The sequence below is a fragment of the Pseudoalteromonas sp. Of11M-6 genome (assembly GCF_022347905.1).
GTDB lineage: Bacteria > Pseudomonadota > Gammaproteobacteria > Enterobacterales > Alteromonadaceae > Pseudoalteromonas.
Genome location: NZ_JAKRFW010000012.1, coordinates 1 through 57,671 on the forward strand (window position 1 = coordinate 1; position 57,671 = coordinate 57,671).

At 44.6% G+C, this 57,671-nt stretch carries 52 protein-coding genes, 3 pseudogenes and 1 riboswitch (1 of these 56 running past the window's edge); of the genes and pseudogenes, 39 read left to right on the top strand and 16 right to left on the bottom strand.

All coding sequences use genetic code 11. The annotated features are described in order from the left end of the window. The 3 genes and pseudogenes from MHN32_RS08075 to MHN32_RS08085 form a co-directional block, all read left to right on the top strand. Positions 1-96 (top strand): annotated as a pseudogene (locus MHN32_RS08075) (elongation factor Tu); the annotation flags it as partial. A gap of 495 nt (positions 97-591) precedes the next feature. Continuing rightward, positions 592-1,608, top strand: coding sequence for a TAXI family TRAP transporter solute-binding subunit (locus MHN32_RS08080; RefSeq protein ID WP_239421470.1), 1,017 nt, complete (start codon positions 592-594; stop codon positions 1,606-1,608). A 36-nt stretch (positions 1,609-1,644) separates the two neighbouring features. Then, entirely contained in the window at positions 1,645-3,729 is a 2,085-nt protein-coding gene (locus MHN32_RS08085) for a TRAP transporter fused permease subunit (protein ID WP_239421471.1), read from the top strand. A gap of 49 nt (positions 3,730-3,778) precedes the next feature. Here the strand turns inward: MHN32_RS08085 and plsB are convergent, their stop codons facing one another. After that, positions 3,779-6,205 carry a glycerol-3-phosphate 1-O-acyltransferase PlsB gene (gene plsB / locus MHN32_RS08090; protein ID WP_239421472.1) on the bottom strand — a complete coding sequence of 809 codons (2,427 nt, stop codon included), beginning with the start codon at positions 6,203-6,205 and terminating at the stop codon, positions 3,779-3,781. Between the two features lie 469 nt (positions 6,206-6,674). Here plsB and rpsJ point away from each other — a divergent pair, with 469 nt between their 5' ends. The 14 genes and pseudogenes from rpsJ (at position 6,675) to MHN32_RS08160 (ending at position 14,325) form a co-directional block, all read left to right on the top strand. Further along, positions 6,675-6,986, top strand: a complete 312-nt coding sequence (gene rpsJ, locus MHN32_RS08095; protein ID WP_010376390.1) for a 30S ribosomal protein S10 — start codon at positions 6,675-6,677, stop codon at positions 6,984-6,986. Positions 6,987-7,013: 27 nt separating this feature from the next. Continuing rightward, positions 7,014-7,649, top strand: coding sequence for a 50S ribosomal protein L3 (gene rplC, locus MHN32_RS08100; protein WP_010376387.1), 636 nt, complete (start codon positions 7,014-7,016; stop codon positions 7,647-7,649). Between the two features lie 17 nt (positions 7,650-7,666). Next, positions 7,667-8,269: a 50S ribosomal protein L4 gene (rplD, locus tag MHN32_RS08105; protein ID WP_088529602.1), complete on the top strand. Its 603-nt coding sequence runs from the start codon at positions 7,667-7,669 to the stop codon at positions 8,267-8,269. After that, a complete protein-coding gene (gene rplW / locus MHN32_RS08110; protein WP_095728987.1) occupies positions 8,266-8,568 on the top strand; it encodes a 50S ribosomal protein L23 in 303 nt (100 codons plus the stop codon). The genes rplD and rplW overlap by 4 nt, the downstream gene beginning before the upstream one ends. Positions 8,569-8,585: 17 nt before the next feature. Then, a complete protein-coding gene (rplB, locus tag MHN32_RS08115; protein ID WP_010607737.1) occupies positions 8,586-9,410 on the top strand; it encodes a 50S ribosomal protein L2 in 825 nt (274 codons plus the stop codon). Between the two features lie 16 nt (positions 9,411-9,426). Further along, on the top strand, positions 9,427-9,705 hold the full coding sequence (gene rpsS / locus MHN32_RS08120; RefSeq protein WP_010376377.1) for a 30S ribosomal protein S19: 279 nt from the start codon (positions 9,427-9,429) through the stop codon (positions 9,703-9,705). Between the two features lie 12 nt (positions 9,706-9,717). After that, the gene (rplV, locus tag MHN32_RS08125; protein ID WP_010376375.1) at positions 9,718-10,050 is read left to right on the top strand and encodes a 50S ribosomal protein L22; all 333 of its coding nucleotides are present in this window, start codon (positions 9,718-9,720) and stop codon (positions 10,048-10,050) included. Positions 10,051-10,062: 12 nt separating this feature from the next. After that, complete coding sequence (gene rpsC / locus MHN32_RS08130; RefSeq protein WP_010376374.1) at positions 10,063-10,764, top strand: 30S ribosomal protein S3; 702 nt, start codon at positions 10,063-10,065, stop codon at positions 10,762-10,764. 13 nt (positions 10,765-10,777) lie between these two features. After that, on the top strand, positions 10,778-11,191 hold the full coding sequence (rplP, locus tag MHN32_RS08135) for a 50S ribosomal protein L16 (RefSeq protein ID WP_095728988.1): 414 nt from the start codon (positions 10,778-10,780) through the stop codon (positions 11,189-11,191). Continuing rightward, complete coding sequence (rpmC, locus tag MHN32_RS08140) at positions 11,191-11,382, top strand: 50S ribosomal protein L29 (protein WP_058031280.1); 192 nt, start codon at positions 11,191-11,193, stop codon at positions 11,380-11,382. Before rplP ends, rpmC begins: the two co-directional genes overlap by 1 nt. Further along, positions 11,382-11,636, top strand: a pseudogene (rpsQ, locus tag MHN32_RS08145) (30S ribosomal protein S17); the annotation flags it as partial. The gene rpmC and the pseudogene rpsQ (MHN32_RS08145), both read left to right, overlap by 1 nt. 42 nt (positions 11,637-11,678) lie before the next feature. After that, positions 11,679-11,903 (top strand): annotated as a pseudogene (locus MHN32_RS08150) (30S ribosomal protein S17); the annotation flags it as partial. After that, positions 11,887-12,087, top strand: a complete 201-nt coding sequence (gene rpsQ, locus MHN32_RS08155) for a 30S ribosomal protein S17 (RefSeq protein WP_102055895.1) — start codon at positions 11,887-11,889, stop codon at positions 12,085-12,087. The pseudogene MHN32_RS08150 and the gene rpsQ (MHN32_RS08155), both read left to right, overlap by 17 nt. Before the next feature lie 285 nt (positions 12,088-12,372). Then, positions 12,373-14,325: a methyl-accepting chemotaxis protein gene (locus tag MHN32_RS08160; RefSeq protein WP_239421473.1), complete on the top strand. Its 1,953-nt coding sequence runs from the start codon at positions 12,373-12,375 to the stop codon at positions 14,323-14,325. Positions 14,326-14,331: 6 nt separating this feature from the next. Here MHN32_RS08160 and MHN32_RS08165 read toward each other — a convergent pair whose 3' ends face one another. Beyond that, entirely contained in the window at positions 14,332-14,544 is a 213-nt protein-coding gene (locus MHN32_RS08165) for a hypothetical protein (RefSeq protein WP_158299091.1), read from the bottom strand. 166 nt (positions 14,545-14,710) lie between these two features. On the opposite strand from MHN32_RS08165, the gene MHN32_RS08170 reads away from it, so the two are divergent. Further along, on the top strand, positions 14,711-18,169 hold the full coding sequence (locus tag MHN32_RS08170) for a PAS-domain containing protein (protein ID WP_239421474.1): 3,459 nt from the start codon (positions 14,711-14,713) through the stop codon (positions 18,167-18,169). A gap of 4 nt (positions 18,170-18,173) precedes the next feature. Here the strand turns inward: MHN32_RS08170 and MHN32_RS08175 are convergent, their stop codons facing one another. Further along, a complete protein-coding gene (locus MHN32_RS08175) occupies positions 18,174-18,839 on the bottom strand; it encodes a response regulator transcription factor (protein ID WP_102055898.1) in 666 nt (221 codons plus the stop codon). Between the two features lie 97 nt (positions 18,840-18,936). Next, positions 18,937-21,222 (bottom strand): TonB-dependent receptor, encoded by a 2,286-nt coding sequence (locus tag MHN32_RS08180; protein WP_239421475.1) that lies wholly within the window; start codon positions 21,220-21,222, stop codon positions 18,937-18,939. A gap of 248 nt (positions 21,223-21,470) precedes the next feature. Between MHN32_RS08180 and MHN32_RS08185 the strand changes: the two genes are divergently transcribed. From MHN32_RS08185 to MHN32_RS08205, 5 genes are read left to right on the top strand one after another with little or no spacing between them, the layout of a single operon-like run. Beyond that, positions 21,471-22,775: an SLC13 family permease gene (locus tag MHN32_RS08185; protein WP_099031119.1), complete on the top strand. Its 1,305-nt coding sequence runs from the start codon at positions 21,471-21,473 to the stop codon at positions 22,773-22,775. 15 nt (positions 22,776-22,790) lie between these two features. Continuing rightward, complete coding sequence (locus MHN32_RS08190; protein ID WP_239421476.1) at positions 22,791-23,969, top strand: homoserine O-acetyltransferase; 1,179 nt, start codon at positions 22,791-22,793, stop codon at positions 23,967-23,969. 13 nt (positions 23,970-23,982) lie between these two features. After that, positions 23,983-24,738, top strand: coding sequence for a 3-hydroxybutyrate dehydrogenase (locus MHN32_RS08195; RefSeq protein ID WP_239421477.1), 756 nt, complete (start codon positions 23,983-23,985; stop codon positions 24,736-24,738). Between the two features lie 8 nt (positions 24,739-24,746). Next, positions 24,747-25,451 carry a CoA transferase subunit A gene (locus tag MHN32_RS08200; RefSeq protein WP_239421478.1) on the top strand — a complete coding sequence of 235 codons (705 nt, stop codon included), beginning with the start codon at positions 24,747-24,749 and terminating at the stop codon, positions 25,449-25,451. Next, the gene (locus MHN32_RS08205) at positions 25,451-26,110 is read left to right on the top strand and encodes a 3-oxoacid CoA-transferase subunit B (protein ID WP_239421479.1); all 660 of its coding nucleotides are present in this window, start codon (positions 25,451-25,453) and stop codon (positions 26,108-26,110) included. Before MHN32_RS08200 ends, MHN32_RS08205 begins: the two co-directional genes overlap by 1 nt. 85 nt (positions 26,111-26,195) lie before the next feature. On the opposite strand, the gene MHN32_RS08210 is transcribed toward MHN32_RS08205, so the two are convergent. Next, positions 26,196-26,813, bottom strand: coding sequence for an RICIN domain-containing protein (locus MHN32_RS08210; protein ID WP_088529614.1), 618 nt, complete (start codon positions 26,811-26,813; stop codon positions 26,196-26,198). Between the two features lie 121 nt (positions 26,814-26,934). Here MHN32_RS08210 and MHN32_RS08215 point away from each other — a divergent pair, with 121 nt between their 5' ends. Further along, positions 26,935-28,887 (top strand): alkaline phosphatase family protein, encoded by a 1,953-nt coding sequence (locus MHN32_RS08215; protein WP_239421480.1) that lies wholly within the window; start codon positions 26,935-26,937, stop codon positions 28,885-28,887. Positions 28,888-29,055: 168 nt separating this feature from the next. Here the strand turns inward: MHN32_RS08215 and MHN32_RS08220 are convergent, their stop codons facing one another. After that, a complete protein-coding gene (locus MHN32_RS08220) occupies positions 29,056-29,703 on the bottom strand; it encodes a DUF2959 domain-containing protein (RefSeq protein ID WP_010607751.1) in 648 nt (215 codons plus the stop codon). Positions 29,704-29,860: 157 nt separating this feature from the next. Here MHN32_RS08220 and MHN32_RS08225 point away from each other — a divergent pair, with 157 nt between their 5' ends. Genes MHN32_RS08225 through dtd form a run of 3 tightly spaced genes read left to right on the top strand, consistent with a single transcriptional unit; the run spans position 29,861 to position 32,189 of the window. Then, positions 29,861-30,742 carry a virulence factor BrkB family protein gene (locus MHN32_RS08225; RefSeq protein ID WP_102057833.1) on the top strand — a complete coding sequence of 294 codons (882 nt, stop codon included), beginning with the start codon at positions 29,861-29,863 and terminating at the stop codon, positions 30,740-30,742. A gap of 42 nt (positions 30,743-30,784) precedes the next feature. Beyond that, positions 30,785-31,729: an alpha/beta fold hydrolase gene (locus MHN32_RS08230; RefSeq protein ID WP_239421481.1), complete on the top strand. Its 945-nt coding sequence runs from the start codon at positions 30,785-30,787 to the stop codon at positions 31,727-31,729. 19 nt (positions 31,730-31,748) lie between these two features. Continuing rightward, entirely contained in the window at positions 31,749-32,189 is a 441-nt protein-coding gene (gene dtd, locus MHN32_RS08235; RefSeq protein ID WP_010607754.1) for a D-aminoacyl-tRNA deacylase, read from the top strand. Positions 32,190-32,221: 32 nt separating this feature from the next. On the opposite strand, the gene MHN32_RS08240 is transcribed toward dtd, so the two are convergent. Continuing rightward, on the bottom strand, positions 32,222-32,911 hold the full coding sequence (locus MHN32_RS08240; RefSeq protein WP_010607755.1) for an SAM-dependent methyltransferase: 690 nt from the start codon (positions 32,909-32,911) through the stop codon (positions 32,222-32,224). A 173-nt stretch (positions 32,912-33,084) separates the two neighbouring features. On the opposite strand from MHN32_RS08240, the gene MHN32_RS08245 reads away from it, so the two are divergent. Next, positions 33,085-33,984: a bifunctional GNAT family N-acetyltransferase/hotdog fold thioesterase gene (locus MHN32_RS08245; RefSeq protein ID WP_010607756.1), complete on the top strand. Its 900-nt coding sequence runs from the start codon at positions 33,085-33,087 to the stop codon at positions 33,982-33,984. A 72-nt stretch (positions 33,985-34,056) separates the two neighbouring features. Here MHN32_RS08245 and MHN32_RS08250 read toward each other — a convergent pair whose 3' ends face one another. From MHN32_RS08250 to dapA, 5 genes are all read right to left on the bottom strand, one after another. Continuing rightward, a complete protein-coding gene (locus MHN32_RS08250; RefSeq protein ID WP_235368588.1) occupies positions 34,057-35,079 on the bottom strand; it encodes a phospholipase A in 1,023 nt (340 codons plus the stop codon). A 213-nt stretch (positions 35,080-35,292) separates the two neighbouring features. Beyond that, complete coding sequence (locus tag MHN32_RS08255) at positions 35,293-36,405, bottom strand: M14 family metallopeptidase (RefSeq protein ID WP_010607758.1); 1,113 nt, start codon at positions 36,403-36,405, stop codon at positions 35,293-35,295. A gap of 2 nt (positions 36,406-36,407) precedes the next feature. Beyond that, positions 36,408-37,613 carry a PLP-dependent decarboxylase gene (locus MHN32_RS08260; protein WP_239421482.1) on the bottom strand — a complete coding sequence of 402 codons (1,206 nt, stop codon included), beginning with the start codon at positions 37,611-37,613 and terminating at the stop codon, positions 36,408-36,410. Continuing rightward, the gene (locus MHN32_RS08265) at positions 37,613-38,353 is read right to left on the bottom strand and encodes a 2,3,4,5-tetrahydropyridine-2,6-dicarboxylate N-succinyltransferase (RefSeq protein ID WP_206471668.1); all 741 of its coding nucleotides are present in this window, start codon (positions 38,351-38,353) and stop codon (positions 37,613-37,615) included. The genes MHN32_RS08260 and MHN32_RS08265 overlap by 1 nt, the downstream gene beginning before the upstream one ends. 10 nt (positions 38,354-38,363) lie before the next feature. Beyond that, the gene (gene dapA, locus MHN32_RS08270; RefSeq protein WP_206471669.1) at positions 38,364-39,248 is read right to left on the bottom strand and encodes a 4-hydroxy-tetrahydrodipicolinate synthase; all 885 of its coding nucleotides are present in this window, start codon (positions 39,246-39,248) and stop codon (positions 38,364-38,366) included. Between the two features lie 115 nt (positions 39,249-39,363). Beyond that, positions 39,364-39,542: riboswitch (Lysine riboswitch) on the bottom strand. 142 nt (positions 39,543-39,684) lie between these two features. On the opposite strand from dapA, the gene MHN32_RS08275 reads away from it, so the two are divergent. Further along, on the top strand, positions 39,685-41,412 hold the full coding sequence (locus MHN32_RS08275) for a response regulator (protein ID WP_239421483.1): 1,728 nt from the start codon (positions 39,685-39,687) through the stop codon (positions 41,410-41,412). Here the strand turns inward: MHN32_RS08275 and MHN32_RS08280 are convergent. Together MHN32_RS08280 and MHN32_RS08285 are read right to left on the bottom strand one after the other, a co-directional pair. Beyond that, positions 41,398-42,015 (bottom strand): hypothetical protein, encoded by a 618-nt coding sequence (locus MHN32_RS08280; RefSeq protein ID WP_239421484.1) that lies wholly within the window; start codon positions 42,013-42,015, stop codon positions 41,398-41,400. The genes MHN32_RS08275 and MHN32_RS08280 overlap by 15 nt on opposite strands. Positions 42,016-42,174: 159 nt before the next feature. Next, positions 42,175-43,050 (bottom strand): TraB/GumN family protein, encoded by an 876-nt coding sequence (locus MHN32_RS08285; RefSeq protein ID WP_239421485.1) that lies wholly within the window; start codon positions 43,048-43,050, stop codon positions 42,175-42,177. A gap of 528 nt (positions 43,051-43,578) precedes the next feature. Here MHN32_RS08285 and ilvG point away from each other — a divergent pair. The 9 genes from ilvG (at position 43,579) to can (ending at position 53,475) form a co-directional block, all read left to right on the top strand. Beyond that, complete coding sequence (gene ilvG, locus MHN32_RS08290) at positions 43,579-45,240, top strand: acetolactate synthase 2 catalytic subunit (RefSeq protein ID WP_239421486.1); 1,662 nt, start codon at positions 43,579-43,581, stop codon at positions 45,238-45,240. After that, positions 45,237-45,479 (top strand): acetolactate synthase 2 small subunit, encoded by a 243-nt coding sequence (gene ilvM, locus MHN32_RS08295; protein ID WP_010376329.1) that lies wholly within the window; start codon positions 45,237-45,239, stop codon positions 45,477-45,479. The genes ilvG and ilvM overlap by 4 nt, the downstream gene beginning before the upstream one ends. A 20-nt stretch (positions 45,480-45,499) precedes the next feature. After that, entirely contained in the window at positions 45,500-46,423 is a 924-nt protein-coding gene (locus MHN32_RS08300) for a branched-chain amino acid transaminase (protein WP_239421487.1), read from the top strand. A 92-nt stretch (positions 46,424-46,515) separates the two neighbouring features. Beyond that, entirely contained in the window at positions 46,516-48,372 is a 1,857-nt protein-coding gene (gene ilvD / locus MHN32_RS08305) for a dihydroxy-acid dehydratase (protein ID WP_102055915.1), read from the top strand. A gap of 2 nt (positions 48,373-48,374) precedes the next feature. After that, positions 48,375-49,916 (top strand): threonine ammonia-lyase, biosynthetic, encoded by a 1,542-nt coding sequence (ilvA, locus tag MHN32_RS08310; protein ID WP_010607768.1) that lies wholly within the window; start codon positions 48,375-48,377, stop codon positions 49,914-49,916. Between the two features lie 57 nt (positions 49,917-49,973). Then, positions 49,974-50,408 (top strand): hypothetical protein, encoded by a 435-nt coding sequence (locus MHN32_RS08315; protein WP_206471674.1) that lies wholly within the window; start codon positions 49,974-49,976, stop codon positions 50,406-50,408. 122 nt (positions 50,409-50,530) lie between these two features. Continuing rightward, positions 50,531-51,583: an ABC transporter substrate-binding protein gene (locus MHN32_RS08320; protein ID WP_102055918.1), complete on the top strand. Its 1,053-nt coding sequence runs from the start codon at positions 50,531-50,533 to the stop codon at positions 51,581-51,583. Positions 51,584-51,610: 27 nt separating this feature from the next. Beyond that, positions 51,611-52,807 carry a methyltransferase gene (locus MHN32_RS08325; RefSeq protein ID WP_239421488.1) on the top strand — a complete coding sequence of 399 codons (1,197 nt, stop codon included), beginning with the start codon at positions 51,611-51,613 and terminating at the stop codon, positions 52,805-52,807. Further along, a complete protein-coding gene (can, locus tag MHN32_RS08330; protein WP_239421489.1) occupies positions 52,807-53,475 on the top strand; it encodes a carbonate dehydratase in 669 nt (222 codons plus the stop codon). The genes MHN32_RS08325 and can overlap by 1 nt, the downstream gene beginning before the upstream one ends. Before the next feature lie 66 nt (positions 53,476-53,541). Here the strand turns inward: can and MHN32_RS08335 are convergent, their stop codons facing one another. Next, positions 53,542-53,811: an accessory factor UbiK family protein gene (locus MHN32_RS08335; protein WP_010607773.1), complete on the bottom strand. Its 270-nt coding sequence runs from the start codon at positions 53,809-53,811 to the stop codon at positions 53,542-53,544. Between the two features lie 191 nt (positions 53,812-54,002). Here MHN32_RS08335 and rep point away from each other — a divergent pair, with 191 nt between their 5' ends. After that, positions 54,003-56,018, top strand: coding sequence for a DNA helicase Rep (gene rep, locus MHN32_RS08340; RefSeq protein ID WP_010607774.1), 2,016 nt, complete (start codon positions 54,003-54,005; stop codon positions 56,016-56,018). Here rep and MHN32_RS08345 read toward each other — a convergent pair. Then, positions 56,004-57,671: the 3' portion of a diguanylate cyclase gene (locus tag MHN32_RS08345; protein ID WP_211867561.1), read on the bottom strand. The gene runs 903 nt beyond the window's last position; the window shows 1,668 of its 2,571 coding nt (coding positions 904-2,571); its start codon lies off the right edge, out of view; its stop codon occupies positions 56,004-56,006. The genes rep and MHN32_RS08345 overlap by 15 nt on opposite strands.

Genomic DNA, 57,671 nt, shown 5'->3' on the forward strand with positions numbered 1-57,671 from the left:
ATCGTACCAATCGCGATGGACGAAGGTCTACGTTTCGCTATCCGTGAAGGTGGCCGTACAGTAGGTGCTGGTGTTGTAGCAACAATCGAAGAGTAATCTTCGTAGCAGCGATTTTATATCGCGACCAGCAAAAAAGGTCGTTCTCTGATAAAGAGTACGGCCTTTTTTAATGCCTTGTAGATGCGATTTTATATCGCGATTTCAAAGAAAGAATTTTTGTGGTGGGAGCGAGTTTACCTCGCGATAAACTCTTTGTCGTAGCAGCGATTTTATATCGCGACCTGCGAACAGGGTCATTCTCAAATAAGAAATACAGACTTTTTAATGCCTCGTAGCAGCGATTTTATATCGCGGCCTGCGAACAGGGTCATTCTCCTATAAAAGCATCATTTCTGTCATTGTGATGTTTATAACGAACAACTCGATAATGTTCTTATATTTGCTTTCGATAGCTTAAAATCCATATTCTCACCATTTAATCTCCCTATTCTATATGCTGATATCCTGCCACCAGTCACGTAAAAATTTGGTTAATTGCGTAAAGGTGTGCACAATAAGCCCATATAAAACCTAAAATTAGGGAGTGTAAAGATGTTAGGTCTTTCGGCTCGTACAATTTCTGCTGTGCTCAGTATCACAATGTCACTATGTACTTTTGCAAGCTTTGCTAATGTAGATAAAGACAGATCCTATATTTTGGCAACAGCCTCATCTGGTGGCACTTTTTACCCAGTAGGCGTCGCGATTGCGACACTAACTAAGCTAAAAGTCACGCCGCAGCACGGTATGAGCGTGTCGGCCATTACCTCTGCTGGTTCTGGTGATAACCTCAAACTCATGCGTAATAAAGAAGCTGAACTGGCTATTCTACAGGGTCTTTACGGTGCGTGGGCGACGCAGGGGACGGGGGCAATGGCATCCGTTGGCAAACAAGATTATCTGCGTTCTGTGACTATGCTGTGGCAAAACGTAGAGCACTTTGTCATTGCTAAGAAGTATGCCAAAACGGGCAACGTCTCAGATTTGAAAAACCTATATTCACAAGGGTTTGGCATTGGTAAGCGTAACTCTGGAACGGAAGGTTCTGGGAAGCACATCATGGCTGCACTGGGCGTTGATAGTGACAAATTCACTTTGGTGCATAAAGGTTACGCGGGCTCTTCTAGCGCCCTACAAAATGGTCAGATTGCGGGAATGAATATTCCAGCAGGAGTACCTGTCAGCGCTGTTACAAGTGCTTATGCAGCCGATGCCAATGGTATCGCGGTGCTGGATTTTACTGATGAGCAGCTAAATAAAGTCAACGCTGAGGTAGAGCTATGGTCACGCTTCGAGATCCCAGCTAACACTTACCCCGGCCAAACTAACGCAATCAAAACGATTGCCCAGCCAAACTTTCTTGCTGCACATAAAGACATGAGTGAGGAAGATGTATATCTGCTCACCAAGGCAATTTATGAAAATTTAGTCTTTCTTCAAACCATCCATAAGGCGACTAAAGCCATGGTGATAGAAAAGGCACTCATGGGACTGCCTGCCAAGCTACATCCCGGTGCGCTGAAGTATTATAAAGAAATAGGTATTGCCGTACCTGCTCATCTGCAGTAACGCCGTCAACTAAGTAAAACGGGATAGTATCTATCAATGAGTAATAGTAGCAATGAGCAAAGCACATTAGTAGCACCAACAGCAGCTCGTGAGCGGATCGCTTTTTATTTAGCGATACTCACGAGTTTGTTGCACCTCTATTTTAACTTGGTCGCCACTTGGCCGGATAACTATATTTCAGCCATTCACTTCATGCTATTTGGTAGCATTATCTTGCTCACCTTGCCACTTAGAGTTGGCAAGTTAGCAGTGCTTTCTAGCGTTATTGATATCGGGCTGTTTATCGGTTTAATCGTGAGCTGTGGCTATCTTGTTCTGTACAGTGATGCGCTGGCTGCGCGTAATTATGAATTTGCTACGGCTGACTGGATAGCATCTTCCACCGCTGTACTCCTCGCGCTTGAGTTGGTCCGGCGCTGTATGGGCTGGTTTATCCCGATGATGATCCTACTGGCGATGAGCTATGTATTGTTTTTGGGACAGTATATCGATGGCGTGTTTCATTTTGCTGGTTTAAGCGCAGAAACTATTTTATTTCGCAATTACTTTGATGACGGCTTGTTTGGACCTATTGCTAAAATTTCTTGGACGTTTGTCTTTATGTTTATCTTGTTTGGCGCATTTCTAGTCCAAGCAGGAACTGGGGATTTTATCATTCGCTTTGCCAATGCGCTTGTTGGTCGCATGGTTGGCGGACAAGGACTTGTTGCTGTCGTGAGCTCGGGTATGATGGGCTCCGTATCGGGCTCTGCTATCGCGAATACAGCGGCGACTGGGGTGATCACCATTCCATTAATGAAGAAAGCTGGCTTTCCTGCAAAGTTTGCGGCAGCAGTTGAAGCGGGAGCATCGACGGGAGGTCAGCTGATCCCGCCGATTATGGGGGCTGGTGTATTTGTGATGGCCTCCTATACTCAAATTCCTTATCTTACGATAATTGCGGCGGCCTTTGTTCCCGCTCTGCTTTATTTCGCATCTATCGCCATCTTTGTACGTATTCAAGCTAAGCGCTTGAACATCCAGCCAGCATTAGAGTCAGAGCAATTGAGTGCTTGGCAAGAGCTGAAGTCCGGTTGGCATCATTTATTACCTATCGTGTTGCTCGTAACATTGATGATTTATGGCTTTACGCCAACTTATGCAGTTAGTATTGCGACGCTCAGTGTGTGTCTGTTTTCTTTGTTTTCACCTGCGCCGATGAGGTGGTCAAAGATTTTGGCTGCGCTTGCAAATGCAACTGAAAACAGCGCCAAGACAGCAATATTATTGGTTGCCATTGGCATGCTGGTGAATTGTATTTCGATCAGCTCCTTAGGGGTTACTTTTTCTCTAATGATAAATGAATGGGCGGGAGCAAGCTTAATACTGTTGTTGGTATTGATTGCACTGGCCTCGTTAATTATCGGTATGGGACTGCCTGTTACGGCATCATATATTGTGTTGGCAACGCTTTCTGCACCGGCTTTGTATGGCTTGATCAGCCAGTCAGCACTGGTAGAGATCATAGTAAATGGTCAACTCAACGACACTGCGACGATGATGATGAGTATGATGGCGCCAGCACTAGGTGAGATATACAACCAGCCAAATATTACAGCGGCTCAAGTGTTTACTATTTTGGCAAGCTTGCCGCCAGAGGCTATTGATATTATTCGCAGTAGCCAATTTGATACCACGCATTTAGCCATGATGCTACTTTCTGCCCATATGATTATTTTTTGGTTATCGCAAGATAGCAATGTAACACCGCCAGTATGTTTGGTCGCTTTTACCGCTGCGGGAATTGCCAAAACACCGCCGATGGCAACAGGAATAGAAGCATGGAAAACGGCCAAAGCGCTATACATCGTTCCCTTACTGTTTTCTTATACACCGTTTATTGGGGGGAGTAACTTCGAGATCATGCAGGTTTTTTTCACCGCGCTTGTGGGAATGTATGCTTTGGTAGCAGCGATATACGGTTATGCGGAGGCGAAGCTCAATAAACCTATCAGGATGGTGTTAGCGCTTTTAGGTATCGCTTTAGTTTGGCCGCATCAAATGATCTCTGTAGATATAGCGGCGGCACTATGTGTTATTGCTGTTGTTATAAAGCAAGTAGTAGATAATCGTCTAACTTAAGCTTTGCTATGCACCATAAAGTAGGCCCCTAAATTGGGGCCTTATGATATTAGACGATATGCTGAATAGACTGATGTACTCGAGCAGGTAGCAGGGTTTTTAAGTACTGCTCTAAAGTATGTAGTGATTCTGTGCCGCGAATGCCCACGGCTTCATCTTGTTCTATAAAGCCTTGCTCTTTTAGACTAGTAACAAACGCACTGAGCACTTTTTTATCAAAAAACTCTGGGCTTTTGATACCGTGTAAAGTTCCTAGTCGGTCGGCAAGAAGTGCACTTTCTTTTTCAAGCTCGCTACGACTTAATCCTTGATGACGCTTAACGAGGTTAATCGTGATTGCATAGCGTTCAAGCGTTAAGTGGATCACTTTACCTAGCATTTCTAATTGTGCCAATGCGCTACCATCTTTGTTAACTGAGGCAAGGTGACCATCAAAGGTGATCAGATCCTTAGCCGCAAAGTATTCAAAAATGGACTCTATATATCCTGTCTTAAGGTCTGTTAAGAACCACTCTTTTGCAAACAAGGGATACAACAGCGCTACCTCTTTGCGGCACTCATCAACAGTCAAGCTGTAGCGATTGAAGAGCTGCTGAGCGATTAAGCTTGGTACGGCAAACAGGTGCAGAATATTGTTACGGTAATAATTAAGCAGAGCGCGTTCTTTTTCCTTAACACTAATGATGCTGCCAAAACTGTCTTCAATAATATCGAACTTATCAAGCTTAAGCGCATGATCGAGTAGGCCCTCAGGACTCGAATCTGGCACCGTCGCATTGTCGTGATAAGGTGCATGTCTGTGTAGTCCAAGATACAAATCGAGCTGTTGTAGCAGTTGTGATTTAGGCAATGCAAATTGCTCGTTACTCAGCAAAATTGTCGCAAGCAAATTAACTGAGTTCAGTGCTGCTGAGTTATTTATCTCAGTCATGATGACATCAGCGAGATCGGCAACTTGCTTGTTCAGCCAAGCTGGCTTTTGAGTTTCGGTGGGGTGGATAGAATCACGCCAATCTGGTTGATGTTCATTTAAAAATTGGTTGACTGATATCGGATCGCCAAAATTTAAATACCCTCTACCATAGTTTTTAAGGTTCTTAATCGCCTTAAAAATACCAAAGATAGACTCATTTTTCTTACTGTTGCCAGCCAGCTCTTTGAGGTAGGTGTTGATCTCCATAACATGTTCGTAGCCGAGATAAACGGGCACTAATGATATAGGTCTATCAATGCCGCGAAGCATAGATTGCAGTGTCATTGCCAGCATCCCCGTTTTTGGTGGTAGTAGACGACCTGTACGACTGCGGCCGCCTTCGGTATAAAACTTAACGGAATACCCTTTGATAAATAACTGACTTAAATATTCCTTGAATACCGCGGAATAGAGTTTGTTGCCCGAAAAAGAGCGGCGAATAAAGAAGGCACCACTACGACGGAAAATCGGGCCCGCAGGGAAAAAGTTGAGATTAACGCCAGCTGCGATATGCGGTGGTACTAAACCCTGATGGTAAATCACATAAGTTAGAAGCAAGTAATCCATATGGCTACGATGACATGGCACGTAAATGATCTCGTGTCCTTTGTCCGCAAGTGCTTGTACTTTGTCTGAGTTATTAACTTCAATACCATTATAAAGCTTGTTCCACAGCCAAGTGAGGGCCCTGTCAGCTACGCGCACCATGGCGTCTGAATAGTTTGCGGCTATTTCGTCTAATAATCTAAGTGCTTGTAATCTCGCTTCTTCCTGACTTAGACCTTTTGCCTTTGCTTCTTCTGCAATGGCCTTTTTAATGCTTTGCGACGCTAAGATAGAATTAAATAGCTGCTCACGTGATGGTAATTTGGGGCCGGTAGCAGCCAACTTTTGACGACGGAAGTGCACGCGTGCAACGCGCAGCAGCTTATGTGGCAGCTCCTCAACGTCTGCTTTATCGTTTAACAATTGGTTGAGTTCAATCGGGCGGGAAAATCGAACAAAGTTATCCCTGCCTGAAAACAAGATCACAAAGCATTTGCGTAGCCAGCTCGGTGTTAATGAGTTGGATAATAAGGTTCCCACACCAGGCTTTTCTTTACCTGGATTACGACCCCACAATATAGTGACTGGAATAACTTGCGCATCGGTATTGTCGTTATCTTTTAAGGCTTCAAAAATCGCTTTGCTATGTTCAAGCGCATCACTTGGTTTATGACTATTACCAAAGACACTTGGCGGAGTCTGGATCCCAACAAAACGATTGAGCTCTTTATTGCCAATTCGCGCTTTTTGAGACGGCCTTGGTAAACCAAGCTTTTTACACATAACGTCTAGCGCGACCATGTCTGATAACGAGTCGAGTCTCGCTACATAAAATGTGGGAATGCTGGGATCTAGCTCGTAATCCTCAATGGGATGCTCTGGCAATACTTTACTTTTAACAAAAAGCCAGTTGCTACAGCGAGCGATGGTTGTTAGCAAATAAGAAAAAATCTGCATGGGAATACCGAACAATTATCATTAACCATAGAATACCAAGATTTAACTGGACTGACCATTTTCAAAGGTGTCATCCATGTTTTCCTGCCGCAATATATCTATGGAAGATTAACAGAAGCAAATGCTTGAGTAGAATGAATTTTGCTCTAAGTGCTTTTTGTGAGTGAAATATTGTGTATGTTCAATGCGTTTTATCTGCGCGACAGCGCCTACGGATCCGAGCGATAAAATTACTTTGTATTAGTTGTTGCATTTATCACCAATATCACTATAATATGCAGACTTTCTTGACCATAGTGTCTAGGAAAGTAAATGAAAGGTCTGGATTTCAGGCCCTATGAACAGGAACTCCAATTGTGAGTTCAACGGTAGAAATAAATTAACAACCGACTTCTCAGGAATAATTGAGTTAGTCTCGGTCGTTTTTTTATGCTCTTTTTAAATGCTCTTTTTATTTTGAGGTTTAAGAATGTCAAATCAACGCATTCGTATTCGCCTAAAAGCTTTTGACCACCGTTTGATTGACCAATCAACGGCGGAAATCGTGGAAACAGCGAAGCGCACTGGTGCACAGGTTCGTGGTCCAATCCCACTACCTACGCGCAAAGAACGTTTCACAGTATTGATCTCTCCGCACGTAAACAAAGACGCGCGTGATCAGTATGAAATCCGCACCCACAAACGTCTGATCGACATCGTAGAACCAACTGACAAGACTGTAGACGCGCTAATGCGCCTAGACCTTGCTGCTGGTGTTGATGTTCAAATCAGCCTGGGTTAATCGGAAGATTAGAGAGGTTTTAGGAAAATGGCATTAGGTCTAGTCGGTCGTAAAGTGGGTATGACACGTATCTTCACTGAAGATGGTGTATCTATCCCTGTGACAGTTATCGAAGCGACTCCTAACCGTGTTACGCAGATCAAATCTGACGCAACTGACGGTTATAACGCGCTTCAAGTTACTGCAGGCGAGAAAAAAGCAAGCCGTGTAAACAAACCAGCAGCGGGTCACTTCGCTAAAGCTGGCGTTGAAGCGGGTCGCGGCCTGTGGGAATTCCGTCTTAACGGCGGTGAAGGTGAATTTGAAGTAGGTTCAGAGCTAACTGTTGAACTTTTCACAGAAGTGAAAAAAGTAGACGTTACTGGTACTTCAAAAGGTAAAGGTTTCCAAGGTGGTGTTAAGCGCTGGAACTTCAGCATGCAAGACGCAACTCACGGTAACTCTCTATCTCACCGTGCTCCTGGTTCAATCGGTCAAAACCAGTCTCCTGGTAAAGTTTTCAAAGGTAAGAAAATGGCCGGTCAAATGGGTAATGTTCGTTCAACGACACAGAACCTTGAACTAGTACGTGTTGACGCAGAGCGTAACTTGCTTTTAGTTAAAGGTGCAGTACCTGGCGCTATCGGCGGTGACGTTATCGTTAAACCAGCTGTTAAAGCATAAGTCCTGGAGATTTAGTGATGGAATTAGCAATTAAAGGCGCTGGCGCGCTTGAAGTTTCCGAAGCTACTTTTGGACGTGAGTTTAACGAAGCATTAGTACACCAAGTAGTTGTTGCTTATGCAGCAGGTGCTCGTCAAGGTACTAAAGCTCAACTGACACGTTCTGAAGTACGCGGTGGTGGTAAGAAACCATTCCGCCAAAAAGGTACTGGCCGTGCACGTGCTGGTACAATCCGCAGCCCAATCTGGCGCAGCGGTGGTGTGAGCTTTGCAGCTAAGCCGCAAGATCACAGCCAAAAAGTTAACCGTAAAATGTATCGCGGTGCGATCAAGAGCATTCTTTCTGAGCTTGTTCGTCAAGATCGTCTAGTAGTTGTTGAAAACTTTGGTCTAGAAGCACCAAAGACTAAAGAACTAGTAGCTAAGCTTAAAGAACTTGAGCTTAAAGACGTACTAATCGTGACTGAAGAAGTAGATGAGAATCTATTCCTTTCTGCACGTAACCTGTACAAGGTTGACACGCGTGACGTAGCTGGCATCGACCCAGTAAGCCTAATCGCTTTCGATAAGGTTCTGATTACTGCTGCTGCTGTTAAGCAACTTGAGGAGGCGCTAGCATGATCCGTGAAGAACGTCTTTTAAAAGTAATCCTTGCTCCACACATCTCTGAGAAGAGCACTGTATCTGCTGAAGAAAACAACACTATCGTTTTCAAAGTAGCTAAAGATGCAAACAAAGCAGAAATCAAAGCTGCTATTGAAAAGCTTTTCGAAGTAGAAGTAACTGGTGTTCGCACTCTAAATGTTAAGGGTAAGACAAAGCGTACTGGTATGCGTTTTGGCCGTCGTAGCGATTGGAAAAAAGCATACGTTACTCTTAAAGAAGGTAGCGAGCTAGACTTTGTCGGCGGCGCCGAGTAATAAGGGGAGTTAGAATTATGGCACTTCAAAAGTGTAAACCAACTTCTGCGGGTCGTCGTCACGTCGTTAAAGTGGTTAACCCTGATCTACACAAGGGTAAGCCTTACGCTCCGCTATTAGAGAAAAACTCTAAATCAGGTGGTCGTAACAACAACGGTCGTATCACGGTTCGTCACATCGGTGGTGGTCATAAGCAGCACTACCGTGTAATCGACTTTACACGCACAAAAGATGGCATTCCAGCTAAAGTTGAGCGTCTAGAGTACGATCCAAACCGTAGCGCAAACATCGCTCTTGTATTATATGCAGACGGTGAGCGTCGTTACATTATTGCACCTAAGGGTCTTAAAGCAGGTGATGCAATCCAATCTGGTGTTGATGCACCAATCAAGGTTGGTAACACACTACCTATGCGTAATATCCCTGTAGGTTCTACTGTACACAACGTTGAACTTAAACCTGGCAAAGGTGCACAAATTGCACGTTCTGCTGGTGCTTACGTACAGATCCTTGCTCGTGAAGGTCAATACGTAACACTACGTCTTCGCTCTGGCGAAGTTCGTAAGGTTGAGTCTGATTGTCGTGCGACTCTTGGCGAAGTAGGTAACGCAGAACACATGCTACGTTCACTAGGTAAAGCTGGTGCAAATCGTTGGCGTGGTATCCGTCCTACAGTTCGTGGTGTTGCCATGAACCCGATTGACCACCCACACGGTGGTGGTGAAGGTCGTACTTCTGGTGGTCGTCACCCTGTATCTCCATGGGGCGTACCTACTAAAGGTTACAAGACTCGTAAGAACAAGCGTACTGATAAGTTTATCGTACGTCGTCGTACTAAATAATAGTTGAGGAATTGCCATGCCACGTTCTCTCAAGAAAGGTCCATTTATTGACCTACACTTGCTGAAGAAGGTAGAGAAAGCGTTGGAAAGCGGTGACAAGAAGCCAATTAAAACTTGGAGCCGTCGTTCAATGATCATACCTAACATGATCGGATTGACCATCGCTGTCCATAATGGTCGTCAGCACGTTCCTGTGTTCATCACAGACGAAATGATCGGTCACAAACTGGGTGAATTTGCACCTACACGTACTTACCGCGGTCACGCTGCGGATAAGAAAGCTAAGAAGCGTTAATCGGAGGGTATGATGGAAGCATTAGCTAAACACAAATTCGCCTCTGGTTCGGCGCAGAAAGCACGTCTAGTGGCAGATCAAATCCGTGGACTTCCGGTTGATCGCGCGCTAGAAATCCTGGCGTACAGCCCGAAGAAAGCGGCTGTATTAGTTAAGAAAGTACTTGAGTCTGCTATCGCGAACGCGGAGCACAACGAAGGTGCTGACATTGATGAGCTTAAAGTGGCTAAAGTATTTGTAGACGAAGGTCCTACAATGAAACGTATTATGCCACGTGCTAAAGGACGCGCAGACCGCATCCTTAAGCGTACAAGCCACATCACTGTTGTGGTATCGGATAGCTAGGAGATATAAGTAATGGGACAAAAAGTTCATCCTACTGGTATTCGCCTAGGTATCTCAAAGCCTTGGGTATCTACTTGGTACGCGAATACAAAAGATTTCTCTGAACAGCTTTTTGGCGATCACAAAGTACGTCAATACCTTACTAAGGAATTGAAAAGTGCTTCTGTAGCTAAGATCGTTATCGAGCGTCCAGCTAAATCAATCCGTGTAACAATTCACACAGCTCGTCCTGGTGTTGTTATCGGTAAAAAAGGTGAAGATGTTGAAAAGCTTCGCCAAGCTGTAACTAAGCTTGCTGGTGTACCTGCGCAAATCAACATCGCAGAAGTACGCAAGCCAGAGCTAGATGCACAATTAGTTGCTGACGGTATTTCTTCTCAGCTAGAGCGTCGTGTTATGTTCCGTCGTGCTATGAAGCGCGCAGTACAGAACGCAATGCGTCTAGGTGCTAAGGGTATCAAAGTTGAAGTAAGCGGCCGTCTAGGCGGTGCTGAAATCGCACGTTCTGAGTGGTACCGTGAAGGTCGTGTACCTCTACACACTCTACGTGCTGATATCGACTACGCAACTTCAGAAGCTTTGACCACTTACGGTATCATCGGTGTTAAGGTTTGGATCTTCAAAGGCGAAGTAATTGGTGGTCTTCCACTAGTTCAAGAGCAAGAGAAGCCAGCTAAACGTGCGCCGAAGAAAGCTAAAAAAAGTGCTAAGTAAGAGGTAGCGACTAATGTTACAGCCAAAACGTACAAAATTCCGTAAGGTACACAAAGGCCGCAACCGTGGTCTGGCTACCAGCGGTAACAAAGTTAGCTTCGGTTCTTTCGGCTTGAAAGCGACTGGCCGTGGCCGTATGACTGCTCGTCAAATCGAAGCAGCTCGTCGTGCTATGACACGTCACGTCAAGCGTCAAGGTAAAATCTGGATCCGTGTATTCCCAGATAAGCCAATTACAGAAAAACCGCTTGAAGTTCGTATGGGTAAAGGTAAAGGTTCTGTTGAATACTGGGTTGCTGAAATTCAGCCTGGTAAAGTTCTTTACGAAATGGAAGGTGTTTCTGAAGAGCTTGCTCGTGAAGCATTCAACCTTGCTTCTCGTAAACTACCATTCAAGACAACTTTCGTAACTCGGACGGTAATGTAATGAAAGCTAGCGAATTAAAAGACAAAAGCGTAGAAGAGCTAAATGCTGAACTTCTAGAGCTACTTCGTGAGCAGTTTAATCTGCGCATGCAAGCGAGCACTGGTCAGCTAGCTCAAACTCACGAACTGAGAAAAGTACGTCGCAACATTGCGCGTGTTAAAACGGTTATTAACCAGAAGGCAGGTGCATAATGAGCGATAAGATCCGTACTCTTCAAGGTCGTGTAGTAAGCGATAAAATGGACAAATCAATCGTTGTTGCTATCGAGCGTCAGGTTAAACACCCGATCTACGGTAAGTTCATCAAGCGTACAACTAAGTTGCACGCACACGATGAAAACAACACAGCACTAGCAGGTGACGTCGTGACTATTCGCGAATGTGCGCCAATCTCTAAGAAAAAATCTTGGACGCTAGTTGACGTGATTGAACGTCCTAAGAAAGCTAGCTCTTATAAGCCGCTATCGAGCGTCAGGTTAACACCCGATCTACGGTACTCTTTATAGAAAGAAAGCATCAAGCGTACAACTAAGTTGCACGCACACGATGAAAACAACACGGCACTAGCAGGTGACGTCGTGACTATTCGCGAATGTGCGCCAATCTCTAAGAAAAAATCTTGGACGCTAGTTGACGTGATTGAACGTCCTAAGAAAGCTGGGCTTTTGCGTTTCTGGATAGCTCTTATAAGCAGCTATCGAACATCAGGTTAAACACCCGATCTACGGTACTCTTTATAGAAAGAAAGCATCAAGCGTACAACTAAGTTGCACGCACACGATGAAAACAACACAGCTACTCACAGGTGACGTCGTGACTATTCGCGAATGTGCGCCAATCTCTAAGAAAAAATCTTGGACGCTAGTTGACGTGATTGAACGTCCTAAGAAAGCTTAATTTTCGCAACGAAGATGGTTGGTTATTACCTCTATATACTTATTTGTTCCAGAGTAGATAGCTTTATCGCAGTGCTGGACGTAATACGCTGCTCCTTATACAACAAGATAATCATAAATATGGAGCATTAAAGGTCGTTATTTTACTTTGTTCGATTTTTAATCGGTACATTTCTTTACTAAATCAAAAAACACGACAATGATTATTGTATTAAATACAAGTTAATAGTTTTGGCATCTATGAATGCTGATGGGCTTATCTATAAATACAATGTCAGGTGCTTTTATGCTTTCTAAGTTAAGGTTAAGCCAACAATTATCTACTTCATTTGGAGTAATGATTGTACTTATGGTTGCACTCTCTAGCGTCGCTTATATTGGATTGAATGGCGGTTATAGTAATTTTGTTGAGTATCGCTCTTTGGCAAGAGCGAGCAATCTAGCAAGTACATTGGAAGCTAACTTGCTCTCACTTAGGATCAATGTGCTGAATTATTTGAAGCAGCAATCAAAAGACGATATTGAACAATTTGAACAGAAAGTGAAGCTTTTACATGATGCATTAGCAGAAGCCAAGGAGGCTCTTAATCAAAAAGAAAGCAAGCAGCTTATTGAAAAAAGTGAAACAGCTTTGGTTACATATGAAACTGCTTTTAGGGAGATTATGGCACTTTATGGTCGTAGAAATACTGTGGTTCATGACGGGCTGGATAAAATAGGCCCTCAAATGCGCAAGAATATTTCGCAATTAATAGAATCTAGCATTGATATGAGTGACTTTGAAGGACTTGCGGTTGCTACACATATGCAGGAAAAGCTGCTGCTAGGAAGACTTTTCGTAACGAAATTCTTAGTGAGTAACCAGTTAAATGACTACAACAGAGCCATGGATGAACTAAAGCAAGAGAAGATGTTTCTAACTCAGTCTAAGTCTAGGTTTATGAATGAAAATGCAAAAAATTTACTGTTTGATATAGAACAATCAGGAGAACGCTACTTAGATGGAGTGAGAGAAGTACAAGATATTATCACAGAGAGAAATCGACTGATTACCGAAGTACTAAATATTAATGGCCAAAATATCGCAGAGTATTTGGCACGTGTGAAAGAATCGATCAAGGAAAGACAGGATGAATTAGGTCCCATAGCTCAAAGTGAGAGCAGGAAGACAGTAACAATTATTATTGCAGTATCTGTTGTGGTGATTTTGTTAGGCTGCTTTTTAAGTTGGTATATCACACGACTAATCAAAGCCCCTATTGGTGGGGAGCCAAAAGAAATCGCGGAAGTGGCATCAAGGATAGCCAGTGGTGACCTCACTATACAATTTGACAGGGGGGAATCGGTGAGCGGTATTTATTTGGCAATGCGTGATATGGCTGACAAACTAAAAGCCATCATTGCAGAAATTCAAAGCTCCACACATGCATTGTCTTCCTCGTCAGAAACACTTAGTGCTATCACTGCCCAGTCTAAACAAGGGGCGGATAACCAAATGGAGCAACTCAGTCATAGTGCAGTTTCGATGAATGAAATGGCTGCCACGATTGCTGAGATAACCCAAAGTGCCCAGCTCGCAGCAGATGCTGCGACTGATGCGGATTCTCAATCTAATTCAGGTGTTCAAGTTGTCGTTGCAACACAGCAAGCAATGGAAGGCCTAGTTGGTAAAATAGAAAATGTTAGCAAAACCATTGAGAATCTTGAACAAGAAACAGAATCGGTTGGTTCTATTTTGGATGTTATCAGGGGGATAGCGGAGCAAACTAATTTGTTGGCGCTCAACGCAGCGATTGAAGCCGCAAGAGCAGGCGAACAAGGACGAGGCTTTGCCGTAGTGGCTGACGAGGTGAGAAGCCTTGCGAGTCGCACCCAGAAGAGTACAGACGAAATTCAAGAGATGATCTCTAAATTGCAAAATGAAGCGAAGCGCTCCGTTGGCATGATGCGAGATAACGTTAAAGATGCTAAAGATACAGCAGACAAATCGGCGAAAACGGATGAAGTGTTACAAGCTATTTCTTCATCTGTGAGCACAATTAAAGATATGAATCTACAAATTGCCAGTGCTTCTGAGGAGCAAAACACGGTTACACAGCAGCTTTCGCAAAGTGTGACAGAAATCAGTGAAACTGCACAAGAGACTGCTACGGGAGCCGAGCGCGCGTCAGATGAAGCATTATCGCTGCTGTCTTTATCCCGCACACTCGATAAGTCGGTGAGCAGTTTTAGATTATAAGTACTGTTAGCAAATTCGGCTATAGTCTGGCTGACACATTAACGCCGGCAAGGTTTGGCAAGCTATATCAGAACCACACGTCCTTTCTCTAATCGATGTGGTTGCTGGAGTTGGCCATGAACCCGTTCCACCATTTATCCGTGGAGTATGTTGAGGAGATAACTGCGTGTTAATGTCTGATAGGTTCTTAAGACGTTTTTTGTTTAATTTAAATTGCATTGTCAATTTCCTTTTCTGTTAACGTTAGGTAAATATTTTTGTTTTAAAAGTAATCATTAGTCAATTGCAAAAAATTCATAGGTCCGGAGGGGATAGCACTAAAGTGTGCTGTTTTTTTACAGTACAGCCGTTATGCTAGAGCAAACAATAAAAAATCATCACAGTTATGTTTTCTATCGGGCTGATCAGTCTTATTGCGCTGCTTTATTTAGCGCTTTTATTTACCATTGCATGGGGCGCAGATAGGGCGAGTACTAAATTTAGATCTTATCGTGCCAAGCAAGTTACCTATGCCTTGTCACTAGGGGTGTATTGCACCTCTTGGGCGTTTTTTGGTACTACCGCGCAAGCGGCAAATAATGGCTGGTGGCTTGCCCCAACTTATGTTGGCACGATTTTACTGTTTATATTTGGTTGGCAAGTCTACACACGAATTGCCGAAATATGCCGCCAGCAGCAGCTCACTTCCATGGCGGACTTTATTGCCACTCGTTACGGTAATTCTTCTAGTTTGTCTGGACTCATTTCTCTGATCTCTGTCATTGCGGTCGTGCCCTATATTGCACTTCAGCTTAATGCCACCAGCGCCAGTATCGGTATGCTAACAAGCGACACCCAGCGGGTGAGTGTCACGTTTTGGCAGGATAGTACTTTTTATATCACCTTGCTGTTAGCCCTGTTTGCCATTTTGTTTGGTACACGTAGGCTGAGACCGAGTGAGCATAACCCAGGGTTGATGACTGCAATCGCCTTTGAGTCATTAGTTAAGTTGCTGGCGTTTATTACTGTCGGTGTTTATGTCTGTTTTGTGCTCTTTGAATCGCCCACTCACTTATTTAACCAGGCAGCGCAGCAGGGAATTACCAAGCAAATAGAGGCATCGGCTAGCCCAACCTATGTTTATTTAGTTCATGTTCTTTTAGGGGGATTAGCAACGCTGTGTTTGCCGAGGCAGTTTCATACCTCTTTTATTGAATATGATGAACAAAATCAATTTAAGACCGCACGCTGGTTGTTTCCCGTTTATTTGTTGCTGATTAATTTATTTATTTTGCCAATCGCCTATGCCGGGCTGGTGTATTTTAATGGTCAAGATGTTGGTTACGATACGTTTGTGCTTGCCCTACCACTGGGATCTGATGCACCTTTAGTCGCTTTGACAGCCTTTTTAGGTGGGTTCTCTGCGGCGACGAGTATGGTGATAGTCTCAGCCATCGTGCTATCTATTATGATCACCAATGACTTTATCAATCAATTTTTGTTGCGCCGCTCGCAGTTAAATTCGAGCCATCGGGGTTTATCTAAGTTTAATCTGCTCAATGCTCGACGGGTGGTTATTGTTGGCATTTTATTACTGAGTTATGCCAGTCATCGCGTGCTTGCTGAGGGCAACACGTTGGCCAATATGGGACTGATGTCATTTGCCTTGGTTGCGCAGTTTGCGCCCGCGATGGTGGTTGGTTTATGGTGGCGTGGGGCTTCATGCTTAGGTGCGCAATTGGGGATTGTGACGGGTTTTGCTATTTGGTTTTACACGCTATTGTTACCGAGCCTCATTAGTGGCTTTAACTTCGAAAGTCACTGGTTGAGTGCGGGGCCTTTGAATATCACATGGTTAGCACCTTTAGACTTTTTGGGTCTGGGGTTAGACAGTACGAGCCAGTCCGTCCTGATTTCTTTAAGTGCAAATTTGTTGGTTTATTTGCTGGTGCCGTTTATTTCATCCGCTCGTCTTGCTGAGCGCTTACAAAGCAATAAATTTGTAATGCCGTCCAAATCTGCACAGTCCGCTAACACGGTATTGAGTTTCCAGGATTTGGCAACATTACTGCAGCGCTTTAGCGAGCAAGCGCGTGCGCAGCAGCTTGTTGAGCTTCATTTTCCTAAAGAGCCTGCAAACTGGAAACTGCCAGCGCCATTGCAAGTGGAAAATATGATCGAACGGGAGATGTCGACGCTCGTTGGCGGGGCATCTGCGAAACTGATTTTAGATGTCGCCAAAGATGAAAAGCGCCAGCCTTTAGAGCAAGTTGCAGAATTTGTAGATGAAGCGTCACAGGTGCTACGTTTTAATCGCGACTTACTGCAGTCGACGATAGAAAACGTCAGTCAGGGGATAAGTGTAGTAGATAGTCAACTGCAATTGGTCGCTTGGAACCAGCGCTACGCAGAAATGTTTAACTATCCAGACAATGCGCTGTTTATCGGTCGTCCTGTGGCTGAGCTTATTCGTTACAATGCGCAGCGTGGGCTATTTGGTGATGCTGATGTCGAGCAGCAAGTAGAGAAGCGTCTATCACATTTACGACGAGGCAATGCATATCGCTACCGCCGTGAGCACCACGATGGCCGAGTGTTTGAAATGCAAGGTAACCCATTGCCTGGCGGTGGATTTGTAACGACCTATACGGATATCACCGAGTTTGTAAAACAACAATCCTTACTAGAGCAAGTTAATGTAAACCTAGAAGAAACGGTCGCGGCAAGGACCAAAGAGTTGATAGATGCCAACCGTGCTTTATCTTCTGCTAAACGCCAAGCGGAGCACGCAACGGAGAGTAAGACCCGTTTTTTCGCCGCAGCGAGTCATGATCTGTTACAGCCATTTAACGCAGCGAGCCTGTTTTGTTCATTGATGAGTGAAAAGGCTCAAGGGACCGACTTAGCTGAGCTTTCGCAAAGCATCAAAAGTTCATTGGCAAGTGCTGAAGAACTGTTGTCGAGCATTCTTGAGCTCACAAAGTTAGAGGCTGGGGCGTTTAAGGTTAATCGCTCGCGCTTTGCATTGTCGTCACTGCTGGAACCATTGGAAAATGAATATGGGGCGGTAGCGAAAGACAAAGGATTAGCGTTTGCAGTGCAGGTTTGTGATGTCATGCTCTACACCGATAAAGCACTGCTAAAAAGGGTATTGGGAAACTTACTGAGTAACGCTATCCGTTACACTGAGTCTGGTACGGTAAGGCTTATTGCTGAATGTCAGGGGGAGAGTGTTTCTATCATTGTTGAAGACACTGGAGTGGGCATTGCAAAGCAAGATCAGGACGCCATATTTCAAGAGTTCAAACAGCTTCACAGTAAAGAACTGGCGCAGGGGTTAGGACTCGGGCTTGCGATCAGCAAACGAATTTGCGAAGTGTTGGAAATTCCCATCACCCTTGGCTCACAACTTAATAAAGGCACACAATTTACCTTAACACTGCCAAGTTTTGGAATGCAGACGGATAAAAAGACCGAAGTAACCGCTGACAAGCCCAGCGGTGATTCGCAATTATCGGGTCTATCTATTTGGTTGCTAGATAATGATGCCAACGCACTTAATGCATTATCTCAAGTATTACTAAGTTGGGGGTGCCAAGTAGCTGTGGCGCGAGATGAAGCAGAGCTTAGCGCGCTGCAAGCAACGAGTCGTGCAGATATGCTGATCGCGGATTATCAGCTTGATCATGGAATCACTGGACTTGAGGTGATAGCAGCGCTTAAGCTTGATGATATGCCAATCATTATTAACACGGCTAACCACGACGAGGCTATTCGCGAGCGAGTGAGTGATGCAGGGATCCCATTACTCTATAAACCACTTAAAACGCCAGCCCTAAAGCGCATGATTAAGCGACTAATCTAGTTGTTTATGTGCTCGCTTCATCGTCGAGATGCACATCCGTAGCCAGCTGATTAAAGAGGATCCCAGCTTGGGTGCGGTTATACACATTGAGCTTTTTTAAAATAGCTGAAACATGCTGTTTGATGGTGGTCTCTTGAATCGACATTGCATACGCAATCTGCTTATTCAAAAGGCCGTCGGCAATCATGGTTAATACTCGATATTGCTGGGGAGTTAGCTTTTCTAAATTACGCGCAAATTGCGCTTGTTCGCTGTCATTTTCAGGCGCGATATCCACGATCTCGGGTAACCAAGTTTCTCCTTCAATAACGAGCTTGATGGCATCACTGATCACCTCTAGTGAGGAAGACTTGGGAATATAAGCGCTTGCCCCGAGGGCAATGCATTGGCTAATAATGGCTGCCGATTCGTTGGCTGAAACCATGATCACTAATATGTCTGGATACTGATTTCTTAACCGGGCAAGACCTTCGAGACCTTTCGCGCCAGGAATAGATAAGTCCAAAAATACTAGCTCTGTTTCAGGATGCGCGAGCAACATCTCGAATAAGCTGTCTAAGGTACTGGCTTCTTTGATAGGGTCATGACCAATCGCTTGTGCAGCGGCTTGTTTGAGTGCGCTGCGAAATAATGGGTGGTCATCAGCGATAATTGCTTGCACCTGAGGCATCCTTAACTAACTCCTAGTATCCGTTGTTATAGGGTATTTCCAAAACTACATCAAGTGATTGAGATAGCGAGGCTCCCTTGCAGCCTCGCTTTCGGTGCTAAAAACGATAACCCACGGTAAGCGAAACGGTTCTTGGGTCGCCAAAGTAGCCTATCAAAGTATTATCACCACCAAGCCCCGGCGTGTACTTACTCACATTACTCGGATCGCTCGGGTCTGGTGTCACGAACTGATAGCCTCCTATCATATATTCTTTATCGGTCAGGTTTTTCCCATGAAGACCAACACGCCAATTGCCGTCTGTGCTATACCAATTAATACTCAGGTTGACTAAACCATAGCTATCCTGCGTCAGTAGGCTATCTTCCTCAAATAAGACATAATCACCACGATGGTAGTAGCTGGCATTGAATACCCAATCGCCAATATCACTGTAGAGTTTGTATGTCGCCCCAAGGTTAAGAGTTAAATCAGGGGTGTTAGAAATATTAAAGCGGTCTGATTTGTCAAATGTCGCGCCTGTGTCTGGGTTAGTGTCGAGTACCTCTTCGAAGTCGCTGTCTATATATCCTATTGCGGCGTCAAAACTCAGCGCCTCTGTAGCGACATAGCTCAGCTCGGCTTCAATACCATTTGCTGTAGACTTACCAATGTTGCCAAGTCGTTGGTTTAGATCGGCAGAAGTTGCACCGGGCAATACGGAAATATATTGGCGGTCTTTGTGATCTAACGTGAATAGCGTGATATTGGCTCTTAGATTATCGTTCCACTCGCTTTTCATTCCGATTTCGAATGAATCTACGATTTCAGGGTCTGCAGCAGGCTCTGCGGTGCTGGCTCTGGGGTTGAAGGTGCCGGATTTAAACCCTTGAGCATAGCTGGCAAAGAACATAATATCGCGGTTGTATTGGTATTCCACTCCCACTCTTGGTGTAAACCGTGACCAATCTTCTTCATCATCATCAAGCACTGACGGTACGAGTTCACCAGCAGGGCGTGTATAACCTGGGATCCAATTTGATTCGGGATACACGACATCAAAGACCAAACCATTGCTGACTTGTGCCTCTTTGCTGTCTTTAGTGTAACGAGCGCCCAATGTGAGCGACCACTGCTCTGCTAAATCAATGGTGCCTTGAATATACGCGGCTTTACTATTTGAGTTGTTACAACCACTGACTTCTCGCGTAAGACCGGGAGCGCCCAAGCTTTGTCCTAACACTTCTAAAATTGCTTGGAATTGACCGCATGATTCGCCATCGTAATAATATAGACCTGAGACAAATTTATAGCCGCTACCTGCATGGCTTAGCTGTATCTCATGCGTGGTTTGCTCGTCATCATAAATGGCGGGTACATCAAAGATCCGTAATGGCGTATTATCAAAGTCGATATTGGTCGGAGAGTAACTATCTCGGCTAGCACCGATGTATTTTATCGTGGTGGCGTCAGAAAGATCCCAGCGAGCGGTCAAACTATATCCCTCAAGCTCGACTTTATTCCAAGTTGGCATACTGGTGTAAGAATCAAATACGCTGTCGGGCACGGGGGCGTCAGTCAGTAAGCTCGGCAACAAGCGATAACCCCCTTTAGAGTTGGAGTCATCGTCGGTTTTATCCCATGCTAAACGGAAGAACAAATCATCGCTTGGACGATATTCTAAGGTTAACCGCGCAGCTTGAATTTCTTTATTGTAGTTTTCCTTGTCTTGGCCGGGTAGCGTTGAAACCTTGAACTCGCCAAAACCATCTCGATTCAAAGTAGCAAAGCCATAACCTAGATAGAGCGTGTCTTCCACGAGCGGCAATTGACCTGTGATCTTAAGATCGCGTTGATTATAACTACCAACCGTTCCCACCACGTTAAATGTCGCATCGCCAGACATTTCCTTAGTGACATATTTTATTGCGCCACCAATGGTGTTTTTGCCATATAGCGTTCCTTGCGGTCCACGTAGTACTTCAATCTGTTGTACATCAAGGAGGTCGAGTACGGCCCCTTGCGGCCTTGCTAAATAAATGTCATCGACGTAAATGCCGACACCAGGTTCATAACCCCATAATGGGTCTTGTTGCCCCACACCACGAATAAAGGCAGTGAGGGTAGAGTTAGTGCCTCGGCTAGCTTGAAGTGTGGTATTGGGTGAAAACTGCTGGACTTCAGAGAGTATCGAAATGCCATTTTCGAGTAGATCGGTTTCACCGATAGAAGTCACTGCAACTGGAACGGTTTGAAGGTTTTCTACCGTCTTACGCGCCGTGACTTCAATGCGTTCTAGCTTGCCTTCTGATTGTGTTGCTTGTTCTGCTGCCGCTGGGCTGACTTGAGTTGCGAGTGTAATAGCCAACGCGATAGCTGAATATCTAGGTTGGTAAATGTTCATCCTGTGATCCCTATTATTGTCATTTTGGGTGCTTGTTGTCACACCAAAGCATAGGAGAGTTGTAAAGTTTTTCTATTAGTACCTTAGTACTAATGCCTTGATACGCTAGGATTAACACGGGGTGTAGGGCTTCTATAACCTTAGTACTATGGTTTTTATTGCGCCTGCACGCCACACTGATATTCATCAACAGTATGCCCAACACATCAACTTATAACGGGCATTAATAACAATAAAAGGAAGCCCTTATGCTCAGTATGCTTGGACTGGCAGGAGGACTTGGCCTGCTTATTTGGCTAACTCTCCGTGGCGTAAACTTGTTTATCGCAGCTCCATTGTGCGCTTTATTGGTCGCATTAACGAGTGGCGTTGCACTATTTCCCACAGAAGCTGTAGAAAGCAGCTTTCTTACACTTTATATGGATGGCTTTGCTGGCTTTTTGAGTGCTTGGTTTTTCATGTTTTTGCTTGGCTCTTTGTTCGGTAAGTTCATGGAAGACAGTGGTGCTGCCGACAGCGTGGCACGTTATATTGTCGACAAGTTAGGTATGAAACATGCGGTATTAGCGGTGGTGATTGCCTGTGCGGTACTAACGTATGGCGGCGTCAGTGTTTTTATTGTCGCTTTCTCTGTCTACCCTATGGCGCTCAGCTTATTTAAAGATGCCAATTTACCAAGGCGCTTTATTCCCGCAACTCTGGCCTTCGGCTCGGTCACCTTCACCATGACTTCGGCAGGCTCCCCTGAAATTCAAAACTGGATCCCAATAAAATATTTAGGTACGTCGCCTTATGCGGCTTGGGAAGTCAGTCTAGTGGTTGCCACGTTTATGGCTATTACTGGCTATTGGTGGTTGAAAAAGATGATAGCCAAAGCGGTGGCAAATGGAGAGCACTTTGAGGCGAAAGAAGACGACCCTGAAATCCATGAACGTAACTATCCTCATCCAATCACTGGCGTACTGCCTCTAATCGTGGTGTTGATTTTATCTTTTACACTTCATGATGTGCTGCAGCAAAGTGCACTCATTGTAGCTCTACTTGGCGGTGTACTCAGTATTGTCGCGATTAACTTTAAGCATTTTCATAACATGGGGGCCGCGATTAACTTAGGCACAACTGGGGCGCTAGTTGCTATCGGTAATACCAGTGCGGTAGTGGGTTTTGGTGCGGTAGCAAAAAACACCGAGGCATTTCAATTAGCGGTCGAGATGATGACACAGATGCCGGGTAATGAGCTACTTGGCGCCGCGGTGGCGGTAAGTGTAATAGCCGGTTTAACTGGCTCTGCATCCGGTGGGCAAGCTATTGCGTTACCCTTAGTGGCACCGCACTACATTGATGCGGGTGTCAATCCAGAACAATTACATCGTGTTGTGGCAATTAGCTCAGGCGCTTTGGATACCTTACCGCACAATGGTTATGTGGTCACAACCATTCGCGCCATCTGTAAAGAAACACATCAACGAGCATATTGGTCCATGGCGGCGTTGACTGCGGTCGTGCCGCTGGTGGGCGTTGCCCTCGCATTAACCCTATTCATCTTATTTTAACGGAGAGATACAGCAATGAAGCGGATTTTCCTGTTACTCTTGTTCGTTGCCAGCAATATTGTCTATGGCAGTGAGACAAACAAACCTATGCTGGTTGAAAAGCGGGCATTTACACTTGCGCATTTTACTACGGAGTCTGGAGCCAGCATTCCTGACGTTAAGGTCGGCTGGGAAAGCTATGGCAAATTAAATGCCGACAAAAGCAATGCAATTTTGATCACGCATTTTTTTTCTGGCACATCTCACGCTGCGGGTAAGTATCGAGAGTCTGACGTATTGGCGGGTTACTGGGATGCCATTATCGGCCCGGGTAAAGCGATAGATACTAACAAGTACTTTGTGATAAGCGCAGATACTTTGGTCAATGCAAACTGGCATAGTAAAGATGTGATCACGACGGGTCCGGCGTCTATTAATCCGAAAACGGGCAAACCTTACGGCTTGGACTTTCCCGTGGTGACCATCGGTGATTTTGTTGAAGTGCAAAAGCAATTATTAGATAGCTTAGGTATCGACAAACTGCATGCGGTGATGGGCGCGTCTATGGGGTCTTTCCAAGCGTTAGAATGGTCGGTGCGCTATCCCGAAAAGGTGTCACGTTTAATTCATGTGATTGGCGCGGCAAAGATGGATGCTTGGACCGTTGCGGCGTTAGAGAAATGGGCTTTACCTATCCGACTTGATCCAAATTGGCAGGGCGGGGACTACTACGACGGGGAAAGGCCGCTTGCTGGACTCACAGCCACGATGCTTAATATTACGCAAGACGCGATGCACCCCGCTATTTACAACGCCAGTTTTCCAGACTTTATTGTGCTTGATCCCAAAGCAAAACAAGATATTCGTCAGCTTCCTAAACTCAGTCAAACGCTAGCCACGCGCGCACGAGCGAGGGCAGAAACGCAAGATGCGAATTCAATCTTGTATTTAGTCCGCGCCTCGCAATTATACACCGCAGGCATGCAAGGTAATTTTGATAGTGCTATTGATAAAATCACAGCAAAGATTTTGTTGATGCCTGCAAGCAATGACTTGTTATTAAGGCCTGAGCCCATTCGTAAGTTAGCAGAAACCCTTAAAGCCAAGAATAAAGACGTGCAGATCACAGAGATAGAAGGCGTTTGGGGGCATTTAGACGGTATTTTTTCAATTCAATCACAGGCTGACACCATTGCTCAGTTCTTAGCAAAATAATCAAGGAGTGACGATGAAGACGGCGTTGATCACAGGGGCAGCAAGTGGCATTGGTCGCTATATCGCGATGGCACTGAGCAAACAAGGTTACAGCTTATTGCTCGTAGATTTGAACTTAGCGCAAGCACAGACGGTAGCCGAGTCTATCGTCTGTGACGGAGGAAATGCACAAGCGTTTGCACTCAATATCGCTAATAAGCAAGACATCGCTGACTTTATCCGTCAGCACGATAACATTGATGTGCTTATCAATAACGCAGGCGTGCAACATGTTGAAGCACTAGAGCATTATCCAGAAGATAAATGGCAATTGCTGCAAGACGTGATGCTAACAGGCCCGGCCATGTTGTGTAAGGCGGTATTGCCGCATATGCGTAAAGGCGGCTTTGGTCGCATCGTCAATATTGGTTCTATCCATGCTCTAGTTGCTTCTAAATATAAGTCTGCTTATGTCGCTGCAAAACATGGGTTAATGGGATTTGGCAAAGTATTGGCGCTGGAAACCGCAGACTGCGATATCACCGTGAACACCATTTGCCCCGCTTATGTAAAAACCCCATTGGTAGAACAGCAAATTACCGCGCAAGCGAAACAGCATGGGATCAGCGAAGATGAAGTGATAAACAATATCATGTTGGCGCCAATGCCGAAAAAGGCCTTTATAGGGTTGGATGAGATTGCTCATGCCGTCAATTTTTTACTCGCAAATGAGTCACGCAACATTACTGGTCAAGCCATAGTGCTGGACGGCGGCTGGACAGTGCAATAGGAGGAATGATGGCTGGATTTGATAAGGTAGTCGTAAGCTACGAAGAAGCAATGGCAGGACTGTGTGATGGCATGACCGTGATTGCAGGGGGCTTTGGTTTGTGTGGGATCCCTGAAGGTTTGATAAGCCAAATACGCCACATGGGCACAAAGGACTTAACCGTGGTTTCTAATAACTGCGGAGTAGACGGGTTTGGTTTAGGGATTTTGCTTGAGGATAAGCAGATCCGCAAAATGGTGGCTTCTTATGTGGGGGAAAACGCCTTGTTTGAGCAGCAGTTATTGAGCGGTGGATTGGAAGTTGAATTAACTCCACAAGGGACACTTGCAGAAAAGATGCGCGCAGGTGGAGCTGGGATCCCCGCTTTTTACACCGCAACAGGCGTTGGTACACCCGTCGCTGAGGGTAAAGAGGTAAAAACGTTTGGTGATAGAGAATATATTTTAGAGCCGAGTATTACGGGAGACTTTGCCATTGTAAAAGCGTGGAAAGCAGACCGTTTTGGCAACTGTATTTATCGCCACACCGCCATGAACTTTAACCCGATGGCCGCAACAGCTGGAAAAATTACTGTCGTTGAAGTGGAAGAAATAGTTGAGCCCGGCGAAATCGAGCCGAGCCAAATTCATACCCCCGGAATTTATATCGACAGAGTGATTCTAGGACAGTTCGAAAAACGCATCGAAAAATGTACTGTGAAGGAGCAAGCATAATGGCATTAACCAGAGAGCAAATGGCCATGCGAGTGGCACAGGAATTAAGAGATGGGTTTTATGTCAACCTTGGGATTGGGATCCCCACGCTGGTGGCCAATTATGTGCCACAGGGCATGGATGTGATGCTGCAATCGGAAAATGGTTTATTAGGCATGGGCGCTTATCCGACCGAGCAGGAAGTGGATGCGGATATGATCAACGCGGGTAAGGAAACCGTTACGGCCTGTACAGGAGCTGCCATTTTTAGTTCGGCAGAAAGCTTTGCAATGATCCGTGGCGGTCATGTGGACCTGACGGTGCTTGGCGCTTTTGAAGTAGATCAGCACGGTAATCTTGCCAGCTGGATGATCCCAGGTAAGCTTATCAAGGGCATGGGTGGCGCGATGGATCTTGTCGCTGGGGCTAAAAATATAATTTGCACCATGATGCATGCGAATAAACAAGGCGAGTCCAAGCTGCTACAGCACTGCAGTTTACCACTCACCGGCGTAAACTGTATCAATAAGATAGTAACCGATCTTGCGCTGCTTGAAGTCAAAGGTGGCGCGTTTCATTTACTTGAGCGAGCTCCAGGTGTTAGCGTCGCGGAAATACAAGCCAAAACCGCTGGTATATTGATTTGCCCAGATGACGTACCGGAGATGGCGTTTAGCTAGCTTAAAATCAAAGGTAACGTTTATAGTTTAAGAAAGAGCAGAGGTGACTCATGCTCTTTCATTGAAAGAGGTGCCTAACCGGCTCCTATCTACTCCATGGAGTATAGTACCACTCTTGGTCTAGTCCGCCGTCACAATCGTAAAGTTGGATATTTCTTCCTTTAGACCCACTATGGCCTGTTGGATCTAGACATTTATTTTGCATTTTGTTGATGATGCGACCCGCGCCATCAAATCGCCACATTTGGTCGGCCATTCCTTCACAGTGCCAAAATTGAACATTTCTTTTGGATGCACCATCGTAACGGCTTGCATCTAAACACAGGTGCTCGTCATACACTGGGCGAATCTCAAACCAAGGGTCACCGTAATATTTGTCTTCAATATAACGTGCCAACTTGCCCATATATTGAAGCTTTATTTTTCCATGGGTAGCAAATGGTGAATTGAAAACAGAACTATCAAAAGAAATTTTTTGGTTGTCTTTGTAAAATGAAAAATACTGGTCACGGCCAAAGTCGCAGTAATAAGTCTGCACAGTCTGTCCTTTCCACGCTTTATCTACTTCACTTTTTCCATCCATACAAATAAAATTGGTTTCTTCAGCGTATTTTTGTTTATTGATAAACATTATACCTGAAGCTGCTTGAGTCATCGTTGAAACTGCTAGAGCTGCTCCTGCTAGCACTAATGTGTATTTCATAGTTATTTCCTTATTTTGTTTGTGTTACCATTAGGGACGGTAACGCTAATTTAAATCATTATCAATTTTATATTATCATTGTTGATGAGTTGTTATTTTTTATAGTGAAGGATTATCTGCTTTGTTGCTCAACAATAGTTTATCTTCAAGTCGCTGGATAAAATTCATAAGGGAAAGTTGGATTGTTTTCTTGTTATGGGTCAGCGGTGTATTCTTACTTATGTCATTTAGAGTTTTCTATCTCTTTAACTTTAAAGAAAAAGTATCGTATGATCTTACGGTTGGCCAACTGTTTGATGCCTTAGCTACCGGTTTTAAATTTGACTCCTCTGCTGCTGGAGTTTGTCTCGCTATTCCTTTTTTGCTGAATTGTTTCCTACAGCCTTTGCGATTAGATAATTGGGTTAGACGAGCACGTAATACGATAGGGCTAATCTATCTGAGTGTTTTTGTATTATTAGGAATCTGCGGGATAACTTATATCAGTGAGTATGGAACTCAATATAATTATTTTATGCTGGAAGGGTTATATGATGATCAGCAGGCCATACTGAGCACCGCGATTCAGCAGTATAAACCTTGGGGTAGTTTGTTGAGCATAGGTGTACTGCTAACTTGCGTGGTCGCATGGACTCGTTTTGTGGATAAGAGAAACTATCGCTTACTAATAAATATTTGTCCGAAGAGCAGAATCAAACAAGCAGTTATTTCGATATTGGTGTTTGTTATGTTCGTTTGCGCCGCTAGAGGTTCATTTGACTCCCGTCCTGCATCGAGAAAGTGGTCAGCTGTTACCACTGATCCATTTGTAAACAATTTAGTTATTAACCCATTTCGCAGTTTCTTCTACGCGATACAAGACTACGGTGAATTAAATCAGCTCACTATGTCAAGTACTAACCCTTATTTAGCCGATAAGCATGAGGTTGATGCTGCGCTGCTAAATAATGAGACTCGTAGTATGGGGCCCTTAATTCAAAAACCTTCTCGCATTTTTTACATTGTGATGGAAAGCTTTGATTCTTGGCCTCTGCAGGATAAATATAGGGATTTGGCGCTAACAGAAAATTTTCATCGACTAAAAGCAAAGGGTATTTACGTTGAACAAGCATTGCCTGCTGCATCAAGCACAATGAACTCATTATCCAGTCTAGTTACAGGGATTCCATTTAGTGGTATTAACATGAGCCGTCTCACGAGTAAGGCTCATACTTACTCGCTAATCCATTTGATGGAGGGGCAAGGCTATACATCACAATTTTTTTATGGTGGCTTATTGTCTTGGCAAACAGTAGGTGATTTTATGAGTAGGCATGGCGTCGATCATATTTATTCGGCGGCAAATGCAGGAGGTAAGGGCAGTGCCGGTGTATGGGGGGTTGATGATGGGCAGCTATTTGATCTCGTTAGTCAGTCAGTGCCAGAAAATAGCTTTAACTTGATTATGACTACTAGCTATCATGGTCCATTTAATTTGGATTTATCAGCTAGTGATTATCCTTGGAAAAATGGTGACTACCCTGCTCAGTTTCAGCGGATGGGTGATGAGGTGTTATCTGCTAACACTCTTGGACACTTATGGTATTCCGATCAAATGATGGGAAAGTTTGTAGATAATATGCAACGCAAATATCCTGACGCGCTATTTATCATTACGGGAGATCACTACAGCCGCCGCTATTTTCATGCTAAGCCTAACTTGTACGAACTTACTCACGTACCTATCCTTTTATTAGGTCAAGGGATTTCACCTAAATTAAGCAATCGAACAATTGCTTCACATATGGATATTACAGCTACAATTATGGACTTGATAGCAAGGCCCAACACATCATTTTCTAGTTTTGGCTATTCACTTGTTGGTTCTGAAGCACCAGAAAATGTTTTTGGTTATAAAACAATTCGAGATACGGAGCGAGTTTGGAAACAAGGTGATGGTGAGCAGTTTTATAGCTATCAGGTTAACCCCAAACTGGGTGATAAAAGTGTTGAGCAGCCAGCACCAGCCCTTGAATATCAAACTTATATGGCTGCTGCATGGCAATTACTAATGGGGAGTCCTGCACCTCATTAAACTACGACGCGGGCCAATATAGACTGTTAAATCCGAAGGCCATACTAATCTATTGATTAGTATGGCCTTTAATCGTATTCGTATAAGTGCAAATCACTATAGCAGTGAGGTATGTTTTTTGGGTGATACTATTTAGTCTTATTTATCACCAGTTAATGGCTAAGATACTCACGCGCTACGTGCATTCATCTCAGCAATAAACTTATTCGAATCTTCAATAGAGCGATTCATATCTGCGATTAGGGCGCTAATATCACGCTTTAACCCTGTAAACTCACCTTTAATAGCGCTTACCGCTTGTGCATTTAGGTTGTGCTTAAGGTACAGCACATTATCTTGTAGTGAGTCGAGCACGGGTTGCATTTTGGCTTCACTGCTGCGCATTGAGCGAAGTAAGCGTTCAAATTGGCGCTGTGTTTGACTTAATTGCTTAGCACTCTCACGTTTTAGGTTTGCACTCGAATATTGCTCAAGTTCATCTTGCCACTCGTCAAATAGCGCGTTTGCCACGTCTTCCACTTTGTCTATATTGCTACTTACTTCAGCAGCAGCGGCAAGGGATGATTGGTAGTCATCGTTAAGCAGGTTATAGGCTTCTTGTAATTCACCACCATTAAAATTAATTAACGTGGTGAGTCTTTCCAATGCCGATTGAAACTCTTTTTGTGACTCCTCTTGGGATTCCTTTGTTTCTTCGACACGATCAACCAATATCTCGCGTTTATGCACACCAAACTTTTCCATGGTGGCGTAATAGGCACTTTGGCAGCCAGTAACGAGTAAAAGTAACACTGCGCTTAAGGTGAGTTTCTTCATTTGCACTCCCGGGCTCTAGAAGGTCAATAATCAGTAAGTGGCCATGTGACCGTCGTTATATATTACTATTTAGCGCTATAAATTATGGCGGGGATTGTTATGATGTGTAAAGTGATCCATGAATATTAACTTGATTATGATGCAAAGAATAACCGAAATGAAGGTCGTAGCACTGCGATTCTTACATTCTCAGCCTAGCTGGTGGCGCCGCTATAGTAAGCGGTGTATTGAGGACCAGATCACGGTCAACGCGGGCTATTTAGCGTATGTCACACTGTTATCGTTGGTCCCCTTAGTTGCGGTGGGTGTAGCAATTTTTTCGGCGTTTCCTGGATTTGAAGATACGCGTTTTGCAATTGAAAACTTTGTGTTCAATAACTTTGTGCCAACATCGACGGACACCATTAAAGAGCACATCAGTGCGTTTACTGGCAACGCGAATAAGATGACAGCTGTGGGGGTGAGTTTTTTGGCCGTCGTGGCTTTATTACTTATTCGTAATGTTGACACCACGCTCAACCGAATTTGGCGAGTGAAGCAAAAACGTCCATTGATGATTTCGTTTGCGATTTATTGGATGGTGCTCACGCTTGGCCCTGTGCTATTGGGCGCGAGTATTGGTATGACATCTTATATCGTTTCTTTAGTGACATTTGCCGATCAAGGGATCCCAGGGTTTAGTGGTGCACTAATTAAGATGTTGCCCTATTTAATTTCTATGGTTGGCTTCATCATGCTCTATACTTTAGTACCAAATACCAGTGTGTCATTTCGAGCCGCGGTTCCGGGTGCTTTGTTTGCAGCTTTGTTATTCGAGCTAACGAAAAAAGGCTTTGCATTATACATTAGCCATTTTCCCTCATACGAAGTTATCTATGGGGCACTCGCAACAGTACCTATTCTTTTTGTTTGGGTATATTTATCTTGGATAGTGGTGTTGTTAGGTGCTGAGTTTACCGTGTGCTTAACCCAAGATATGGAAGCTGCAGGACTAGATGCAAGCTCGGAGTTTGACCCACCAGACGCGCAGGGACTTTAGCTTTTACCGATAACGGTTAGCTTAAGCCCCCAAGGGGGAGTTATGAGCTTATTGTATCAACATGGCGATGCATTACGTCGCTTTCATCTCGCGGTAGGTGAAGGACATCAATTGGGCATAGAGGAATATGGCTGCAGTGATGGCACACCACTTATCATGCTGCATGGTGGCCCAGGTCAGGGCCATTCTCGTAATGTGCTCGGTTATTTCAATCCGCAAAAATACCGCATCATCCTGTTTAGTCAGCGAGGCTGTGGCAACTCAACGCCTGCTGACTTTGGTAATATAAATACCGCGAACCTGCTGAAAGATATTCATTCCATTCGTGCGCATTTAGGGCTGCAAAAGGTTGTACTCGCCGGGGAGTCTTTCGGTGCCATGCTGGCACTGCTTTATGCTGAGCAACATCGTGAAGATGTCTTGGGGATGGTGTTGTGGTCGAGTTTTTTGGGCAATGAGGCGGATCTTCATTGGCTTTATGGTAGCCAAGGTGCCCCCGCACAAATTTATCCAGAGCAGTATCTTGCCTTTGCACAAGGTGCACAAACTGTGGAATCCTTGCTAGATCATTATCATTCGGCACTCTTTGGCGAGGATGAATTACTCAAAAGAAAAGCGGCGCAGCGCTGGTGTGAGTGGGATAATCTGATCACAACGGATAGTGATACGCAAGGTATTAGGCTTTGCAAAGCAGACAAACAGCTCAGTAAAGCACAGCATATGGTACATTTTTTTAGTCACCAGTGCTTTATCAAAACACAGCAAATTACGGCGGATGCACATCAGCTCAATCACTTACCTATCTGGTTTATTCACAGTCGGCATGATTTAATGTGTCGGTACGCACCAGTTCATCAGTTAGCACAAAGCATTAAGGCGCAGTTGCTGATTTTAAATGGGGTTGGGCATTGTTGTGCTAACCCCATTTATGCAGAAGCAATAAGGCGGGCGGCTGATCTATTACTGTGCAAAATTCAGCATCATTAGCAGTCACAAGAGGTAGGTAGTGCAAGGACTAATTCAAAGGGTCAGCGAAGCAAAGGTAGAAGTAGAAGGTAAGATTGTAGGTCAAATCGATCAGGGGATATTGTTACTATTAGGCGTTGAAAAGCCGGATACAGAGCAAACGGCGGATAAGTTACTGCACAAGGTAAGTAACTACCGTATTTTTACTGACGACAAGGGAAAAATGAATTTAAGTTTAAAAGACATTGAAGGTGAACTATTGGTTGTATCGCAATTCACCTTGGCGGCAGACACCAAAAAAGGCATGAGGCCAAGTTTTTCGAGCGCAGGAACACCTGAGCAAGCGAATACACTCTACGAATACTTTGTGGCTCAAGCTAAGGAAGCTGGCTTGAAAGTCGCGACGGGACAATTTGCTGCGGATATGAAGGTGAGTTTACTGAATGACGGCCCTGTGACTTTTAATTTTAGTGTTGAATAGTGATTTGACGAAAAAACTAGGGTCAGCCAGTGTTAGCGTTTAACCTCGATAATTATGTTGGCGTAGTCCGGCACTTTTTCGATAAAGGGCTTTTTACCAAAGTTGGTAATTAATAAGTGTTGAAGTTGCTTGAGCTGCGACTCATGCTCAGTTAAAAAGTTGATATACAGTCGGCCCCCATCATTAATAGCAGCTCTGAGTAGGCGATAAAACTGGTGCTGAAACAAGAAGATGGGGGGCTCAAGTTCGCTAAATAAATCGAGCACTATCCAATCGTAGCGTTTGCCTTGTTGCAACGCTTTAAATACATCAACACAATTAACATCGCACAAAGGGTCGCCGCCAAAGTAGCGTTTGTAACAATGGATCACATCTGGGTTGTTATCTATGGTGGTAATATGACAATTTGGATAAGTGGCATTGAGGTAATCACGGATTGCACCTGCGCCAAGACCCAGCTCCAGTACGCTGGTCGGCGGGGCGACTTGCTGCCAGCGACTCGCGAATGTTTTTAAATGAGGAAATAACAAGTGCTCCGGGTGGTTTAACTCCACAACGGATTGTAATGTGTTGTTTATCAGAAGCCATCTCAACGATTTCTCTTGCCGCACTTGGATGCTATTTCTGCCTTGTTTATGCCAATATAGCAAGTGTCCTAGTTGGTGGCTCCGGTCCACAAAATCGTTGCTGATAGTGCCTGAATGCGTAATAAATTCTCCCATGATAACATCATCATAGACGAGGATTTTGTGAATGCCAGCTTGTCCACCAGTTTTTACACTAAGGGATAAGTGTTTTGGCGCATTTTATTCCCTACACTGAGCTTATCTTGTAGGGTGTATCCGTACTAGATTCAAAGTCATTTAACAGGCTAATAACAAAACAGGAGTCAGTGATGTTTGAGGTAACTTCACCACAAAGCAGCGAAGATTGGCAAGCCTATTACCAGTTACGCTGGCAGGTGTTAAGAGCGCCATGGGATCAACCTCGTGGCAGCGAACAGGATGATTTAGAACAAGAAGCTGAACATCGCTACATTAAAAATAATGATGGTGAAGTGTTAGGCGTAGCTAGGCTCCATTTTAACAATCATAAGCAAGCACAAGTACGCTATATGGCCGTTGCAGAAGGGCATCGAGGTCATCACTTAGGTAGTCGTTTGCTACACGAGCTTGAGGTTATTGCGTGGACGCAAAAAGCAGAAGAGCTGGTTTTGTATGCTCGCGAGCGCGCGTTATCATTTTACGAACGTCATGGCTATCAAGTGGTTGAAAAGGCACACTTAGCCTATGGCGATGTGCAGCACTGGAAGATGGTAAAGCAACGACCTACAGAGCCGGGCTGGTTTAGGCAGCCAGATTGGACCCATGTATTACAAAATACTTGGCGCGAGTCTATTCCAATCAGTGATGCGATGGGGATTAAAGTAGAAAGCTATACAGATTGGCAGTTTTCCACTAAGGCTGATTTAAAAGCGAACCTCAATTTACACAACTCGATGTTTGCAGGTTCTATATATAGCATGGCGACGCTAACGGGCTGGGGGGCGACTTATTTAGCACTTAAAGAGCTTGGGTTAGAGGGAGATATTGTGTTGGCTGACGCCAATATTAAATATCTAAAACCTTTAACCACGGCACCAGCGGCAACGGTTACCATTGCGGACTGTGAAGGTGAATTGCAAGCGCTAGAGACGGCTGGCAAAGCAAAATATGTGGTGCCAGTGAATGTCTATGATGGTGACATGCTAGTTGCTAAATTTGAGGGACAGTTTGTGGTAATTAAACCGCAATAAGTAGAGAATTATTCTCAGCTTTCCAAACGAAAAAGCTCTGAGTTTTCAGAGCTTTTTTGTATTCGAATGCGCTTAAAGAATATCAGTGAGTAGCACGCCAATACCGAGCCTTTGGGTATGTGTGTTATAGTCTATTAAGCTTTCGCCGTAGCCATTAAAGTATTGTGCGTAGCCGCGCAGCCTTCCCCAAATCGGGAATGACCAGTCTAATTGAATTGCACCGCGATTATCACTGTTTAAGTTATTGCGCCACATAAAGCCAAACTCATGCTCTTCGTGGCGATATACCCCACTAAACTCGAAGTGACCTAAGTACTCATCGATATTTGGATTGTCGTCTCCGCGTGGATCCAAGGCATCTTCTTTGTCGTCTTCGGGTAAGCGATACCAAGGTTTAAAGCTGAATACAAAGCCTCGGTTTTCCCAGATAAAATTCGCATAGATACGATTCCAAGAGCGGGAGTTTGGTTGACTGCGACCGTTAGATTGGTGGGAAATCCCAAGTACAAAGGCCATCTCATCGCCCCACAGCACGTTTTCATCATCTAAAAAGTTAATCCAAAAGATTTCTGGTTCATAGTTGGTTTCACGAAATGGCGAAGACACATCTTTGTTGTACAGCTGCCAATATGATTGCAGCGTAAAAGCAAAATAGATTGCCTGATCTTTATCCGAAAAATTTTTATAAATAGGCGCTTTTAACGAGATTTGGTATTTGGCTTCAAAGTTGTCGATTGGCTCGCCGTCTTCATCGTCAATGGCTTTTAGACCGTCGAATGGTCTGCTGTTGACGTTGGTCATATAAGAAACTGGCAAAATATAGTTACGCTTATGTGGTGTTAATACATTACGGTTTTTTTCCGTTACACGTTCACGCGCCATGCGTTTATCTAATTGGCTTAAGGTATTATCTGCATCAGCCTCGGCACATTCGGTACGGACCTGCTCTATGGTTTTATCTTTTTCTCCAGTTAACACCGCGTTTAACACGCACTGTTTGACTAAATCGATTTCATCTTCCTGTTGGGCTTCTTGAGCGTAAAGTGGCAAGGTAAGCAAGGCCAAAGCCGGTATTGATAAGTGTGTAAGTTTCATCCTGTGTGCGCCGAGAGTAAGTACAATTGATTACATTATTAACCAATGATAATGAAAGGGAAATGAATCTCGAAGGTCAAAAATGTCAGAAAGAAAAATACGGTCGAATAAGAAAAAGGTGGCGGCTATCGCCGCCATACCTTAGTAAGCGTTAAGCTAAACAAGCAGAGCTTATTTGCTTTGACTTACTCTCACGCAATAAAAGTACTCAAGTTAAAGCGTTTCAACTTGAGTAAAAAACTTATAAAGCTCAGTACCTTGATTCACACTAGCAGAGGCAAAGTGCAAAATGGCGATGGCATCTTCGTCTAACTTGATCTCATTTAAGGGCGTTTCTGATAAATAGCGCTCCATTCTGAGAATTTTGGCGATGGTTTGACCCGCCTTGATATGCTCTCCAAGCTTTGCCGTATATTCCACCATACCACCCATTGGGGCATAAAAGGCGCGATAATTTTCTAGTCGACAGACGTAACGGGTGATGTCTTGCGGCATAAAGTGTGCATCTTGAAAGGCCTGTTTATAGTTCAGGTAGCTCAAAATGCTATTAGCGTCATTCAATGCTTCCGCTAAATCAATTTTTTCTTGAGAGCCAAGCTCAACCGTAAACGCTTCGGTTAATACTGGGATCTCTCGGCCTATAGCCTGATAGGCTTGCTGCAAGTTCCACCATGGACAAAAACTGGCTTCATCCATTGCTCCATCAAAGTCACTTGGAATAAGTAACACATGTGGAATATCAAAATATCGAGCGCTGTTTTTTGCATACTCAGGACAATACAGGTGTTTTGCTGAAATTGGTCCCGTATGAAGGTCTAAAACAATGTCAGCCTCATGAGCTAGACGCTGTAAATTCAAGGCGATGCGCTTACCTGTCGTCAACCTATCTAAGGGCCCATCAAGTAGTGTTTGGGTGCGCTCAACTAATCGTTGGCGAAATTGCTGAGCGATTTCTGTTATTGATAGCGTCGGGTTTTGCTCCACAAACTCGGCAACCAACCCGGAATGGTTGATGTACATTCGATTCCAATTCGTGCCCGTAATTGGATCGAAACGCCCTAAGGTAAACTCACCAGATTTCTGATTACAACCAATCGGGTTTGCGTAAGGCACTAGGGTGATGTCCGCTTTTAATGACAATTGTTTCAACTGTTCCAGCAGTTGATAAATCACTGCATTACCTTGCACCTCGGCGCCATGCATATTCGCTTGAATATACACCTTAGGCCCACTGCCATCGCCTTTGATGCGATAGACTGGAATAGTCAAAGGCAAGCCGTTGGCAATTTCACCAACCTGAATATGTTGTTGTGTAATGGTATTCATGTTTACCTCAAATAACTTGAAGCGGGCTCTGCTTCACGGACACAGCTGATTTCTCCAGCTGAGATGATGTACTCAGCTGGGAGCTCATGACATAAAAAGAACGGCATACTTTCGGTGTAGCCGTAAGCGCCACACTGACTGAAAACAAGCCAATCGCCATCGGCACTGTCGCTTGGTAAGGCTAGGGTGCCTAATTTATCCAATGCTGTGCAAAGTGGACCATGAATATGAAAGTCTATGGTCTCAGCTTGAGACTGGCGTAACAATTCAGCGGGGAAAGCTTGCCCGGTAACCGCTGGACGCAGCAGGTGATTGACACCGCCTGCGACAATCAGTTGTTGTGCACCGTAGTTTTGCTTTTGTTCCACCACAGGGTTGAGATAAAAACCACATTCGCCAACCGCATAGCGGCCTAACTCCATCCATAATTCTTGCACTTGCGTGGCGGATTTTATCAATGCGAGCGTGTCTAATAATTTCTGCCAATCGAGAGAAGGGCTTTGCCTATCATAGGGAATGCCAAGGCCGCCACCTAAGTCGAGTACCTTTAGAGTAATCCCTAAATCAGCAGCGAGCTGAACTAAAGGTGCAACCATAGCCTGCCAAAGTTCAGCGAGTGTATCGCTGCAGAGCATATTGCCCCACTGGAAAATATGCAGTCCGACAAAGTCTAGGTAGGTGTAGTCACTTAAAGTTAGGGCTTGCCACTGCTCTGCGCCAAGACCAAAAGGAGTCAGCGTATTGCCACCAAGTGGATTGTGCTCTGCTTTATCAAAGCGTAACTGCACCCGCAGTAAAACTTCAAATTGAAGCTCAAACTCTTCGGCCACTTGATTTAACCAGCGTACTTGATTGTGACTTTCAGCCACGAAAATACGTACGCCTTGTGTGGCAAAATGACGGATCTGCTTTAGCGATTTGGCAGGACCTGTGTTGAGCACGCGTTCAGGTGCGATCCCTTGAGATAACACCTGATCAAGCTCGCCGCTAGATGCCACATCAAAGTTAAACCCAGCGTTATCTAGGGTTTTAATGATATGTGATAACGGATTCGCTTTTACGGCATACCAAAGCTTAACGATTTGCTGATCAACTAAGGGCTTAACATGTGCACTTAGCTTATCTAAATCGTAGCAAAAGAATGGCGTATCTTGTTGCTGGATCAATGCCTCAGCTGCGGTTCGCTGTGACGTGCTCAACCAAGTCATTAGCGTAGAACCTCTTCCAGCGCCAGTGATGCATCACTTTGTTCATCACGGTATTTTACGATAAGTGCGCATGACATACTTAGTCCTTGCTCGCGCGCCCACTCACTTGAGGCTGGACGAGAGCCTGGGATCACTATCGCGTTTTCAGGGATGGCTTCACCTTTGTCAAGCAAGCGCTCGTTCACGCAGTCATAGACAGGAATACTTGCTGAAAGGCGCACACCCGGTGCTAATACGGCACCGCGTTTAACAACAACCCCTTCAACCAATACACAGCCTGCACCAATAAAGGCATCGTCCTCAACAACAACAGGGCTTGCTCCAACTGGTTCTAATACACCACCCACTTGCACCGCTGCGCTAAGGTGGACATTTTTACCAATTTGCGCGCAAGAACCAACCAACGCATGACTATCTACCATAGTACCTGAATCAATATAGGCACCAATGTTGACATAAGCCGGTGGCATAATGATTGTGCCCGCTGCGACGTAAGCGCCACGTCTTACACTGCTTCCGCCAGGAACCATACGAACGCCATCTTGGGCAGCAAATCCGCGTGGTGCTAAGTTGTCTTTATCAACAAATCCACCTGGGAATTCTGTATTTACGCCATTTCTAAATGCCTCAAGGATCCCGTGTTTTACTTCTACGTTAGCATGCCAATGGCCTTGCTCATCCTGTGTTGCCGCACGTACTGTGCCATTTTCTAAATCGTTTAGTAGGGTTAACCAGCTCATGTTTACTGCCTTAATTCCAAGATAAAATAGTTTCGTTCGCGCGAGTGATCGCATCGGTATGGGTGAGTTCCAAATGTGTCAGTGGCGGGCGCAAGTTTGGACTTGTGAGCTTCCCTTGCAAGTGCATTAACACTTTGACTGGTATGGGATTTGCCACTGCAAATAAGCTATTTGCAGCTTCTGACCAAGTGGTAAATAAATTAGGAGAGGTGCCGCTTAACGAGCGCCTTACAAATTCTGCGGTTTGCTGTGGCCATGCGTTTGCTGCAACAGACACCAGACCCGTTGCACCTGCTTGTGCAAAGTAGGGCATAAGGCCATCGTCGCCGCTATAGATGGCGACATCAGGCGCTGCCTGACGAAATGCTTCAAAGGTGGCAATATCACCACTGGCTTCTTTTAGTGCCCACAGATTAGGGTGGCAAGCTAGTTCGCCGAGTAGGTCAGGGGCGATAGCAACGGCACTGCGACCAGGTACATTGTAGAGCATGCAAGGGTTATGGCTCTCATCGAGTAGCGTACTAAACCAATGCGCCAGACCAACTTTGCCGGGCTTTGCGTAGATTGGTGAGCCAAGTAAGAGCGCATGAATGGGCTGCGAATTACAAAAGCGCACCCATTGTGTTTGCTGCTCAAGATTACTGCCGCCAACGGCAACCATAAGTGGTACGCTTGGGGCGAGCTGGCAAACAAACTCAACGATTTGTTGCTGTTCTTGTTGGGTAAGCGCAAGGCCTTCGCCGGTACTGCCTAGTAAAAGAATACCGTTACGAGCTTGCTCTTGATCGCGTACAAGCGTCGTTAATGCGTTAAAATCAACCTGATTTTCAGCATCAAAAGGCGTTACTAAGGCCGTCCACAACGGATAGTCAGATAAGTTGAATTGTGATTTCATCTCTACCGAACTTAAATCATGTTCGGAGTTAGGAGGGTGTCCAAACTTCGAACTGTTAAAATTCGAAGAGCAATGGACTTAAAAAGGATAAGGCAGCCAATGGCCTTATTTTTCTAAGACCAGAAGCTCTCCACCAAGTATGTTGGTGACAGTCGCTGGGATTCAGCCCAGTCGCCCGAAATGAGTATTAGCAAACAATAACTCAATTTCTCGGCGTATATTCCCCTCACTAAGCTGCAACGGAGTTTGCTCTCCTTCACTTAGTTACCTGAATAACGCACCTCTTCCAGCCCTCAATTTGACGCCGTGGCATCAAACTATCTAAATAGGGTGAACGCGCATTGAAACATTTTGGCCGTCTAGGTGTCAAGCATCGGACTGTAAATAATGCGATTGTTAACTACACTTAACATTGCAGCTGAGACAATGCTATGAGATGAAAAACAAAAATATGTCGCTAATAAGTAAAGTTAAAAATCGTTATATCGGGGCATTACTTGCTATGGCTATATTGTTGTCGATGGCGATGGGGGTTATGCAATATCTACTGTATCAGCAGAGCCTAGATGCACACGTAATTAATATTGCGGGTATGCAGCGGATGTTGTCCCAACGTATCGCGCTATATAGTGCGCAAGACAATCAACGAGATAGTGAAGCGCTACGTCAAGCCATTGATAAGTTTGAAAGTAATCATGAGTTTTTAACTAAAACAGAAAGTAGTGGAGAGGCTATTTATCTGAATGAGGCGCTTACAGCGCTTTACTACCAAGGGCCGGTGCAGTTGGATTTGCAAAGTACTACTTTTGTCACTTTATCAAGGTCTCGGTTACAGCAATCCACTCCTCAATTAATGGAGCAAATCTTTACTGCGTCTCAGCATATACTCCCAAACCTGAATGATGCCGTTTCACTATTCGAGCAGCATGCGCGAAGTAAAACAGAGATGGTGAGGAAAATAGAATTGTTAATCTGGCTACTTGGACTGTTGCTACTGTTTATAGAAGCGAAACTTGTATTTCGCCCAATGGCGCGAGAAATTGCTGAAGCACTCGATAAATTAGAGGCGGCAAGAAAGCTTGCTGACGATGCATTACACTCAAAATCACGATTTTTAGCGCGCGTTAGTCACGAGCTAAGAACACCATTGCAGGCCATTCAGGGGTATTTAGATGAATATCTGAGGAGCAAAGAAACGCAGCAATTACAGCATGTGAAAAGCGCAGCAAATCAATTGGATGTATTACTCTATTCGGTTCAAGACTTTAATAACCTTTCCGAGCAAGAAGTGGTTATTGAGCGTCATCAAGTCGCATTGCGAGAAGTAATAAAGTCAGCTTGTATCGCCTTTCAACTAACCGCACACAAGAAATCTCTCGCTTTTAATTTGGCATTGAGTAATGAGTTAGATGTGACTTGTTATTGTGATTGTAAGCGTGTTGGTTGGTTGATCAGTGAATTGGTTAATAATGCAATTAAATTTACTGAGCGTGGCAGCATTCAAGTATTTGCGGATTTGGTTATAGATGAAGATACACCATATTTAGAATTTGTCGTTGAAGATACTGGGCCTGGGTTCGACTATCAGCAGTTACGAGAAGCTGTGCATAGCGAGCATTTTCAAGGCACGCAGTTAGGGCTGAAGCGTTGCCAATTACTCACCTCAGCGCTTGGAGGACGATTAGATTTTAGTGCAAGGGAGCCAATCGGTACAAGAGCAATCCTGAGAGTCCCTATTGAAATTGACAATCAACAGGTACCGGCTCATACAATGGAGCAGGTGTCGGCTCGCATTTTACTGGTGGAAGATAATTTACTAAATGCACGCGTGATTGAAAAAATGCTTCAGCCCATAGCAAAATTGGTAACGCATGTCGAACATGGTGAAGGTGCCCTTGAAGTATATGAGGTGGGTAAGTTTGATATCGTGCTAATGGATTTGAATATGCCTGTGATGGATGGCTTTGAAGCCACTGAGCGTTTGAGAAAGCTAGATCCAGCTGTGCCTATTTTGGTCGTGACCGCAAATACCAATGCGGAGGATCTGGATAAGGTCTACGCACTTGGCGCAACGGCTCATTTGTATAAGCCGTTGCAACCGGATGTGCTGCATAGCAAAGTGGCGCTATTACTGAATAAGTGTGGAGACTTAGTCTCGTCTTAAACGAATATTTCCAACTCCGACTTCTGCATCGATGGAATACTGGCCTTGACCACGATAGTCTGTTGTCGAGCCAACCATACTCTTTTCGGAAGTTTCTACGTTGCCAAAACCTGACATTGCCGTTTTACCAACACCTGAATCTAAAGACACTTTTTTGAAATCGGTGGTGGTAGTCTCAATTTTAATTTTTCCTACGCCTACCTCTAAATCAGCAGAGTTATTAAGATCTTGAATATCAATTTTGCCAACACCAACCTCAACATCTAAAGCCAAATTAACAGGCACCTTAACTTGCCAAGATAGTTCATAATCATCCGAATTGATCTCAAGTGATAATTTATCCCCTGATGTGTTGCTGTTTAGGGTGGCCTCACTCACATCTGGCTTACCAAACCAACTGTCTGACTCTTTCGGTTCAACCAAAATTTCGACCTCTATGGTGTCGCCGTTGTAAGTTTGTAGGTCGATTTTACCTACGGCAATATCCACTTCTAACTCGGCTAGGCTATTGCTTGAGAATGATGCTGTAATGGTTTTTGAATCTTCTGCTTGTGCAGTCATTGCCGCTGCACTTAATGCTAAAACTAACGCTACCTTTTTCATTACTTTTTACCTTCAACGAGAGTGTTTGAAAGGTAAGTCGCACATAAAAATGAAAAGGTTTAAAAAGATTTTTATTTTTTTAGGGCGTGTTAATGGAAGTATCTGTTTAACACGCCTACAAAGTAAACTGCTTACCTCTTGGCAAGATAGCGCTGAGTGTTATAGTCGGGTGACTGAATAACCATTGTTTTTAAGCTGCTCAACAAGGCCATATTTTTCAACAAGATGTAATGCACCAACGGCAATAAACGTTGATTCATTGGGGAGCTGCTTTTTAAGCATTTTCACCCAGTTATTATTGCGTTCAATGATCATCAATTGCTCGGCTAGTTTGCCATATTTATCATCCGAAAAACTTACCTGATAGTAATGCGATAATTTCTCTAAATCGCCGCTTCGCCATGCGGAAACTAAATCCAAGAAGTAGGTGTTCAAATCAGACATCTGTGCAAATGTTTCCTTGAGCATAGCGTCACTATGAATACTCAGCTGACTGAACATTTCAAGCTGATATTCTAAGGTTTCAAATTCACCAATTGGGATCTTCTTTTCGTTTGCGTAGGCAATTACTTGTTTATCGATGCCATTGGTATCGGTAAATCCAAGCTTTTGATATTCCAGTTGTAGCATAGTTATCATCACGGCCCATGGCGCATAGCGTTCAAATAAGGCGATATCTATCTGCTTTTTGGAAAAGTAGTCTTGTAGCTTCTGATAGACTTCTGCAGAGAGCTGATCTTTTAGTGTTTGGTTGTTTTTTAACAGCATAAATGGCATGGAGCGCTGTTGGATCGCAAATGGAGAAAGCGCCTCTAAGTTCACTTCAACCATGACTTTATCACTACTCGCAATGGCGCTTTTTACCTTGGCTGGTAAACCATGCATTTGTTCGTCACCGACGTGGACGGTACCAAATAAGTACGACGTTTTGTTGTCCTTTTCTACTTTCCACAGGCCAACTTCTGCGTTGGCGAGATTACTGAAAAGGCTTAAGCAAAGATAAATAAATAACAATGGTGAAAATACTTTAACCATAGTAATGATCCCTGTTGGTTTTAAAGGGTCAGTCTGCGATATCGAAATGTGAATGTCACTAAAAAATGAAGTGCGCTTAGGCGGTAGAAAAAATTTCATATGGGCAAATCGGGAAAGTAAATTTTTCGTTATATCGAAACTGAACCAATAGAAAATTCGCATTTTAAAATGTGTGGTTTTTTTAATTCTTTAGTTTGTGGTTTTTTGGTTTTTTTATGCGTTAAACTCGGATTTTTAATTTTAAATAGCATAGTTTTTTGTGTTGACTTCAGTGTGCAAGGCGCGGTATTAATAGAAAAAGAGGCAGCACAGTGCTTACACTGAATGATTGCCAAGTTTAAATTTACGGAATTCAAGCAATGTTACTAACAGCAACTCTACTAGTCGTGATTATCAACGTGGTGATTATTATTACCGCGGGGGCTAGTTAGTGCTGTAAGAAAAGTATCAGCATAAACGCCCCCCGCACCAAAAGGTTCGGGGGGCGTTTTCGTTTTAGGGCATAAAAAAGGCAACTGAGAGCAGATCATGAGCAATTCAACAACCGGCGCACAACTTGTTATCAAGGTGCTAGAAGAGCAAGGCGTTAAACACGTATTTGGTTATCCTGGTGGTGCCATCATGCCCATTTATGACGCTTTGTATGGCGCGCCAGTTAAGCACTACTTGACTCGCCATGAGCAAGGTGCTGGCTTTGCTGCTGTTGGGTATGCTCGCAGTACAGGTAAGCTTGGAGTTTGTTTCGCCACTTCTGGACCCGGCGCGACGAATCTTATCACCGCACTTGCTGATGCCATGATGGATTCAGTTCCGTTACTGGCTATCACGGGGCAAGTGCCGACCGCTGCTATCGGTTCGGATGCCTTTCAAGAGGTGGATGTGTTGGGCATGTCTTTGTCATGTACTAAGCACAGCTACATGGTTGAGCGAGCGGAAGACTTGGCTGAAGTATTACAAGAAGCCATGTACTTAGCGCAGTCTGGTCGGCCCGGTCCGGTGTTGGTCGATATTCCCAAAGATATCCAGTTAGCTAAAGTACCTTTTCATCCTTTTGCTGCGCCACAAGACGAACAGCCGAAGGTTTCACAAACTGAAGTAGCAAAAGCCAATCAATTATTATGTGACGCTAAACGACCTGTTGCCTACATTGGCGGTGGCGTGCAAAGCGCTGATGCGCAGTCACAGCTGATGCAATTTTTAGAAAAGACCCATATGCCGGCCGTATCGACGCTAAAAGCTTTGGGCAGCGTAACGCCGGATTATGATTATGACTTAGGAATGCTAGGTATGCACGGTACTCAAGCGGCTAATTTGGCGGTTCAGCAATGCGACTTATTGGTATGTATCGGGGCACGGTTTGACGACCGTGTAACGGGGAATTTGGCAAAGTTTGCTGCAGGGGCAAAGGTGATCCATTTAGATATCGACCCTGCAGAAGTGGGTAAACGCAAACCCGCAGCGGCTTCGCTTATTGCAGACTTAAAACAGTCATTGCCACAACTTGAGTGTGTGGTTACGAATAGCGAATGGCTAGAGACTATCGAAGCACTGAAACGTCAACATGCGTGGCGCTATGACTATCCTGGCGAAAAAGTATTTGCACCGTATTTGTTAAATCAACTTAGTCAAAAGCTACCCAATACAGCGGTAGTTTGCTGCGATGTAGGCCAACATCAAATGTGGGTAGCGCAGCACATGAAATTCAGTCATCCAAGCAATCACTTAAGTAGTGGCGGTGCAGGCACGATGGGATTTGGCTTACCAGCTGCAATTGGTGCACAGATAGCACGTCCAGATAACACGGTGATCACGGTATCTGGCGATGGCTCCATCATGATGAATATTCAAGAGTTGGCAACCATCCGCCGTAATAACCTGCCCGTTAAGATATTGATATTAGACAATCAAAGGCTGGGTATGGTGAGGCAGTGGCAGCAACTCTTTTTTGACGGTCGTTACAGTGAAACCGACCTATCAGACAATCCTGATTTTGTCTCATTGGCTGCCGTGTTCGGTATTCCTGGACAGACAATTACTCATGCAAACCAAGTAGATGATGCCGTTGACGCCATAGTGAATGCGCAAGGGCCCTATATTTTACATGCTTGTATCGACGATAAAGAAAACGTATGGCCGCTTGTTCCACCTGGTGCTGCCAATGATGAAATGATGACGGAGAGCCTTTCATGAAACACCATTTAACCGTTGCAGTAAAACAACAGAGCATCGCAGTGGAGCGCTTTTTACGCGTAGCCAGACATCGCGGATTTCGCTTAACGAATTTGGAATTACAAGGTCAAGATGACTTATTCCACGTCAAAATGACGGTAGATAGTGACAAACCTATCTATTTATTAACCTCACAACTGAGTAAGCTAGTAGAAGTGCAAGCGGTTGACTTGCATACACTGCAGAAACAGGCAATTTAGAAGAATTAAGGTAGTTAACAATGACACAAACATCAGAAGTAATTTGGCATAACGGTGAAATGGTTCCTTATTTTCAAGCGACCACCCATGTGCTTAGTCATGCTTTACATTATGGCAGCTCAGTTTTTGAAGGGATCCGTGCTTACGATACGCCAAATGGTCCAGCTGTTTTCCGCTTAACCGATCATATTCAGCGCCTCTTTGATTCCGCGAAGATCTACCGTATGGAAATTCCTTTTACCCAAGAGGAAGTAATTGCGGCATGTAAAGAGACAATCCGTGCAAATGACTTTACCAATGCTTACCTTCGTCCATTTGCATTTTTAGGTCATGTCGGCCTTGGTTTAAATCCGAAATCGCACCGTGCAGATATGACTGTTGCTGCGATGGAATGGGGTGCGTACCTTGGTGAAGAAGGCTTAGCGCAAGGTGTTGATGTGTGTGTTTCTTCTTGGAGCCGCCTTGCACCAAACACCATGCCTACAGCGGCTAAAGCGGGTGGTAACTATTTATCTTCACAGCTTATTTCAGGTGAGGCGAAGCGTAATGGTTATGTTGAAGGGATCGCGCTTGATGTTAATGGTTATCTGAGCGAAGGTGCTGGTGAGAACTTATTTGTTGTGAAAAAAGGCGTGCTTTACACCCCGCCTACCACAGCTTGTATTCTACCAGGTCTTACGCGTGACACTATCATCCATTTGGCGAAAAAACGCGGTTATGAAGTACGTGAAGAGCCGATCGCTCGCGAAGCGCTTTATCTTGCTGATGAGTTCTTTATGGTTGGTACCGCAGCGGAAGTAGTACCTGTTCGCAGCGTAGATAAAATTACGGTTGGTAATGGTGGTAGAGGTCCAATTACGGAAGAGTTACAGCAGGCCTATTTCGATTTGGTTAAAGGTCAAGCTGATGATGAAAATGGCTGGTTAGAGTACGTAAACGAATAATTTTATTGGTATCGGGGCCAAGCGGCCCGAACAAAAAAGTATTGTAAATTGTGGGAATGAGGAGCTCGGCATAACCGAGAAAAAGGTGAAACATGGCTAAATTACGGAGCAAGACAACTACTGAGGGCAGACAACGCGCGGGTGCTCGTGCATTGTGGCGAGCAACGGGAATGACGGACAGTGATTTCCATAAACCGATCGTTGCGGTCGTGAATTCATATACCCAATTTGTTCCGGGTCATGTTCACCTCAATCAACTTAGCGCATTGATGGCTGATGCGATAACAGAAGCAGGCGGCGTACCTCGCGAATTTAATACTATTGCTATTGATGATGGTATCGCCATGGGTCACGGCGGCATGCTTTACTCGCTTCCGTCTCGAGACTTAATTGCTGATTCGGTAGAGTACATGGTTAACGCTCATTGTGCCGATGCTATGGTCTGTATTTCTAACTGCGACAAGATCACCCCTGGTATGCTACTTGCGGCACTGCGGTTGAATATTCCGGTGATCTTTGTTTCCGGCGGCCCGATGGAAGCGGGAAAAACTCGTTTAGCGGATATCGATCTAAAATTGGATCTTGTCGATGCCATGGTAAAAGGCGCAGATCCGACGGTGAGTGATGAAGACTCTGAGCAAGTTGAGCGCTCTGCTTGTCCTACTTGTGGTTCGTGTTCAGGCATGTTTACTGCCAACTCCATGAACTGTCTTTTAGAAGCGCTGGGCTTAGCGTTACCTGGTAATGGTACGACACTAGCGACACACAAAGACCGCCAACAGCTTTATTTGGGCGCAGCAAATCGCATCATGGCTTTATGTGATGAGTACTATGGTAAAGACAACGAGCAAGTGCTGCCACGCAACATTGCTAACCAAGCCGCATTTATGAACGCCATGACATTAGATATCGCGATGGGCGGTTCATCCAATACCGTGCTGCATTTATTGGCGGCTGCGCAAGAAGGCTTTGTCGATTTTGATATGAATGACATAGACCGCTTATCTCGTAGCACACCCTTTTTGTGTAAAGTTGCTCCGGCAACACAACAGTATCACATTGAAGACGTTCACCGTGCTGGCGGCATTATGGCCATTCTCAACGAGCTGGCCAGAGGCGATAAATTGGACCTGTCGGTGGGGCATGTTGCTGGCGGAAATCTAGGTGAAGTTATTGCGCGTTGGAATGCCGCAGACAGTGATAACGAACGGGCACAAACTTTCTATCGCGCGGGACCTGCTGGGATCCGCACTACCCAAGCTATGAGCCAAGAGTATCGCTGGGATGAGCTTGATTTAGACCGTGAAGGCGGCTGTATTCGCTCTATCGAGCATGCCTTTAGGCAAGATGGCGGCCTTGCAGTATTAAAAGGTAACTTAGCGCCTGATGGTTGTATCGTGAAAAGTGCCGGGGTGGCCGATGAAATGCTGCGCTTTACGGGGCCCGCTGTAGTATTTGAATCTCAAGACGATGCCGTCGAGGGAATACTGGGTGGCCAAGTTAAGAAAGGTGATGTAGTGATCATTCGCTACGAAGGGCCTAAAGGTGGTCCGGGTATGCAAGAAATGCTGTATCCAACTAGCTATCTTAAATCGATGGGGCTAGATAAAGACTGCGCTTTACTTACCGATGGTCGTTTTTCCGGCGGTACTTCTGGACTTTCTATTGGCCATGCGTCTCCAGAGGCTGCCAGTGGTGGCAATTTGGCGCTGGTTGAAAACGGCGATGTTGTTGCCATCGACATCTATAACCGCAGCATTGACGTTAAATTGGATGACACCGAGTTGGCGCTGCGCCATGAAAAGCAACTCGCTCGTGGTAAAGAAGCGTACAAACCAGTTAACAGAGAACGTTATGTGAGTCCCGCACTAAAAGCCTATGCACTGTTAGCAACGAGTGCCGACAAAGGCGCGGTACGTGACTTACAAAAACTAGAGGAGTTAGGCTAGCGATGGTTTCCCAAGAGCTTGATTACTTTAGAGCCATTATTCAGGCGAATGTGGCACCGCTCGTTGAGGTAACGCAAGTGAATCAATTAGAGCAAATGTCCGCCCAGCTTGGTAACCAAATTTGGCTAAAAAGAGAAGATCAACAGCCGGTCTATTCTTTCAAATTGCGTGGTGCGTATAACAAGCTACGTCAGTTGCCGAAAGGAGCGCGGGTGTATACTGCTTCTGCGGGTAATCATGCTCAAGGGGTTGCACTAAGTGCAACGCATCTAGGTCAGCACGCCACCATTGTAATGCCTGTGACTACGCCAGAGATCAAGGTCAACGCGGTTCGTAAGCTCGGTGGTGAAGTGATCTTACACGGCCATCACTTCGATGCGGCAAAGCAGTACGCGCTAGATCTTTGTGCAGCGCAAAGTGGTGTTTTTGTCCCGCCGTTTGATGATAAAGATGTGATCATCGGCCAAGGTACGGTGGCGCGAGAGTTAATTCAGCAACTTGATGAACTAGATGTCGTATTTATTCCTGTAGGAGGTGGTGGTTTGCTTGCGGGAATGGCGGTGTATTTGAAGTCACTTCGCCCTGATATCCGTATTATTGGGGTCGAAGCTGAGGACAGTGCATGCCTTAAAGCCGCGCTTGAAGCGGGAGAACCCGTGGAGCTTGAGCGAGTCGGTGGCTTTGCGGACGGCGTGGCGGTAAAGCTTATTGGTACAGAAACTTTTCGATTAGCACAAAAGTTCTGCGACGAAGTCGTGACGGTTAATGCCGATGAAATTTGTGCGGCGGTTCAAGATATTTTTGTGGAGACGAGAGCAACTGCAGAGCCTTCCGGCGCGTTATCAACTGCGGGCTTGAAGAAGTGGCTCGCGCAAACGGGCGAAAAGGGGCTGAGTGTTGCGGCTATCTTGTCAGGCGCTAATTTAAACTTCGATCGGTTGAGGTATATCGCCGAAAGAACGGCGCTAGGTGCTAAACATGAAGCATTGCTCGGGGTGACTATTCCTGAAGAAAAAGGCAGCTTTAAGCGTTTTTGTCACTCTCTTGGTGGTCGAGCGATCACTGAGTTTAACTATCGCTATGCTGGTTGTGGCGAAGCGCAAATTTTTGTTGGTGTTGGGCTTAGAAATGGCCAGCAAGAGCTAACTGAGTTAACCGCTTCGTTGCATCAAAACGGCTACCTGTTTGATGACTTATCAGATAACGAATTGGCAAAGTTACATGTGCGATATATGGTAGGCGGCAAACCGCCGAGCGTCATGAATGAACGTTTATTGCGGTTTGAATTTCCTGAATATCCAGGCGCATTAGCGCGCTTTTTAGACATGCTCGGCTGTAATTGGAATATTACTTTATTTCATTATCGCAATCACGGCGCGGCACAAGGCAATGTGTTAGCCGCTTTTGAAGTAGAGCCCAGTGATTATGAGCGCTTTGATGAACATCTTGCAAAGTTAGCGTATCAATTTCAAGAAGAAACAGATAACCCGTGTTTTACACGCTTTTTGCATGGCGAGCAGTTAGCAAAGCAAAAGGCTGGATAATAAGTACTGAATTAGGTACATTGGCCATGAAAGTACCTAATTTTATCAGTGAATTACATGATTAGAAAAAGAACAAATAAGGACATCTTCATAACGTTAGTTGCAAGGCTTTTACTGCTTGCGGGCTTATATTTTGGTGCGAGCGCGCTTTGGCCAGATCTGTTTGAACACACACTTTTCTTGCCAATTGCGTTTGCAATAACAGTGATATCGGTCGTATTCCAAGGTGGTACAGGTACCAACAGACGCCCAGAGCAAATGTTATTAAAAGAGGGCGAGAAGTTAATGCTCATCTACGGGGCAAATAAAATTATGATGCCAATAGCGCAAGTTGAGTCTGTCGCTATTGATGATAATTACCTTGGGATCATCGAGAAGAATAATGGTAATGGCTATGACATTATGTGCAAAGGCAGCCAAGAGCAGATCTATCATCACCTTAAGAACATACTAGGTACACATATAGAGAATTGCAACGTACAGCTGCTTTGAACCCTAGTCAGTTAAAGTAGTACTTAACTCACTGTTATATTCAATACTTACCCAATCTTAATGGCAGCCTGAGCACCTTAAACTATAGTTAGCTATTATCAGTTGAAAAACGCAAGGATATGATGTTTAGGTACTATGTTGCGTTATTACTTTTATTTTTGAGCACTCAAATTGCAGCCCTTGAAAAAGTCACATTACAGTTAAAGTGGACGCATCAATTTCAGTTTGCTGGTTACTATATGGCAAAGGAAAAAGGGTTTTATCATAGGGAAGGGTTAGACGTTCATATTCTTCCTGCCGATCCCAATAATCCTAACGTTGATTTTCGTGTGTTATATGGTCAAGCTCAGTTTGGTGTGTTTCACTCAGGCCTCTTAAAACAAAGACTCAATGGTAAACCCTTTGTGGCGCTTGCTGCGATACTACAGTCTTCTCCTTATTGTTGGATGGTAAGAGCCGACAGTGATATTTATGTTCCTCGTGATTTTCAGGGGAAACGCCTCAGTCATTTAGGACACACAGAAAACGGTGAGTTGCTCATGATGTTGCAACGTGCCGGCGTCAATACACAAAATATGCGCTTGTATTCAGGCAATGAGCCACTGAAAGACTTTATCGCTGGTAAATTTGATGCGATGCAAGTTTATAGCACCAATGAGCCTTATGCAGTACAGCAAAGCGGTCTATCAACCCGTGAAATTTGCCCAAAGCAGTTTGGTTTAAACGTTTATGCTGACGTGCTCTTTACTACGGAAAGCGTACTAGAAAACCGCCCTGAGCTTGTTAAACGCTTTCGTCGTGCGAGCCTTAAAGGTTGGCGATACGCTATGTTACATCTAGAAGAAACCTTAGCGATAACGAAGCAGCAATACGCTACCCAAAAATCCTTGGAACAGCTCGCATTTGAGGCAGAGAAGTTAAGGGAGTTCATAAAGGTGGCTAATATTCCAATTGGAACAATGTCAACGGCAAAATGGCAATGGATAGCACAGCTATATCACTTAGATGTGAGTCAGTTTCATGAACACAAAGCGCGCTTTATTTATTCAGAAGTGAAGAATGAACAACCTAAGTTATCTTGGGTGTTGATTATTGCAGCGATTTTGACATTGGTTTGTATTCCAATGTATATCCACTTAATTTTTTCTCGTAAATATCATCAACAATTACGCTAGAATAAGGGTATTGTTTCCCTGACAACCGTGGCCATTGTGGAACCGAGCAAACGCTTTCAACTTCTAGATAAATTATTATTCGATACCCGACAATATTGGCAAGTCGTTGCTTTTGAGCATCTCACTATTCCTTGGCCACAACTACAATCTGAATTACTGCGATTAAGCGACGATGCAGTATCAACATTAGACAGTGACACTGATGCCCTTCTTACTTTTTTTAGTCGCTATATTCCCGAACTTGAACAACTTACGGTCTTAAGTGCTTTACCGCAAAAAGTGGGCCGTAGAGATGAGTTACCGTTTTGGCTGAGCAATGGCATAAAGGGACGTAAATTACAGCAACTTCAAGACTTTGTTGCCGCAGTAAACGAAACTAAAGCATCGGTACTAGAGTGGTGCGCAGGTAAAGGTCATTTAGGCCGATTGCTTTCTTATCATGGCGCGCCTGAAGTGAACAGTATTGAGCTTCAAGCAGATCTGTGTCGACAAGGAGAGGAAAGTGCGAAGCGGCAAAATCTAAACTTGCATTTTCATTGTGCCGACGTGCTGAAAGATGACATACATCACCACTTCGTTGAAAACCGCCATGGTATTGCCCTGCATGCATGTGGTGAATTACATCGTGTATTTATGCACCAAGCAGTGGCGAATGGCATGAAAAAGCTATCGCTCTCTCCATGCTGCTATCACTTATTTACACCACCTGATTATCAAGCCATGAGTGTTGAAGCACAGCAGAGTCAGCTCAACTTATCTCATCACGATATGAAGTTAGCGCTGCAAGAGACAGTTACAGCACCCGGGAGAGTGGCACAAGTACGTAAAAAAGAGGTGAGTTGGCGCTTAGGGTTTGATGCGCTGCGCAGAGAACTTACCGCAGATAAACATTACGTGAGTGTGCCTTCGGTCAATAAGGCTATTTTTTCGGGGTCGTTTAGTGAATTCTGTTATTGGGCAGCTGAGCAGAAGCAGTTCGTCCTACCTGATGGAATTGATTTTGACCAATATGAACGTATTGGGCGTGAACGAAAGCAAGTAACGGACAGAATTGAGCTAGTACGACACGTGTTTCGTCGTGCGATTGAGATCTGGTTGGTCCTGGATAGGGTTTTATATCTGCAAGCAGCTGGGTATGATGTCACCCTTAGTACTTTTTGCGAAAAGTCACTCACCCCAAGGAATATTTTGATACAGGCTGAACGTCAGTCGGAGAACCATTAATGTGTAATATGAGCCCAAGTCCACTGAGTCACTTACTCGATAATAATAAACAGTGGGCAGATCGCACCAATGCCAGTGATCCTGAGTTTTTCAAAAAACTGTCGCAACAACAGAATCCAGATTATCTATGGATCGGCTGCTCTGACTCTCGTGTGCCTGCCAACGAGATTGTTGACTTAATGCCTGGAGAATTGTTTGTTCACCGCAATGTTGCCAATGTCGTGGTGCATACTGATCACAACTGTTTGTCGGTCATGCAGTATGCGGTTGAGGTGCTCAAAGTAGATCACATTATGGTGGTCGGTCACTACGGTTGCGGTGGAGTGCAAGCGGTGCTCGATAATGCTAAGTTTGGCCTTATCGATAACTGGCTGCGTCATGTCGCTGATGTGAAAGAGAAACACCAAGCGATTATTGAACAAGTGAGCAAAGAAAAGCAGTGTGCGGCGCTTTGCGAGTTAAATGTGATAGAACAGGTGCGTAACGTGTGTCAGAGCAATATCGTTCAAGATGCTTGGCAGCGAGGTCAAGCTTTGACGGTACACGGGTGGGTTTATGGCCTTGCTGATGGCCTCTTAAATGAGGTGGTGAACGCCGTAGAAAATATGGAGCAACTGTCGCTTTGCTATGAAAAGTCTCTGCTTGGTGTCAACCAGCGCTATTGCTAGGGTCAACAGAGTTTAGAGATTGCGTGCGCCACAAGCGCACGCTTTACTATCCGAAGCTGTGGTTGCTTATTTCTGCGAGTCGGATGCTTGGCTGGCAAGTTGTGCTTCTAACTGCGCCACTTTTTCTTCAAGTTCAACCAATTTTTCACGCGTGCGGATCAGCACTTTGCTTTGAATATCAAACTCTTCTCTGCTAACAAAATCCATTTCTGATAATTTGCTCTGGATCGCCTGTTTCGTTCTTGCTTCAAATGTTTCAGCAAGATTTTTTACGCCCTGTGGCATGTTACTGGAAATTTGCTTAGCAATTTCTTCAATTTTGGCTGGATTAATCATCTTCTTACCTTAGCTTGCGAGTCAGTATACAAAGTCCATCTTACCTTATGCGCCGCAGACGGAAAAGGTTCGCTTCATAGTTTTACATGGATACGATAAACTAGGGCCTGTTTATAAGAATTCCTCAACCCCTCAGCACTGACAGTTGTAGCCAACATTGTGCCAAGCGAGAAGATAACCGGATTAGTTGCATGAAGCTCAACCCAAAACAAGACGAAGCGGTAAAATATATCAGTGGTCCATGCCTTGTATTGGCAGGTGCGGGCTCAGGTAAAACCCGGGTTATTACCAATAAAATTGCCTACCTAGTGCAGCAGTGTGAATACAAAGCAAAGAATATCGCAGCGGTCACCTTTACCAACAAAGCGGCGAAAGAAATGCGTGAACGTGTGGCACAAACTTTGGGCAAGCAAGAAGCTAAGGGTTTGTGGGTGTCGACATTCCATACATTAGGGCTGGAAATCATTAAAAAAGAGGTCAAGACCTTAGGGTATAAACCTGGCTTTTCCTTGTTTGATGATCAAGACACGAATCAGTTGTTAAGTGAACTCACTGAAAAAGAGCTTGAGCGTGATAAAGACTTACTCAATTTGCTGAAAATGCAGATTGGTAACTGGAAGAACGAGCTTATTTTGCCTGAGCGTGCTATTCGAGAAGCGCGAGAGCCACAAAAAGCGCTATTCGCTCAGCTTTATGCGCGTTATCAAACACAGCTGCGTGCTTACAATGCCCTAGACTTTGACGATCTTATTATGATCCCAACTTTGCTTTTGAATCAGTCAGTTGATGTGAGAGAGCGCTGGCAGCAACGTTTCCGCTATTTGCTGGTGGATGAGTATCAAGATACCAATACCAGCCAGTACCAGTTAGTGAAATTGCTGGTAGGTGAGCGCGCACGTTTTACTGTGGTTGGTGACGATGATCAGTCTATCTATTCATGGCGTGGCGCTAAACCGCAAAACTTAGTGCTACTGAGCAAAGACTTTCCAGGCCTAAGACTTATCAAGTTGGAGCAAAACTATCGTAGCGCAGGGCGGATCCTAAAGGCTGCGAATATCCTTATCGCCAACAATCCCCATGAATTTGATAAACAGCTGTTTAGTGAACTGGGGTATGGCGATCCGATCCGTGTGATAGCGACTCGTGATGAAGAACATGAAGCGGAGCGTGTGGTCGCCGAGATCATTTCACACAAGTTTATGAAACGTACCAGCTATCGCGACTATGCATTGCTCTATCGTGGAAATCACCAAGCTAGAGTGTTTGAAAAAGCACTCATGACCAACCGTATTCCATACAAAATTAGTGGCGGTATGTCGTTCTTTGCACGCAGTGAAATCAAAGACATCATGGCTTATTTGCGGTTCTTAGTGAATCAAGATGATGACAACGCATTTTTACGTATCGTCAATACCCCACGACGCGAGATTGGTCCGGTAACATTAGAAAAGCTAGGAAGCTTTGCCAACGAGCGTCATATTAGTCTATTTGCGGCGTGTTTTGAGTCAGAGCTTGCGGACCGTTTGGCGGGTCGTGGCTTAAATGCATTGATGGGATTTGCGCGCTGGGTGGTTGAGCTTTCCGACCGAGCAACCCGCGGAGATACCTTGGAAGCGGTAAAAGATATGATCCGTGAAATTAATTACGAAGCGTATCTTTACGAGTCATCTCCCAGCGCTAAAGCGGCGGAAATGCGGATGAAAAACGTATCAGAACTATACCGTTGGATAAGTGATATGCTCACGGGAGATGCTGATAACCCCGCCATGACACTGCCAGAAGTGGTAAGCAAACTCACATTAAGAGATATGCTTGAGCGCAATGAAGAGGAAGATGACTCAGATGCAGTGCAGTTATTAACGCTGCATGCGTCCAAAGGTCTTGAATATCCACACGTATTTATGGTGGGGATGGAAGAAGGGTTACTACCCCACCAAACGAGTATTGACGAAGATAATGTCGAAGAGGAAAGGCGTTTGGCCTATGTTGGTATAACTCGCGCTCAGCAAACCCTAACATTGACTTATACCAAAAGTCGTCGTCAATTTGGTGAGCAAATCACCCCAGAGCTGAGTCGCTTTGTACAAGAATTGCCGCAAGATGATTTACAAATTGAAGGGAAAAAGCCTGTAGCGACACAGGCAGAACGAATGGAAAAAGGTAAATCTAACGTTGCGAATTTACGGGCAATGCTAAGACGGGACTGATTCGTTATCAAAATTTTGGATAAAGGCTACACGTTCGTTGCCCTTATCCAACATTTGCTGTTTGCCAAAAAATAGCTGCAAGCCATGCTTTTCCAGTAAGCTTCTAAAGTTTAAAATCGCAGGACCTCGGGCGATGACCTTAATATTCTTCACTTTAGTAACGGCTAAAATACCTTGCAATTGAACCTCATAACTCGTTTGTTGTAAGACGCGTTTACTAAACGTCGAGCTTAATAAGACATAGGTAAAGTCAACTTGGCTGATCAGGGTTAGATCGCAGCGATCTTTACCAAAATTATTCAGTCCGATAGGGATCCCCATATCGGCCAAGGCTCTGAGATTTAATACTTGCTGACTAGAAGCAAAGCGAATTTCGCTCTCTTCGAAGAGTAAACAAAGTGTTTTGTCTTGCCGTTGTAGCTGCTGCTTTAACGCGTCAAAATGTGCACTTTCTAGTAACATTGCAGAACAACCAAATAGCATATCTTCATCGCGGTTACGTGCTATTTCTTGCGCTTTGTTTAGTAGATGCAATTCAATTTCAAGCAGCTGAGATTTTTCTGCGGCAAACTTTTTCAGAATATCAAAACTGGTGCTGCCTAATACTGGATGTTCGCCAAAGGCTTCCAAAAAGCCAATTGGCTGGGCGCTATCTGACCAGTTTACGATTTCCGTGCAGCGGAAGTGAGTAGGGAGCTTATCTAAGTGATGCTGTTCTTGTTGCTTCTGAGCGTTTGAGCTTGCGGTAAGTAATGGATGATAAAATTCATAGCGACCACGGCCAGCGTTTTTGGCATAGTACATTGCCGCATCGGCATCTCTGATAATTTCATCGGTGTTACGATACAGCTTATTACTATAGGTGATACCTATGCTGGCACCACTTTGCATGCATACTCCTTTCAAGCAGAAAGGTTGCTGCATGACTTTGATAATACGCTTGGCGACATCTTCCGCTTGCTGACGATCGGTTAGGTGATCAAGTAAGATCACGAACTCATCACCGGCAAGTCGTGCTAATAAATCGTGTTCACGAATACACTCTAAAAACGACTGAGCCACCCACACCAAAAACTGATCACCTGCTTGGTGACCTAATTCATCATTTATGTCTTTAAACTTATCTAAATCGATAAAGAGAACGGCAAAGTTATCTTCGGGGTAACGATGATGTTTTTGCAGCGTCTTTTCGAGCTGAGTTAAAAACAAACTACGGTTTGGTAGACCCGTGAGTGAATCATGATGGGCATCATGATAAAGCTGTTGCTCAATCTTTTTGCGCTCTTCCATCTGCATTTGTAGATGTAAATTGGCTTGCTGTAGCTCTTTGGTCTTCTCCGCAACTCGATGTTCTAACTGCTGGTGACTGATCTTAAGTGCTTGGTTCGCTAGGTGCGTTTGTAGTACAGAGGCAATCTGATTAGATACAAACGAGATCAGCTCAACATCATCATAATTAAATTCGTGTTTGTGCTCGTAAGCTTGGCATGCGATCAGACCGATGACGCCAGTAGCCGTTTTTAATGGTGCACCAAGCCAACTCGTTGCAGCAAGCTTGTGGTTATAGCCTGCAGGGCGCTCTACCGTGCCCTCTAGTGCTAAGGCTTTGGCACGGGTACTATCTATCAATTGGCTTTGCTCAGTACGAATGAC

Excerpts from the sequence above, each read along its gene's own strand:
- ilvG (WP_239421486.1), top strand. The coding sequence starts at position 43,579 with ATGAGCAATTCAACAACCGGCGCACAACTTGTTATCAAGGTGCTAGAA.
- MHN32_RS08300 (WP_239421487.1), top strand. The coding sequence starts at position 45,500 with ATGACACAAACATCAGAAGTAATTTGGCATAACGGTGAAATGGTTCCT.
- MHN32_RS08285 (WP_239421485.1), bottom strand. The coding sequence starts at position 43,050 with ATGGTTAAAGTATTTTCACCATTGTTATTTATTTATCTTTGCTTAAGC.
- ilvD (WP_102055915.1), top strand. The coding sequence starts at position 46,516 with ATGGCTAAATTACGGAGCAAGACAACTACTGAGGGCAGACAACGCGCG.
- rplW (WP_095728987.1), top strand. The coding sequence starts at position 8,266 with ATGATCCGTGAAGAACGTCTTTTAAAAGTAATCCTTGCTCCACACATC.
- rplD (WP_088529602.1), top strand. The coding sequence starts at position 7,667 with ATGGAATTAGCAATTAAAGGCGCTGGCGCGCTTGAAGTTTCCGAAGCT.
- MHN32_RS08175 (WP_102055898.1), bottom strand. The coding sequence starts at position 18,839 with ATGCCTCAGGTGCAAGCAATTATCGCTGATGACCACCCATTATTTCGC.
- rpmC (WP_058031280.1), top strand. The coding sequence starts at position 11,191 with ATGAAAGCTAGCGAATTAAAAGACAAAAGCGTAGAAGAGCTAAATGCT.
- MHN32_RS08250 (WP_235368588.1), bottom strand. The coding sequence starts at position 35,079 with ATGAAACTTACACACTTATCAATACCGGCTTTGGCCTTGCTTACCTTG.
- MHN32_RS08165 (WP_158299091.1), bottom strand. The coding sequence starts at position 14,544 with ATGCAATTTAAATTAAACAAAAAACGTCTTAAGAACCTATCAGACATT.
- rpsS (WP_010376377.1), top strand. The coding sequence starts at position 9,427 with ATGCCACGTTCTCTCAAGAAAGGTCCATTTATTGACCTACACTTGCTG.
- can (WP_239421489.1), top strand. The coding sequence starts at position 52,807 with ATGTGTAATATGAGCCCAAGTCCACTGAGTCACTTACTCGATAATAAT.
- MHN32_RS08315 (WP_206471674.1), top strand. The coding sequence starts at position 49,974 with ATGATTAGAAAAAGAACAAATAAGGACATCTTCATAACGTTAGTTGCA.
- ilvA (WP_010607768.1), top strand. The coding sequence starts at position 48,375 with ATGGTTTCCCAAGAGCTTGATTACTTTAGAGCCATTATTCAGGCGAAT.
- MHN32_RS08160 (WP_239421473.1), top strand. The coding sequence starts at position 12,373 with ATGCTTTCTAAGTTAAGGTTAAGCCAACAATTATCTACTTCATTTGGA.
- MHN32_RS08245 (WP_010607756.1), top strand. The coding sequence starts at position 33,085 with ATGTTTGAGGTAACTTCACCACAAAGCAGCGAAGATTGGCAAGCCTAT.
- rplB (WP_010607737.1), top strand. The coding sequence starts at position 8,586 with ATGGCACTTCAAAAGTGTAAACCAACTTCTGCGGGTCGTCGTCACGTC.
- ilvM (WP_010376329.1), top strand. The coding sequence starts at position 45,237 with ATGAAACACCATTTAACCGTTGCAGTAAAACAACAGAGCATCGCAGTG.
- rplV (WP_010376375.1), top strand. The coding sequence starts at position 9,718 with ATGGAAGCATTAGCTAAACACAAATTCGCCTCTGGTTCGGCGCAGAAA.
- MHN32_RS08080 (WP_239421470.1), top strand. The coding sequence starts at position 592 with ATGTTAGGTCTTTCGGCTCGTACAATTTCTGCTGTGCTCAGTATCACA.
- rplC (WP_010376387.1), top strand. The coding sequence starts at position 7,014 with ATGGCATTAGGTCTAGTCGGTCGTAAAGTGGGTATGACACGTATCTTC.
- MHN32_RS08260 (WP_239421482.1), bottom strand. The coding sequence starts at position 37,613 with ATGACTTGGTTGAGCACGTCACAGCGAACCGCAGCTGAGGCATTGATC.
- MHN32_RS08220 (WP_010607751.1), bottom strand. The coding sequence starts at position 29,703 with ATGAAGAAACTCACCTTAAGCGCAGTGTTACTTTTACTCGTTACTGGC.
- MHN32_RS08225 (WP_102057833.1), top strand. The coding sequence starts at position 29,861 with ATGAAGGTCGTAGCACTGCGATTCTTACATTCTCAGCCTAGCTGGTGG.
- dapA (WP_206471669.1), bottom strand. The coding sequence starts at position 39,248 with ATGAAATCACAATTCAACTTATCTGACTATCCGTTGTGGACGGCCTTA.
- rpsC (WP_010376374.1), top strand. The coding sequence starts at position 10,063 with ATGGGACAAAAAGTTCATCCTACTGGTATTCGCCTAGGTATCTCAAAG.
- MHN32_RS08230 (WP_239421481.1), top strand. The coding sequence starts at position 30,785 with ATGAGCTTATTGTATCAACATGGCGATGCATTACGTCGCTTTCATCTC.
- MHN32_RS08280 (WP_239421484.1), bottom strand. The coding sequence starts at position 42,015 with ATGAAAAAGGTAGCGTTAGTTTTAGCATTAAGTGCAGCGGCAATGACT.
- MHN32_RS08190 (WP_239421476.1), top strand. The coding sequence starts at position 22,791 with ATGAAGCGGATTTTCCTGTTACTCTTGTTCGTTGCCAGCAATATTGTC.
- MHN32_RS08205 (WP_239421479.1), top strand. The coding sequence starts at position 25,451 with ATGGCATTAACCAGAGAGCAAATGGCCATGCGAGTGGCACAGGAATTA.
- MHN32_RS08210 (WP_088529614.1), bottom strand. The coding sequence starts at position 26,813 with ATGAAATACACATTAGTGCTAGCAGGAGCAGCTCTAGCAGTTTCAACG.
- MHN32_RS08085 (WP_239421471.1), top strand. The coding sequence starts at position 1,645 with ATGAGTAATAGTAGCAATGAGCAAAGCACATTAGTAGCACCAACAGCA.
- MHN32_RS08265 (WP_206471668.1), bottom strand. The coding sequence starts at position 38,353 with ATGAGCTGGTTAACCCTACTAAACGATTTAGAAAATGGCACAGTACGT.
- rep (WP_010607774.1), top strand. The coding sequence starts at position 54,003 with ATGAAGCTCAACCCAAAACAAGACGAAGCGGTAAAATATATCAGTGGT.
- MHN32_RS08255 (WP_010607758.1), bottom strand. The coding sequence starts at position 36,405 with ATGAATACCATTACACAACAACATATTCAGGTTGGTGAAATTGCCAAC.
- MHN32_RS08200 (WP_239421478.1), top strand. The coding sequence starts at position 24,747 with ATGGCTGGATTTGATAAGGTAGTCGTAAGCTACGAAGAAGCAATGGCA.
- plsB (WP_239421472.1), bottom strand. The coding sequence starts at position 6,205 with ATGCAGATTTTTTCTTATTTGCTAACAACCATCGCTCGCTGTAGCAAC.
- MHN32_RS08185 (WP_099031119.1), top strand. The coding sequence starts at position 21,471 with ATGCTCAGTATGCTTGGACTGGCAGGAGGACTTGGCCTGCTTATTTGG.
- rplP (WP_095728988.1), top strand. The coding sequence starts at position 10,778 with ATGTTACAGCCAAAACGTACAAAATTCCGTAAGGTACACAAAGGCCGC.
- MHN32_RS08320 (WP_102055918.1), top strand. The coding sequence starts at position 50,531 with ATGTTTAGGTACTATGTTGCGTTATTACTTTTATTTTTGAGCACTCAA.
- MHN32_RS08180 (WP_239421475.1), bottom strand. The coding sequence starts at position 21,222 with ATGAACATTTACCAACCTAGATATTCAGCTATCGCGTTGGCTATTACA.
- rpsJ (WP_010376390.1), top strand. The coding sequence starts at position 6,675 with ATGTCAAATCAACGCATTCGTATTCGCCTAAAAGCTTTTGACCACCGT.
- MHN32_RS08240 (WP_010607755.1), bottom strand. The coding sequence starts at position 32,911 with ATGGGAGAATTTATTACGCATTCAGGCACTATCAGCAACGATTTTGTG.
- MHN32_RS08335 (WP_010607773.1), bottom strand. The coding sequence starts at position 53,811 with ATGATTAATCCAGCCAAAATTGAAGAAATTGCTAAGCAAATTTCCAGT.
- MHN32_RS08195 (WP_239421477.1), top strand. The coding sequence starts at position 23,983 with ATGAAGACGGCGTTGATCACAGGGGCAGCAAGTGGCATTGGTCGCTAT.
- MHN32_RS08170 (WP_239421474.1), top strand. The coding sequence starts at position 14,711 with ATGTTTTCTATCGGGCTGATCAGTCTTATTGCGCTGCTTTATTTAGCG.
- MHN32_RS08275 (WP_239421483.1), top strand. The coding sequence starts at position 39,685 with ATGAAAAACAAAAATATGTCGCTAATAAGTAAAGTTAAAAATCGTTAT.